We start from the raw sequence: 57,671 nt of genomic DNA, 5'->3' as shown, positions 1-57,671 counted from the left end.
TGCACATCAATTTTCATAAATTGATTCGTGTAATAAATTTCTACTGGTTGCAAGTGATCTAACGAACGTTTTTGTGTTCTTATCACATAGTTAAATAAGCGTCCAATTGCCTTAATTAATTTTGCTTGGGAAACACTTTTCACAAGATGTTCTAATCCTTCTGGAATAGTTGTTGTATCTTCATACGAAATCGTCATTTTTAATGTTTCAGTTAACTTATTTAATTCATCTTTTGAAAATGTAGAATCTACAACAATTTCTTTTGAACCAGTCGCATACACTTCTAATAAAATATCTTCTACTGAACCAGTTAATAACGTCACTGTATTTTGTCCAGTCGTTAAGTCATTACAAGCTAGCGCATAAGATCCATCTTCGAAATGTGTTAATGCTGCTAAGAAGTTATTCTCCTTCTCGTCTATTGTACGCCCTTCCATCATCGTTCCTGGCGTAATTAGTTGTACTACTTCACGACGTACTACACCTTTAGCTGTTTTTGGGTCTTCCACTTGCTCACAAACAGCTACTTTATATCCTTTTTCAACAAGTTGTTCAATATAATTTTTAGCTGCATGATGCGGTACACCACACATCGGTATACGTTCACTACTACCACCATCTCGGCTCGTTAATGTAATTTCAAGTTCATGAGCTGCTTTAACCGCATCTTCAAAGAACATTTCATAAAAATCACCTAATCGGAAAAATAAAAAGGCATCTTGATAGTCTGCCTTAACCTTTAAGTATTGCTGTATCATAGGCGTATATTGCGTCATGTCTTTCCTCCATAATTCTTACATAATAATCTATATTCATATATGTCACACTTCACGGACATCCATATCTCCTATTCCAGGAGTCTTTCCTCATTATAGCACATTTCATAAGGAATCATGTTGATGCAGAACCACTTATGTACTGTAAAAAGCTAGGAAGAACTTCTCCCTAGCTTTCTCTTACTCTTCTTCTGCATCGACGATAAAGTTCGGATCTAATTCTTCAAACTCATCATCATCGACTTGGAAATCCTCGTCTGATTCTACGCAACCTTCAGGATTTACACTTACACAAATTTTCGTTTCCCCAACTACTTCTGTTACAAATTCACGTTCTACCGTCACAACAATTTTATTACCATTTGGCGATACAAGAGCTTCTAAACAATTTGGCGGCTGAATTACACGAGCGATAATTTCTAAATCGTCACCAGAGAAGTTTTTATCACGATACCCAATACTTACTTCATCATTGTAGTTAACACGTTCTGTTACAACTTCAGTCTTTGTGTTTCCATCAAATGAATACCAAGTGTTTACATCATAGAAACCTTCAATTTCCACATGTTTTCCATTCTTTCTCGCTTCGTACGAATGGTTAATTACCCAGCACCCTAAAATACTTGTTGGCTCATTATTCGATTCACATGTATGCGTTGACTTTGTATACTTACGTCCTTTTCCAACCACTGCTTTTGTAATAATCTCTCTAAATTCGGACATTCGTAACCCTCCTCAATCACTATTCACTTAATCATATGCGTGACAATAGCGGAATGTGTCATTCTTTTTTTTGAGAAGAATTTCCGATATAACCCACTAAAAAAAAGAGATGTCAATAAGACATCTCTTTAACAACCACAATTTCCTTTTTTACTTTCTACTGCTGCACCAGTTTCACCCTTCAACACATCGCCGCCAGTTGAAACTAATATTTCATCTGTTACATTGTTAGAAATGGTACTAGCAACTAGCTGTAGTAAGTCATTTACATACGTTTGTGAAGATTTAAACTCCTGTACAACTGGGATATTATCTAACTTATCTTGAAGTGCATCAATTTCAGCTTCTACTTTTTTCAAAGCTTCCCATTTCCCATAATGTTGCAAGTTTACTGCTTGTTTTTGCAAAGCTTTTATTTCATCAATTGCTCGCTTTACATTTTCATTTTTATGAATTTGTGCTTCTGCTCGCTTAAAGAAATCGACTTCTTCTGTTTCAGAGATCATTTTCGCTAATTCTTTCGCTTGCTCAACAATTTCATCTTTCGTATATACTTTCATCTATTATTTCACCTCAATCGGCTCCTTAACCAATTCCCCGTTAAGAGACCAAGTTTTTGCTTCCGTTATTTTTACTTTCACAAGCTGACCAATTAAAGATTTTGAAGCAACAAAGTTTACAAGTTTATTCGTACGTGTATATCCCGCAAGTACTTCAGGATTATTCTTACTTTCTCCCTCAACTAATACTTCTACAATTTGACCTATATAACGCTTATTCTTATTAACTGCATATTCATTCACTAGTGTATTTAAGCGTTGTAATCGCTCTTTCTTCACTTCCATCGGAACATTATCCTGCATTTTTGCAGCTGGTGTACCTTCACGCGGAGAATAAATAAATGTAAATGCCGTATCAAATCCTACTTCACGATATAACGACATCGTCTCTTCAAACTGCTCATCCGTTTCATTAGGGAAACCAACGATAATATCAGTCGTTAGCACTGCATTCGGAATTGTTTCTTTAATTTTTCGTACAAGCTCTAAATAGTGTTCTCGCGAATATTTACGCGCCATAATTTTAAGCATATCTGTACTACCAGATTGAACCGGTAAGTGGATATGTTCTACTAGGTTACCACCTTTTCCAAGAACATCAATTAAATGATTGTCAAAATCACGTGGATGGCTTGTTGTAAAACGAATACGCGCTATATCGATTTTACGAAGTTCATCCATTAAATCGCCAAGACCATATTGTATATCTTCAAAGTCTTTACCGTATGCGTTTACGTTTTGTCCAAGTAACGTAATTTCTTTATAACCGTTCGCAGCTAAATGGCGAATTTCTTTAATAATATCTTCTGGACGTCTGCTGCGCTCTTTTCCGCGTGTATACGGTACAATACAATATGTACAAAACTTATCACAGCCATACATAATATTTACCCAAGCTTTAATATCACCACGACGTACTTTCGGAAGGTTTTCAATTACATCCCCTTCTTTTGACCAAACTTCAACTACCGTCTCTTTTGAGAACATTGCGTCCTTTAGAATATACGGTAATCTATGAATATTGTGTGTACCAAACACCATATCTACATGCTGATTTTTTTGCATAATTTTATTTACAACAGATTCCTCTTGAGACATACAACCACATACACCAATTATAAGATCCGGATTTCTTCGCTTTAATGATTTTAAATGACCAAGTTCACCGAACACTTTATTTTCAGCATTTTCACGAATTGCACAAGTATTTAATAAAATCACATCTGCCTCTTCAGTTGAAAAGGTTGGCTCATATCCAAGTGTTGTAAAAATCCCAGCCATTACTTCTGTATCATGCTCATTCATTTGACAGCCATATGTACGAATGTAAAACTTTCTTCCTGCGCCAAAATCGCGAAACTCTTTAGGTAGGCCAAAATCTCTTTCAATTTTAACTTCTTCTTTCCCACGCTTTTTCGCCAATTTCAAGGAAGGTGGTTGGTATACACTTTCAAAGTATTTACTATAATCTTTCTCTTCTTTTTTCGTAGAGGAATTTGCTTGTCGACTTGCTAATCGTTGTTGCTCGTTCATCGGTAATCTCCTTTCACCCTTAACTATACACACACTCTGTAGTCCATTTTAATGCGCTTAGACCCATCTCAATGATGTTAGATAGCATGAGAGATAACTTGCCCTTTGAAACTTGAGTAATCGATCTAATCATCCGTAAGAATGAAGTCTTCCCCACACAAATAGACATTCCCTTTTTTTTATTTCATCTTGTCCTACCCAAAAGTATATTGCTTTATCCCTATACACATTATCATAGTATAGGGCCTTTAGCCAACTTTAACGAAGAAGGCTTCTTATCCTATATTTCATTTCACAGTTATTGAACATGCTATTTTTATACAACGATTTATATATTATTTTATCATTCTGAATTTTCTAAGTAAACAAATCTATTAATTATTTTTATTCACTCAAAAAGAAGGTTACCAAGCGGCAACCTTCTCTCCGATTATTACATAAATTCAGCAACAAGCTCATCAAACATTTTCTGATCCATATTCAAATCAGCTTGCACTAAAGGTTTTTCACTATAGTCTTTTACAAGCTCTTGGTAAGAAGGCTGCTTTGTGTTTTGATAAATTAAACCTGTTACTAACCCGTTCTTTTCCATTAATGTTTGCATAGCCATCATGCGGTTAGATGGATCATATCCTTCTACTGTACTTAGTTTCGTTAAATTCTCTTTAAACCAATCATAAGTATTTACTTTATTATAAGTAACACATGGACTAAATACATTAATTAATGAAAAGCCTTTATGGTTAATACCAGCTTCAATAATTTGCGTTAATTCTTTTAAATCACTTGAAAAGCTTTGCGCCACAAATGTCGCACCAGCTGTTAAAGCCATTTCCATAACATTTAGTGATGGTTCAATTGAACCTTGTGGTGTACTTTTCGTTTTAAATCCAGCTTCACTACGTGGTGAAGTTTGACCTTTTGTTAATCCGTAAATTTGGTTATCCATTACGATGTACGTAATATCAATGTTACGACGAATAGAATGGATTGTATGTCCCATACCAATCGCAAAACCATCACCGTCACCACCGGATGCAATAACTGTTAAATCACGATTTGCCATTTTCACACCTTGTGCAATCGGAAGAGCACGTCCGTGAATACTATGCAAACCATATGAATTAATATACCCTGAAATACGACCGGAACAGCCGATACCAGAAATAACAGCTAGCTCATCTGGATTTAAACCAACGTTAGCTGCCGCACGCTGAATCGCAGCCTGCACCGAGAAGTCTCCGCAACCTGGGCACCAGTTTGGTTTTACACTGTTACGAAAGTCCTTAAATGTTGCCATTTAATACAACCCCTTTTTTACATTCGTTGTAAATCTCTTTCGGCAAGAATGGATTTCCATCGTATTTTAAAAGACTAGAAATTTTCTCGCCATTGCCAAGATTCATTTTCATAATGTTAGCAAGCTGACCAGTTGCATTGTTTTCTACTACTACAACACGCTTCGCTTTTTTCACAAGTGGATCGATTTCAGCTGTTGGGAACGGATGAATTAAACGTACATGGGCATGGTTTACTTTCATTCCTTCTTGTTCTAAACGCTGCATTGCCTCTTCGATCGCACCACGAGTTGAGTTAAAGCCTACTAACAATACGTCTGCGTCATCATGCTTAGCATTTTTGTAAATAGGGGTATTAAACTGTAAATTCGCCATTTTACGGAAACGTTTGTCCATTTGATCTTTACGATTTAACGCTGATTCAGATGGTTTACCCGTTTCATCATGTTCTACACCTGTAACATGGTGAATACCATTTTTCATACCAGGTAAAACACGTGGTGAAATCCCATCTTCTGTTACTTCATAACGCTTGAAGTATGCTTTATTTTCACGTTCTGGTAATTCTACTTCTAAATCAAGCTTACCACGACGAATTTCCACTTTATCTAACTTAAGTGGTTCTACTGTTTGCTTTCCTAAAGAAAGCTGTAAATCTGTTAAGAAAATAACAGGCACTTGATATTCTTCTGCTAAGTTAAACGCTTCTACAATATCATAGAAAGCTTCTTCAACTGTACTTGGCGCCATTACGATTTTTGGAATTTCACCATGCGTTCCGTAAATCATAGCCATTAAGTCAGACTGCTCTTGTTTTGTTGGTAAGCCCGTACTTGGGCCACCGCGTTGTGTATCAATGATAACTAGCGGTGTTTCAGTAATACCTGCTAAACCAATTGCTTCCATCATTAAAGAAAGACCAGGACCAGCAGATGCTGTTAATGTACGAACACCAGCGTAGTTTGCACCGATCGCCATTGTACAAGCTGCGATTTCATCCTCAGTTTGGATTACTGTTCCGCCGACTTTTGGTAACTTTTTAATTAAATATTCCATAATTTCAGATGCAGGTGTGATTGGATATGCAGACATAAAGCGAGCGCCACCAGCTACCGCACCAAATGCGATTGCGTCGTTTCCAATCATAAACATGCGTTTCTGACCGTCAGCTTTTTCAAGCTGCATCATGTTTACTTTCTCACCAAGCAATTCTTTCATGTATTGAGAGCCACGTTTAATTGCTTCCATATTCTTTTGAACGACTTGCTCTCCTTTACGACCAAAGATTTCTTCAACAACCTCTAAATAAGCTGTTTCGTCTAATCCTAATACCGCACTAGATGCCCCAACAGCAACCATGTTTTTCATTAAAGATGTGCCTAATTCTGAAGCGATATCCGTAAACGGTATCACATATAGATTTACATCTGTATTATCAGGTATTGTCGGATTAAATTTCGCATCTGCAACTACAATTCCGCCCGGACGTAGTTCGTGGAAGTTAAAATCAATTGTTTCTTGATCAAAAGCAATTAAAATATCTAAATCATCTGAGATCGCACGTACTTCTGTTGTACTTACGCGAATTTTATTATTTGTATGGCCGCCTTTAATACGTGATGAGAAGTGGCGGTAACCGTATAGGTAATATCCTAATCGGTTTAATGCAATACAGAAGATTTCTCCTGTACTTTCAATTCCTTCACCTTGTTGGCCTCCAACTTTCCATGAAAGTTGACTAATCATCTCCTACACCCCTTTTGGCTGCATTCATTGTAGTGTATTTTTTTACAGTAATAGTTTAGCATTTTTTATGCAAATAAACTACAATGGACGCAAATTATGCCTCTTCTGATTTCCCTTAATCTTTAGTATAATGCTATTTCGTTTACCATTCTAGTATTAGGTCTTAAAAAAATCAATAAATTCAAGTAAATTCATTTTAATTTTTCTGAATTTTTAAAACATATTCTTTAGAACGTTATACAGTCAACAAAATTTTTATACAAAAATCGCTCTACAGTTGATTCATTATACTTTTTACACAGTTGATTAATTATATTTTCATAATCCCTATATACTTCTACACCTACAACAGTTTCTAAAATCCCATCAAAATCAGAACCGAATCCTATATTTTTTTCTCCACCTAATGAACAAATATATTCCACATGCCTTAATATATCTGCTATATTCGCTTGTCTTTCATTCGTTAAAAACTGCGGTACGAAAGTAATACCAATAATGCTATTTTTCTTTATAAGGGCTCTTATTTGTTCATCGGTTAAATTGCGTGGATGCCCACAAAGTTGATAACAGTTTGAATGAGATGCAATTGGGTTTTTAGCAATTTCAATAACATCCCAAAAGCTTCTTTCATTTAAGTGAGACACATCGGTCCATAAATGTAACGTATTAAGTTCTTGTACAACTTGTCTACCAAATGTAGTTAAACCTGCTCCACGTGCCTCTAGCGCTCCATCAGCTAACAGATTGGCATAGTTCCATGTCAATCCAAAGGAACGTACACCTAAGCGATAAAACAAACGTAATTTCATCGCCTCTTTTCCAATTGCTTCGCATCCTTCTAATGTTAATAATGCTCCAACCTCGTCCTGTTTTAGCATGTTAATATCGTTTTTTGTCTGAATAAACTTCATTCCTGGTAGCGATAGAATTTCATTATGAAAAATATCTATCATTTGCAGCGCAACTTCAAAACGCTTTTCATACGCTACTGTTTCTGGTATATATATAGCAAAGCATTGTATACTTCCTTTTCTTTTCATTAATTGTTCAAATGTAATATGTAATTGTGAATCGTTTTGAAAGTCTTTTTTTCCCTTTGCACTCCATAACTGAAAGAGTACATCGCAATGTGCATCAAAAATTTTCATTTTCATTCCTCCATTACAAAAACAACCTGTTTGCATACATGCAAACAGGTTGTTTCAACTTAACGAGGTTCTACAATTAATTTTATCGCTGTACGCTCTTCACCATCAATCATAATATCTGTAAACGCTGGGATACAAATCAAGTCCAAACCGCTAGGCGCTACAAATCCTCTTGCAATCGCTACTGCCTTTACCGCTTGGTTCAATGCACCTGCACCAATAGCTTGAATTTCTGCTGTTCCGCGTTCGCGAATAACACCTGCAAGTGCACCAGCTACAGAATTAGGGACCGACGTTGCTTTAACTTTTAATATTTCCATTCCGCGTTTCCTCCTCGTTTCTATAAAAAGTAATAGCAATTATTTCACTTTAACTTATATTCACGAGGAATGGCACGTATTCCTGCTAAACTTCTGTAATTTTTCTAAAAAATTAAAATATAAAGAATTCTCTAACTTCCTGTTAGAAATCAGTCAAAAAATGGCTGGTCATCATTAATTAAAATGCGCTCAATTTTCTTTGCTTTCCCTGTATTAGGATCCACATCAATTAACACTGCACTTAATTGTGTTCTACCATTCGTCACTTCAAAACGCACTGGTAAGTTCGTTAAAAACTTCTTCAATACCGCTTCGCGATCCATACCTAAAATCCCATCATATGGGCCTGTCATACCAACATCTGTAATATAAGCTGTTCCGCTTGGTAAAATACGATTATCAGCTGTAGGAACGTGTGTATGTGTACCTACTACCGCTGTAGCACGACCGTCTACATACCAACCTAACGCCTGCTTCTCACTTGTTGTTTCAGCATGAAAATCAACAAAGATAATGTTTGTACGTTTTTTTGCAATACTGATTAACTCATCCACTTTACGGAATGGACAATCAATTGGAGGAAGGAAAGTACGTCCTTGTAAGTTAATAACTGCAACTTCTGTTCCATTACAATTTACAAAGATAAGCCCTTTTCCCGGCGTTCCTTCTGGGAAGTTAGCTGGTCTTGCAAGATATTTTGCATCATCGATAAATTCAAATACTTCACGGTTATCCCAAGCGTGATTTCCAAGCGTAACCGCTTGTGCCCCGCACTCTAAAAAGTTTCGATATATTTTTTCCGTAATTCCACGTCCACCCGCAGCATTTTCTCCATTAATAATTGTTACTGTCGGTGTATATTTCTTCTTTAATGCCGGTACGTACTGTTGAATCATGTCTCTACCAGGAGATCCTACTACATCCCCAACAAATAATATTCTCATATGTCTTACCCTTTCTATGTACTACATTTTTTATTACCATACTATAACCTTAAAGCTATTTCCTTACAACAGTTACAATTTATCTATTATAAGTTTCTTTCACTTGCATACTGCTCATAAATAATTTTCTTTATTTTACCCAATTCCAACACAAAAAAATAAAGTGGTGTTTCACCACTTTATTTTGCGTATTCCACTGCACGTGTTTCACGAATAACAGTTACTTTAATATGTCCTGGATAATCCAGTTCATTTTCAATACGTTTTCGAATATCACGAGCTAAACGATGAGCTTCTAAATCATCAATTGTATCTGGTTTTACCAGAATACGAACTTCACGTCCTGCTTGAATTGCGAAAGATTTTTCTACGCCTTCATAAGACTCTGAAATTTCTTCTAACTTTTCAAGACGACGAATGTAATTCTCAAGCGTTTCACTACGAGCTCCCGGTCTTGCAGCTGATAATGCATCTGCTGCAGCAACTAGAACTGCAATGATAGAAGTTGGTTCTGTGTCACCATGGTGAGATGCGATACTGTTTATTACAACAGGATGCTCTTTATATTTCGTTGCGAGTTCAACACCAATTTCAACGTGGCTACCTTCTACTTCATGATCGATTGCTTTTCCGATATCATGTAATAGACCAGCACGTCTTGCTAGTTTTTCATCCTCACCAAGCTCCGCTGCCATAAGTCCAGTTAAGTATGCAACTTCCATAGAGTGTTTTAAGACGTTTTGTCCGTAACTTGTACGGTATTTTAAACGACCTAAAATTTTAATTAAATCTGGATGTAAGCCATGAACACCCACTTCAAACGTTGTTTGCTCTCCCACTTCACGAATATACTCGTCCACTTCACGTCTTGATTTTTCGACCATCTCTTCAATACGCGCTGGGTGAATACGTCCGTCCTGTACTAGTTTATCAAGAGCGATACGAGCTGTTTCACGACGAATCGGGTCAAATCCTGATAGAATTACAGCTTCTGGTGTATCATCGATAATAAGGTCAATACCTGTTAACGTTTCTAACGTACGAATGTTACGACCTTCACGTCCGATAATACGTCCCTTCATTTCGTCATTTGGAAGATTTACAACCGAAACGGTTGTTTCAGCAACATGATCAGCTGCACATCTTTGCATTGCAAGAGATAAAATCTCTTTTGCCTTCTTATCCGCTTCTTCTTTCGCGCGAACTTCACTTTCTTTTACCATAACGGCAATTTCATGAGAAACTTCACTTTCCACTTTACCAAGAATAATTGCTTTCGCTTGTTCGCGGGTCAGATTGGAAATGCGCTCTAATTCTGTTTGTTGCTTTTGAACTAACTCTCCCACTTTGCTTTCCAACTCTTCAATCTGTTGTTGTTTCGCTACAAGAGATTCCTCTTTCTTTTCTAACTGTCGCTCGCGGTTATCGAGCGTTTCGTCTTTACGATCAAGGTTCTCTTCTTTTTGCATTAAACGATTTTCTTGTTTTTGTAATTCGCTTCTACGGTCACGAATTTCTAATTCAGCTTCTGTACGAAGTGTATGAATTTCATCCTTTGCTTCTAAAAGCGCTTCTTTCTTAAGTGCTTCAGCATCACGATTCGCTTCGTCTAGAATACGTTTTGCTTCATTAGCTGCACCATTAATCTTCGCTTCAGCAATAGACTTTCGAACAAAAAAGCCAACAACTGCACCGACTGTTGCAAGCAAAATGGAGATGAGTATCCAAACTGTACTACTACTCATGATTTCACCTCCCCTTGCTATGAATGAAAAAAGACTGTCGGCATGTACATTGAATTACAACGTACAGCAAAGACCGTCGTCCCGCTTTTTTAAGGGACTTTCTTCATTTCACAATTAAAATGTCATATTATTATTTCGGCAAGATTTAAGTCTTACTCCGAATATTACTTCTCTTCTTGAGAAGAGTATATCGTATATAAGAAAAAATATACATTCTCATTGTATCTATCGCAATTTTCATTGTCAAGCGTTGTCTACTTTTACTTTCTTTACCTTAAGCCCTGAATCTTATATGGATTAAAAAAACAGACAGCATATTATCCTGGAAAACCTTAGAAAATCCCAATTCATTCACTTAAAATATATGAATATTCCCCTTTACACATAGCCTTTTGGATAGAATAAATATTTTATCTCCAGCTATATATAACGCTTTCATAGTGGATTAAAAAATAAAAGACACGGGACCGTGTCTTTTATTTTTTAATCTTGACGAGTTGAATCTTCCGTGTCTTCAACACCAGAGTTTTCACCAATTCCGTGATGTTCACGAACAAAGAAGGCAATTTCTTCTCTTAAATCCGTATTCTCTTTTAAGAATTGCTTCGAATTTTCACGACCTTGTCCTAAGCGTTCTTCATTATAAGAGTACCAAGCACCGCTCTTTTGAACGATATCAAGTTCAGAAGCCATATCTAAGATTTCACCTTCTCTTGAAATACCTTCTCCGTACATAATATCAACTTCAGCAACACGGAATGGTGGTGCTACTTTATTTTTAACTACTTTTACTTTCGTTTTATTACCAACAATATCGTTACCTTGCTTTAACTGCTCAGCACGACGTACTTCAAGACGGACAGTTGAATAGAATTTCAACGCACGACCACCTGGAGTTGTTTCTGGGTTCCCGAACATAACCCCAACTTTTTCACGAATTTGGTTGATAAAGATTGCGATTGTTTTTGATTTGTTGATTGCACCTGAAAGTTTACGAAGTGCTTGTGACATTAAACGTGCTTGTAAACCAACGTGAGAGTCACCCATGTCCCCTTCGATCTCAGCTTTCGGTACAAGAGCTGCCACAGAGTCAATTACGATAATATCAACCGCTCCACTTCGTACAAGTGCTTCTGCGATTTCTAGTCCTTGCTCCCCTGTATCAGGCTGTGATAATAGTAATTCATCTATGTTAACACCTAATTTTTGTGCATATACAGGATCCATTGCATGTTCCGCATCAATGAACGCTGCTTGTCCACCCTGACGCTGTACTTCCGCGATTGCGTGTAATGAAACTGTTGTTTTACCTGAACTTTCAGGTCCATAAATTTCAATAACACGGCCACGTGGGTATCCGCCTACCCCTAGTGCCACATCAAGTGCTAAAGAACCACTTGAAATTGTAGAAATTCTACGCTCCGCTTGTTCTCCTAATTTCATAATTGAACCTTTACCGAATTGCTTCTCTATTTGTTTTAACGCCATATCTAATGCCGCTTGACGATCGCTCATTCAAAATTCCTCCTTAACTAAATTGCTAATCTTATTATACCTATTTTCAATTCAATTTGCCAACAAAAATCGAACATTTATTCGTTTTTTTATTTTATATCGAATAAAACTAGGTTTTCCAACAAAAAAAACTAGAAGAAATTTATATCTCTTCTAGCTTTTTAAATAAATGATAAAATCCATATTTTGTAGAGCGTTCTCTAATTTGTTGACGACTTCCACTTAAATTAAGCGAGAAGACTACAGCTGGTTCATCTTTAATCACCAATCCAATAAATACTGTTCCTGGTTCTTTATGCTCTGAAGCATCCGGTCCTGCCACCCCAGTGAAACTAATTCCGATATCTGCTTTTAACAGTTCCTTTACATTTTCAGCAAGATAGCGAGCACACTGTTTACTAACCGCGCCATCAGTACGTAACACTTCTTCAGGTACATGTAAAATTTGTTGCTTCACATCATTTTGATAACAAATGACACCGCCTTTAAATACAGATGAAACACCAGCATTTTCTGTTACTTGATTTCCAAAAAGACCACCTGTTAAACTTTCTGCACACGCTAAAGTTAACCCTTTTTCCTTCAATAGCCTTATTGCCTTGTAATGAAGGAAATCTTGGTCATATCCGTAGAAAAATTCTCCTACTCTTTCTAAAATCAAATCTTCCACATGCTGAATCAGTTTCTCCGCCTCATCAGCATCATGATGTTTGGCAGTTAAACGTAATGTCACTTCTCCATCATTTGCAAGTGGTGCAATGGTTGGGTTCGTTTGTCCATCAATTAAATCTTGAACTTTCACCTCTAATTGAGATTCCCCAATACCAAAAAAACGAAGAACACGAGAATAAATATTTTCCCCCGTTGTAAACTTACATAAAAAAGGCTCTACGTAACTTATATACATCGGCTTCATTTCTTTTGGTGGTCCTGGTAATAAAATATAAACTTTTCCGTTCGTATTTAATCCCATACCAGGCGCCATACCGTGATCATTCGCAAATACAGTCGATCCATTTAAAACGAGCGCCTGCTTTTTATTATTCTCCGTAAATTCACGGCCTGTACGCTTAAAATAATCGCTTATCGATGTTAATGCCTTTTCATCATACACAAGCTCTTCATCTAAACTAGACGCTATTGTTTCTTTCGTTAAATCATCTTTTGTCGGTCCTAATCCACCTGTAAAAATGAGCATATCAGCTCGTTCTTCAGCCAATTCAATTGCCTTCTGTAATCGCTTGTTATTATCCCCAACAACAGTATGGTAGTACACGTTAATTCCGATTGAAGCTAACTTTTCAGATAAAAACTGGGCATTTGTATTTGCAATTTGTCCAAGTAATAATTCCGTTCCAACCGCAATAATTTCAGCATTCATCCCAATTCCCCCATAAACTTCTATTTTGAGTTTACAAAAGCATCTTTATTTTTCCAGAAATAATCCCATCCTGAAATAACGGTAAAGAATAATGCAATCCATATGAAAATATCTGCAACTGGAATATGAAGTAGATTTAACGGTACATCATGTAATAAGTATGCTGCAATCGCAATAATTTGTGTCCATGTCTTAATTTTCCCTAGCTGATTTGCTGCAACTACTTCCCCTGTCCCAGCAAGTACAAGGCGTAAACCTGTTACTGCAAACTCACGGCTTATAATTACAATAACGATCCAAGCAGGTACATATTGCATTTCTACCAATGTGATAAGTGCTGCCGAAACAAGTAATTTATCTGCTAACGGGTCAAGGAATTTCCCTAAATTCGTTACAAGATTATACTTTCTTGCATAATGTCCATCAATCCAATCTGTAGCCGAAGCAATAATAAAGATAAGTGCCCCTACTAAATGTTGAATTGGTAACTCTACATCACCAATTATAAATGAGCCCCACTCAAAGGGCGCTAACATAATTACCATAAAAATTGGAATTAAGAAGATTCTAGATATTGTAATTTTATTTGGTAAATTCACAGCTATTCCTCCATTATGTCAAAAACATTTGTTCATTGAAAAAAGTCATCGAAGCGATGACTGTTATTGCGCAGCTTGCCCTATCCCTTGGTTTTTTATCACCAATCTTTGGTGATATTCTTTTGCTGGATCTAATGGGAAAGTAACCACTTGGCCATTCAGTTTAATTTCAACATTCGGTGCACTTCCAATATTAAGCCGCACTTCTTTTACTGTTGATAAATCACGTTTTTCTGTTTGACCACTTTGTACTGTAGTGTTTAGAATTTCGTTACCCGCATCATCTTTAACATCTACATAGCTTGCACCCTTCGCTGAAATTTCCAGTTCTAATGTTTTATTATTATGAATTTCCAAAGTAGATACCTTACCACTCGTTCCAACTACCTTCACTTCTTGTTGTCCAGTTGGTTGCGCTGGTTGCTCTTCTTTCTTTGGTTCTTCTTTCTTTGGTTCTTCTTTTTTTGGTTCTTCCGCTTTCGCTTCATCTTTCTTCGTATCTAACGGAGAATTTTTTGCTTTTTGAACCTCAATTTTCTCACTTTGAGCATTTTGAACTTGCCTATCATCTTTTCCAGTTAACGCTTGAATAACAAACCAGACTACCACTCCAAATGCGATTACTAACAACGCAATCAAAATTTTGGGCATATGATCCGCAATTGGCCATGATGAAGATTTTTGCATTGTTTCTTGTGTTTTTTGTCCAGTTGATACTTGTGGAACTTCACGTTTTTCAGACTGTGGTATCGTACTCTGATATTCCACAAGCAGTTCCTCTCCATTTAATCCAACAGCATCTGCATATTGTTTAATGAATGCACGCGCATAAAAAGCTCCTGGCAACACATCATAATTGCCTTCTTCAATCGCTACTAAATGGCGTTTTTGAATTTTTGTAATCTCATGCAGCTGATCAATAGATAAGCCTTTCGCTTCTCTTGCTTCTGTCAGCTTTTGTCCTAATTCCGTCACTACTAACACCTCAATATTTCTTTAAAAGTCGAACATAGAGAAATTGTTTTGCGTACCTTGCTCAATTTCATCTACTAAATTATATTGAATTTCTTCATCATAATCGTTACGCAATTCGATAATATAATCAAAATCATCCAATGTGTATTCTGACTGACTCACAAACACATCCGGATGTTCCACAACTTTCGTTGCAGGCAATCTCATGATTTCACGAACGAGCTGCCAGTGTCTTTCATTTGCACGCTTTGTCGACACAATTCCATCTAGTATGAAAATATTATCGTCGCTATACTCATCTTCAATCAATTGGCTACGAACAGTTTGCTTAATGAGAGTAGATGATACGAATAACCATCTCTTATTTGCACAAACACTTGCGGCAACAATAGATTCTGTTTTTCCGACACGAGGCATTCCTCGTATCCCAATTAATTTATGACCTTCTTTTTTCATTATCTCCGCCATAAAGTCTACAAGCAATCCTAATTCATCACGCACAAATCGAAATGTTTTCTTATCATCTGCATCTCGTTGTATGTACCTACCATGTCTAACTGCTAGCTTATCTCTAAGCTTTGGCGGACGATATTTCGTTACCGTTATATTATCCATCGTATTTAAAATTGATTCAAGTCTAGAGATTTGTTCTTGATTATCACACATAAGCAAAAGTCCACGTCGTGCATTATCTACACCATTAATTGTGACAATATTGATGCCAAGCATACCGATTAACGAAGAAACGTCACCAAGTAAGCCAGGTCGGTTTTTATGTATTTCATATTCAAAATACCATTCAATCATCCAAGATCACTCCCCTACGCTTACTTTACACCTACGTACTATATTATATGATTTCACCTTAATAGGGAAGCTAAATGTATAATCTATTCCTCCTAATTACTATACAAAAAAAGTAGAGAGGAGAAGCTCCTCTCTACTTTTACTTATGTTGTACAAACTTCACCATTAAATTTGCAATTGTATGTTGCTCTTGTTCATCAGCAACTTTCCAAAGCTCAGACAATAATTTTTCTTGATCGTTGCGCGCTTCTACTTCATTTGCTAAATAATCACCAACACGAAATGCCATATCTGATACGGCACCACCATCAAGCCCCTTCCCCCCCGCTTGTTCTAAACGTTCTCCTAAAAAGCTCTTCCACTGATCAAAATTATCTAACACTGACATGTTTAAGCACCTCACTATTTTAGTAATAGAATCATGCTTAATTTGTACAATTTCTTGTTTTTTATGTAAGAATTTTTTAGCAATGCCAACCGCCATTCACTCCGATAATTTGCCCCGTAATATAAGAAGCTCCTGGCGAAACGAGGAAGGAGACTGTTTTTGCTACCTCTTCGGGTAGTCCTATTCTACCTAATGGAATATCTTCAGCAATTTCATTTTTATCATCTTCTGAAAATACATTTAACATTTCTGTTTCGATCGCACCTGGCGCTACCGCATTAACGCGCAATCCACTTAGAGAAACTTCTTTCGCTAAAGCCTTCACATATGAATTTTGTGCACCTTTCACCATTGAGTACAGCACCTCACAAGACGCTCCTATTTGCCCCCAAATGGATGAAATAACAACAACATTACCACTTCTCCGCCCGATCATCGGTGGAAGCGCCATCGATAAAAGTCTATATACACTCTTCACTTGAAGCTCCACCATATAATCTAATTCTTCATTCGTAACATCCGTTACTAATCCAAATATACTCTTTCCAGCTGCGTATACAATAACATCAATAGGATGTTCGATTTGTCCCCACAATTTCTCTGCTCCATCGATAGAAGCTAAATTTGCTTGCACAGGAATCACTGCATCAAACTCCTTTTGTAACCCCCTTATCTTCTCTTCGTTTTTATTGTAATGAATATAGACTGTATAACCATCCTCGATTAACTGCTTCGAAATAGCAGAGCCAATCCCTCCGCTTCCTCCAGTTACTAATGCATACTTTTTCATAAATTCCCTCTCTTATCTTTTTATGTATAAATAAATAATACCCTCATCTTACCATTTGGCAATAACCAAACGTTAGATGAGGGATATAGATACTGCGTTTTTTATTCACATATTACTTCATTTTTTTGGTAACACTTGGCAGACACTCATTTTCTCTTCAACTAATAATGTTTTTGCTGCTTGTTGTAGGTCTTGAACAGTTAATCCTTCTAACACTGTAAGAGCATCAAATAAACTAGATTCATTAAACGCATATCGTGTAAACTGATTTGCAATATATTCAGGTGAATTCAACGATCGTAAAAATCCACCAATTTTCTTTTTCTTCACCCGTTCCAGCGCAGTCTCATCTAACTGATCATAATTCGTTTGTAGTAAAATACCTTTTAATCGCTCTGCCAATTCATCAGGGTGCTTCGTATCTCCACCAACCATTGCAAAACCGAAGTTATTTTCTTCTGTATAATCATACGAGAACGAATCATCAATAAGACCTTCATTATATAAAGATTCGTAATGAACTGACCCTTTTCCAAATAAATAATCTAAAAGTAATGTAAGCGCAATTTCTTGTTTTAACAGAGCTTGCCCTTTTTCTTTTAAATTCGTTGCCTTAATACCAACTAAACATTTTGGAGTTTGAACAGGCATTGAAATAATCTTTTTCTTTTCATTTACTTCTTCTGGTTCCTCTTCAAAAGAGCGAACGATTTCTGGTTGATTTTCGTAATCTTTTTTCGATTGATTTTCACGAACTAAATCCATTGTTTTTTCAGGATCAATCGCTCCAACAACAAATAATAACATGTTGCTCGGATGGTAAAAAGTCTCATAACATTCATACAGTAGGTCTTTTGTAATCTTACTAATAGACTCAATCGTCCCTGCAATATCAATTTTAATTGGATGTTTTACAAACAAACTATCGATTAATCCAAAGTATAAACGCCAGTCTGGGTTATCTTGGTACATTTGAATTTCTTGACCGATAATACCTTTTTCTTTTTCAACCGTTTTTTCAGAGAAATACGGTTCTTGTACAAAGTCTAACAGTGTATTTAAATTTCTCTCTACATTTGATGTACAGGAAAAGAGATAAGCGGTTCTTGTAAAAGATGTAAAAGCGTTCGCTGAAGCACCTTGTTTACTAAACAATTGAAACGCGTCATGGTCCTCTTTTTCAAACAATTTATGCTCAAGGAAATGAGCAATTCCATCTGGTACACGAGTCATGTCTTCTTTTCCAAGCGGTACAAATGTATTATCAACAGAACCGTACTTCGTCGTAAATGTTGCAAATGTTTTATTGAAGCCTTGTTTCGGTAAGATATATACGTCTAATCCATTCGGAAGTTTTTCATAATATAGCGTCTCTTTTAATTGCTCATACACAATTTTCTCCATTTATTCTCCCTCCGTTCCATGTAAAAAGTAAATTGTATCTAGTTCAATATTATTAGCAACTTTCACAATCTCTTCTTTCGTCACGCTTTCTATGCCCGTTAGCCATTCTTCAACTGGACGCGTACGCTCTGAAATCACCCCGTGATAAAGCATTTCAACAAAACCACGTGGTGTATCAATTGCCTCTAAGATTTGATTTTGAATTACACTTTTCGTTTGCTGAATCTCTTCCTCTGAAAAATCACCGCTTTGCATTGCTTTCATCTGTTCTTTAATAATTTCAACAGCTTTTTCAAAGTTCTTCGCTTCAATTCCAGACATAACGAAGAGCAAACCTTTATGACTTTCAAATCTCGATGCTGCATAGTACGCTAAACTATTTTTTTCACGGACATTTACGAATAACTTCGAATGAGAAAACCCTCCAAATAATCCGTTAAACAATTGTAATGCAAAATAATCTTCATCTTTATACGTAATGAATGTGCGATAGCCGATATTTAATTTACTTTGCTTTAGTTCTTGTTTTTCAACAATTTCTTTTTCTTCATTATTTCGTTTATGAAGAAGTACATTTCTCTCTTTCATAGCGCGAGGTGAAATCGAAAAATACTTATTTACAAGCCCCACAGCATCTTCTGAAATATCACCAATGATATATAAATCCATTTCATCTTCAGCTAACACTTTTTGATAATATTGATACAAACTTTCATTTGTAATAGAAGCAACACTTTCTTTTTTTCCATTTGCACTTAAGCGATATGGTTCTACTTTGCACATTTCTGCAATTAAACGCTCATTTGCATAACGCATTTTATCATCATAAGTAGCTTCAATTCGTTGCAAGAGTGCTCGTTTCTCACTTTCTACAATAGAAGATAGAAAACCGTCCCCTTCTGTTGCTGGATGTAAAACAATATCAGATAACATAGAAAGCGCTTTTTCAAATAACGGTGGTGCATCGCATAAATATGTTTCATTTGCAATGTCTACATAAATAGAGATGATATGGTCTTCCCCTTTTTTACTTACATCTACCGCTAAAGAAGATCCATATAATTCTTCTAAATATTGACGAAGACGAATTACAGAAGGCAGTTTTTCTGTCGCACTTTGCAATACGTACGGCAATAGGGCACGCTCTGTCACCGTCTCCTCATTTAAAGGTGCTTTAAAACGAAATACAAAGGTATTTGTTTTAAATTTATCAGTCGGAATAATATGTACTCGCAAGCCACCTAATTCATGCAGTTGCTGTTCCATTAGTTTCATTAATAGCCCTCCTTTACGTATGTAGGAATATTCCTCTTCAATATACAGTTTTTAGGAATAAAAAATCAACTTTTCTTCCTTATTATGCTTACATTTGAGTCTTTCTAAAAACTTTAATATGTAAGGAACATAGTAAAATTCCGTATTAAATATATTCTATGTAAAAAAGCCCGCACTAATGTGCGAGCTTTTTTTATACTTTCTAAATACTCATCGTTTTCCTTTTTCATAAGGCGTTCCTAATGCTTTCGGAGCTTCAGATCGGCCTACAAAACCAACAAGTGCTAATATTGTAAATACATACGGTAATATCGTTAAGAATACACTTGGAATTTCTTTCAATACAGGAATTGTACCACCTGTTATCCCAAGTGATTGCGCAAATCCGAAGAACAGTGCGGCTCCAAGAGCACCAAGTGGATTCCATTTACCAAAGATCATAGCTGCTAGTGCTAAGAAACCTTGTCCAGTAATTGTAGCACCTGAGAAGTTACCAGAAATCGACATTGCGAAGACCGCACCACCCACTCCTGCAAACATTCCAGATATACAAACTGCAATATAACGCATTTTATATACATTAATCCCCATCGTATCTGCTGCCATTGGATGTTCACCAACAGCACGTAGACGAAGACCGAACGGTGTTTTATAAATAATGTACCAAACAACAAATGCTAAAATAATGGCAATATACGATGTTAACGGTACGTTTGAGAAAAATATTTTTCCGATAACTGGAATATCTGATAGACCTGGGACATCGATTTTTTCAATACGGTATTGAATAAAATCAGTCTGTCCTTTACCAAAGATTTTCTTAATCGCAAATACTGTTAAACCGAGAGCCAAAAAGTTAATCGCTACCCCACTTACTACTTGATCCGCGCGGAATGTAATGGACGCTACTGCGTGAAGAAGTGCAAATAACCCACTACCAATAGCTGCAAATAATAGTGCAATCCAAGGAGTCATTGCTCCCCACGTATCACCCATTAATAACGTTGTAACGATACCAGTAAATGCACCAAATAACATTAAACCTTCTAAGGCTATATTTACAACCCCAGAACGTTCACTGAACACTCCACCTAACGCCGTAAAAATAAGTGGCGCTGCCGTATATAAAGTACCAGTCACAAGAATGGCTAAAATATCTATAAAGCTCATTTATTTCCCCTCCTTGCTCATGCGTGTAAGTGCCCAGCGTAAAACATAACTGCAAGCAACAAAGAAAATAATACATGCGATAATAACATTAATTAACTCAGAAGGTACATCTGCTTCAAAATTCATTTGCGGGGCTGCACTTTTCAAACCACCGAACAGTAAAGCCGATAATAATATACCAAACGGATTATTTCCTCCAAGAAGAGCTACCGCAATCCCATCGAATCCAATACCAGTAAACGATGTCATTGCCGTCATACTTTGGAATGTTCCTAGACCTTCCATTGCCCCACCAATTCCAGCAAAAGCGCCAGCAATTGTCATTGATAATACAACATTACGAGAGACTTTCATCCCTGCATATTGCGATGCATTTTGGTTAAAACCAACCGATTTCAACTCATATCCTAACGTAGTTCTATCTAATACGAACCACATTACAATAGCAATTAAAATAGCTACAACAATTCCCCAGTGCAAACGAGATCCATCTGTCAATGAAGATAGCCAATCAGAAGCTAATGAAGCACTCGCTTGTACATCATAAGATTTCTCATTACCTTCATGTATAAAACGTTTAATAAGATCATACGTAACATAAAGTGCAATGTAGTTCATCATAATTGTGACAATTACTTCATTTACTTTAAGCTTTCCTTTTAAATAACCAGGTATAAATCCCCATAAACCACCGGCAATCGCGGCTACTAAAATAGATAACGGAATATGCAAAAATGCTGGTAACGATACTGCATATCCAAACCAGACAGCGGCAAGCCATCCAACTAATAATTGTCCTTCTACCCCAATGTTAAAGAGACCTGTACGAAACGCAAATGCAACAGACAGACCAGCTAACACGAGTGGAATCATCGTACGTAGCGTCTCACCGATAGCCTGCGGATTTCCAACCATTCCTTCCCAAAGCGCTGCATACCCAACAATTGGATCATATCCACTAACTAACATTACAATGGCACCAACAAGTAAACCAAAAATAACGGATAATACAGGAACTAAAATGTTAATTGTTCGCTCCGTTAAAAATTTTTTAGCCATTTGTATTCACCTTCTCTTTCTCCGTTCCGCCAGCCATCAACAAACCAAGCTGTTGTTCATTTGTTTCTTTCGCATCGACAATTGCTACAATTTTACCTTCATATATAACAGCAACTCGATCACTTACATTTAAAATTTCATCCAGTTCTAGCGATAGAAGTAATACTGCTTTCCCATTATCTCTCTGCTCGATTAATTTTTTATGAATAAATTCAATCGCACCTACATCTAAACCACGTGTTGGTTGTGCTGCAATTAATAAATCTGGATTACGATCTACTTCACGTGCAATGATAGCTTTCTGCTGATTTCCACCTGATAGAGCACGCGCTAATGTTTGTTCGCTAGGCGTACGTACATCAAACTGTTCAATAAGCGCCTTTGCTTTCTCTGTGATTTTGCTAAAGTTTAAAATCCCCTTCTTTGAAAATGGATTTTTATAGTATGTTTGCAAAACTATATTGTCTTTAACAGAAAAATCAAGAACTAGCCCGTGTTTATGACGGTCTTCTGGAATATGACCAATTCCTTCCTCTGTAATTCTTCGAACAGGCCAATTCGTTATTTCTTTTCCTTTAATTGCAATAGAACCTGACTCAACTTTTCGTAAACCAGTAATCGCCTCTATTAATTCACTTTGACCATTTCCATCAATCCCTGCAATACCAACGATTTCTCCTGCACGAACAGTTAAGTCAAGGCCTTTTACAGCAGGTAATTGGCGTGCATCATGAACGACAAGATTCGCAACAGACAGAACCTCCTCTTTCGGTTTGGCCCCTATTTTTTCTGTTTTAAAATTCACTTGACGTCCGACCATTAATTCTGCAAGTTTATGTTCATCCATTTTCGCAACGTCAACTGTACCAATTCCTTTACCTTTACGAATAATTGTGCAACGATCGCAAACTTCCATAATTTCTTTTAATTTATGTGTAATAAGAATGATAGATTTTCCTTCTTGCACAAGCTTTTTCATAATTTGAATCAACTCATGAATTTCTTGAGGAGTTAACACTGCAGTCGGTTCATCGAATATTAAAATCTCCGCACCACGATAAAGCGTCTTTAATATTTCAACCCTTTGCTGCATCCCAACCGAAATATCTTCAATCTTTGCATTTGGATCAACAGCTAAACCGTACTGTTCAGATAATTGTTTAATTTCTTTTGCAGCCTCTTCAACAGCTATTTTCCCTTTTCTCTTCGGCTCATTTCCAAGAATGATATTCTCTGTAACTGTAAAATTATGAACAAGCATAAAGTGCTGATGGACCATCCCAATTCCAAGGTCATTTGCTATATTCGGATTTGTAATTTTTACAGGGTTTCCTTTAATTTTAATTTCGCCCTTTTCTGGTTGATACAAACCGAACAGTACATTCATCAACGTTGATTTCCCTGCACCATTTTCTCCAAGTAAAGCGTGTATCTCTCCCTGTTTTACTTGCAGCGTAATATCATCATTCGCTACAATGCCTGGGAATACTTTTGTAATATTGTTCATCTCAATTACGTATTCCATTTTGTTCCTCCTTCTAGCAGGGAACACTCCCTAATTACACTCTATTAAAAGTATTTTTATATATGCAAAGGTTAGTTCTAAGAACTAACCTTTGCTATTGCTCTATCATTATTTCTTTAGAGCAGCTTCGTATGCTTTATATTCATCATCAGTCGCAGGTACTTTAATTTCACCAGCAGTGATTTTCTTCTCAAACTCTTCTATTTTTGTTAAAATTTCCGGGTTTACTTTTTTCACATTATCAGTTGTTTTCGCAATACCAACGCCATCATCTTTTAAGCCGAACTCTTCTACTTTACCGCCTTTTAACTTACCATCTTTCGCTTCTTGCGCTACTTTTGCTACTGCAACATCAACACGTTTTACCATTGAAGTTAAAGTTACGTTTTCAGGCATGCCTTCTTGATTTTGGTCACGGTCAACACCGATTACCCAAACATTTTCACCTTTTTTCTTACGGTTTTTCGCTTCTGTGAATACACCGTTACCAGTTGCACCTGAAGCATGGTAAATTACGTCAACGCCTTGACCGTACATTGCTGAAGCTAATACAGATCCTTTTTCTGGCTTATCAAATGCATCAGCATATTGTGATACAATTTCGATATTTGGATTTACTGCTTTTGCACCAGCTTTAAAACCTGATTCGAATTTTGTAATTAACGGACTCTTCACACCACCAACAAAACCAACTTTATTTGATTTTGTTGTCATCGCTGCTACAGCTCCAACTAGGAATGAACCTTCATGGTCTTTAAATGTAATACTTGTTACGTTCGGCTTCTTTACAACTGTATCTACAATCGCAAATTGCTCTTTTGGATACTGTTCAGCCACCTTTTCAATTGATTTCTCCATTAAGTAGCCGATACCAAATGTTGTGTTATAATGATCTTTCGCAAATTTCGTTAAATTCGGAATGTAATCAGCATCTTTACTTGATTGAAGGTAACGATATCCTTCATTTTTCTTTAAATCGTTGTCTTTACCAAATTTCGTTAAACCTTCCCAAGCTGATTGGTTAAATGATTTGTCATCAACGCCCCCAACATCTGTAACCATACCAACCTTAAACTCTTTATCCCCTTTTTTGTCACTATCCGCTTTATCCGAGTTACCACATGCACCTAACACTGTACTTGCTGCTAACGTTAACGATAATAAAAGACCTGTTTTTTTCTTCATACTAGAAACCCCTCCTGAAATGTTTTGTCTAATGATTCATACGCTGCTGTCCCTTACTTCTTGCTGTCACCTCCCTAAAAAGGAACTTCCCTACATACGTTTTCTTAATACGTGGAAGCTAAACTTATCAGCTCTAAAGTAATTAATAGAATATAAGATTGGCTCATCATTTTGATCATAGTGCATTTGTTTTAAAACTAGCAGTGCCGTTTCAGGTTCACATTCTAAAATCGGTGAAATTTTCGGGTGATAACCAATCGGTTCAATGTGAGCAACTGCGTATGTGATACGCTTGTGCGTATTATTATGTATTACTGTAAGCAGCGATTCCTCATTGTATCCCGATAAATCTGGTAATATCTCTTTTGCCAGTTTATCAATGCAATATACAACTGGTTCCCCATCCGCTGTACGAACACGTTCAATCATTACTGCGCTAAAAGCATCTTCACAATTAAATTTCTCTTTTTCTTCTTCTGTTAAAGTTGTTGTAGATGATGATAAAAAGATTGTTCCTGGTGTTTTCCCCACACTAGAAATCATATCTGTAATACTAGAAAGTTGCTCTATTCCGGAAGAAAATAACGGCTTCGCATTTACAAATGTCCCTACACCATGTCTACGAATAACAACATTTTCTTCTTCTAAAATACGTAGTGCTTCCCTTAAAGTTGCCCTACTTACACCAAGTTCTTTCGCTAGATCAAACTCTGAAGGTAACTTTTGTTTTTCTTTGTAAGCCCCATCTTTAATTTTTCCTTTGATGTGATCAATCACCCGCAAATATAGGTGACGACTATCGGATTTTACTGACATAAGACTCCCCCGCATTTCAATTATTCGACCTCTGATGTAAGACTTCTTTTCTCTTTTTTCAACTTACAACATAGTATAAATTACTAAATACTAAAAATAAGCGTAATTATCGAACAAATATTAATAATTTTTCAAGATGAAATTTTCACACTTTATTCCATAAAAAAAACTTTGTACCATAAACATTTCTCATATAGAGAAAAAGTTCGGCACAAAGATTCCTTACATCCTTTGTTACACACTTTTCCCCTCATAGTCTAGCAATTCATGGTTGCCAGGTAGAAACTTATGGACCTTATCTCCAAGATTATATGAGGCAGTGATTCTTTTCGAAGTAATCTTACCACTTGCTCCCATATGTGTCAACAGATTTCAACATTTTTCTACATTAAATATCGAACGTTTTGAAAACCAAAACGATAAGCATTCGTATTCTAAAGGACCCTTAAAAATGTAAGCCCTTTCTTAGTCGGTGACTATAGTATATAACAAAAACAGCATATAAAAAAGCCTAATTGTAAAAACAATTAGGCTTTTTTTAAGAACTTTTTTCTTGCACATCTTTAATGAGTACTCCCCTTGGTTTACTACCTTCATAAGGACCTACTACACCATTCATTTCCATGGCATCAATTAAACGAGCTGCTCGCGTATATCCTACTCTAAATCTACGTTGTAACATAGAAACAGATGCTGTTTGCATTTCTACTACAAGCTGAACCGCTTCATCGTATAATTCATCTTCTACTTCCTGCTTTGTTTCAGGAACATCTTGTGGAATCATATCCTCTTGATATTGCGCTTTTTGCTGCGCAATAACAGATTCTACGACTCTCTCAACTTCATCATCTGATAAAAATGCCCCTTGTACACGAACAGGTTTCGATGCACCAATTGGTATGAATAACATATCTCCACGACCTAGCAACTTTTCTGCACCACCACCGTCAAGAATCGTTCGAGAATCTATTTGGGAAGATACAGCAAATGCAATACGCGATGGAATATTCGCTTTAATAACACCTGTGATAACATCAACTGACGGGCGCTGAGTCGCAATAATTAAATGAATACCAGCAGCACGTGCCATTTGCGCTAAACGCATAATCGCATCTTCTACATCCGAAGAAGCAACCATCATTAAATCAGCTAACTCGTCCACAATTACTACAATATATGGTAATTCAGGTTGTTTCGCTTCCGATTGGCTATTATGTTCTTTAATATAATCATTATATCCTTCAATGTTACGCGTACCGCTATGCGCAAATAATTCATAACGACGCTCCATTTCACTCACAACTTTCTTCAAAGCCTGTGATGCTTTTTTCGGATCAGTTACGACTGGTGTTAATAAGTGCGGAACACCGTTATATACATTTAACTCTACCATTTTCGGATCAATCATCATTAATTTTACTTCATGCGGTTTTGCACGCATTAAAATACTTACAATAATTCCATTAATACATACACTCTTTCCACTACCAGTCGCACCAGCTACTAATAAATGGGGCATTTTATTTAAACGTGCCAATACAGCCTCTCCTGTAACATCACGTCCAAGACCGATTAATAACTTCTCTTCTGGGTGGTTATTCGCCTTTGAATCAAGAACTTCTCTCAGCGTTACCATAGAAACTTCTGAATTCGGAACCTCAATCCCTACAGCTGATTTCCCGGGAATAGGTGCTTCAATACGAATGTCTTTCGCTGCTAAAGCAAGCGCTAAATCATCACTTAAACTAACAATTTTACTTACCTTTACTCCCATATCAGGATACACTTCATATTTCGTAACTGCAGGACCTCTATGTACTTTTGTTACTTTCGCTTTCACACCAAAACTTTGGAATGTACGTTCCAATTTACGAGCATTTTCATAAATTTCCGCATTTTCATTTGTAACTTGCTTATTTTGGGGAAACTTTAATATATCAAGCGAAGGAAGCTTATAATCTTTATTTTCCACATTAGAAAATTGCATAGGAGGTGCTTTCGTTTCACCTTCTAGCGATTCAACGATTTTTTCTCCTCGTTTCTTGTGAGGTTGTTCTTCTGGCGCAGGCGGAACTGCCTCTTCAATAAACGGAGGAGTGATTAAATCATTTTCTTCTAGCTGCTTTTCCGTCTCTTCACGTACTGGATAATTCTCAGTAAAATTCGAAATAATTGGTGGACCAATTTCTATTTCTTCTACTGGCTCAATAGCTTCTTCTTGTTCAGCAACACGTTCACGCCTCTTGCTTCTTGTTGTTTTTTTCTTTTCAGTTTGCTCGGCAACCCTTTGAGATTTCCAATCTTTATAATCCCCTTGCATTACTTGAAACTGACTTCTAAGAATTCTCCCTACCGGAGCAAGTACTTCTCCAATATGTTTATTTGTTATACAAAGTATTCCAAGAATAACTAAAATAATTCCAATGATATATGCCCCTACTTCGTCAAATAAGAAGTAGCACGTTGCGAACATCAATGCACCGAACATACCACCACCTAAATGAACACTATCCGGGCCCTTTTTCATTTCAAGGAAGAAGTAATCTTTTGTACTAACAATTACAGAAGTATTTTGTACAGCTCCATCTTTCGTAAGCAGGTTAAATAATGTAATATGACTAAACATTAATATTGCTAGTACAATTAAATAAACACCTATTAGCCGTTTATTTAAAAGGTTGGGCCATCCCCGCTTTATTACAAACGCAACAGATAAAGCTATTACACCTAACACACCAATTATGTACCACTCACCAAAGAAGAAGCGAAAAAATAACACAAACGATTTCCCTACAACACCTAGCTGTAAAATCGTAATAATCGAAAGTGCAAAAAGAGTCAACCCGACGATTTCATAATACAAAGTTGGCTTTATCGTACGTCTTGCCTTAGCCTTCGTCCCTCTTTGCTTTTGTTTTGCCATTTCTTCACCTCGTGTTCTAAAAATTAAGTACAACTTTCTTATAAAAAAGCTCTACTTACATGTCTTTCTCTCTATTTTTCAGGTCTTTATATCTTCTATTTTTACACTTCTTGTAAAATGTTAAATAAACAGAAGAAAGCAGCCTACTCATGGCTGCTCAACCGTCTTGTTTTTTATATTATACCATAGCTCCTAAACAAAATCCTTCTTTTTGCTAAAAGGTAATTTTCTGTCCAGGCTCAAACTCTAGGTAGTGAGACGGATTCGTACTTAATACACGTACAATAGAGTAACATTGATTATCCTCCTCAGAAACCACTAATTCCACGCCATTTATATTCACAACTTTTTGACTTTCGCATTGTGAATAATCGGCCGGATACACAAGTTGCTCTGGCATAATTGTATATAAAATCATTGTAGCATTGTCCCTTCTGTACTATTATCCTTGCGTTCATCAATTAATTCGTTTAATTTTCGAAGTGCGCTACCAATACCACCGACACCATCTATAAGACCATACTTCACTGCATCTCCACCTATTACATTCGTCCCAATATCTCGCGTCAAATTCCCTTTTGCAAACATAAGCTCTTTAAAACGATCTTCCGTTACTTTCGAATGCTTTGTCACAAATCGAATGACTCTTTCTTGCATTTTATCCAAATACTCAAATGTTTGTGGCACACCTATAACAAGACCAGTTAAACGAATCGGATGAATTGTCATCGTCGCTGTTTCGGCAATAAATGAATAATCAGTTGAGACCGCAATCGGTACACCGATTGAATGCCCTCCTCCTAAAACAAGAGATACAGTTGGTTTTGAAAGCGAAGCCACCATTTCAGAAATCGCTAATCCAGCTTCAACGTCACCCCCAACTGTATTTAATATTAACAGTAAACCTTCAATTTTTGGATTTTGTTCAATCGCGACAATTTGCGGAATGATGTGTTCATATTTTGTTGTTTTATTTTGTGGTGGCAACTGAATATGACCTTCCACCTGCCCAACAATTGTTAAGCAATGAATACGCGATTCATTCATTTGTGGTACATTTGTCTGTCCAAGTTGCTGAATTTTCTCCACTATAGAAGCCTCTTTTGGAACTTCTTTCGGCTCAGCTTCTTTTTCTTCATTTGTATAACGATCACGTTCTGTCATATCGCATCCCCTTTCACTCGTATATAACTATTATTTCTTAAGTTATGAATTTCATTCGATAGGGTTAAAAAAGAAAAAGATCACCTGTAAAGGTGACCTTCTTTATACTTCCATAATAATCGGTAAAATCATTGGCTTTCTCTTCGTTTCTTCGTACAAGAACTGCCCTAATAATTCACGAATATTTTGTTTCAACATAGACCATTCAATTGTATATTCTTTAATTGATTGTTCAACAATCATACGTACAATATCTGTGGATCGTTCGATTAATGCTTCCGATTCACGAACATATACAAAGCCGCGTGAAATAATTTCTGGACCAGAGATTATTTTCTTTTCATCCTTACCAAGTGTTACAACAACAACTAAAATTCCATCTTGAGATAACATCTTTCTATCTCGAAGAACGATGTTACCGACGTCACCTACACCTAATCCATCAATTAAAACATTACCAGCTTGCACTTTACCAGCTAATTTTGCTTCATCGTCACCAAAAGCAATTACATCGCCTTTTTCTACGATAAAGATATTTTCTCTCTTAATACCTACATCTTCCGCTAAATACGCATGTGCTTTTTGCATACGGAACTCACCATGTACGGGTACAAAATACTTCGGCTTCATTAAATTTATCATCAGCTTTAATTCTTCTTGGCTACCATGACCTGAAACGTGAACTTTTCTTTCACCGTAATAAATAACCTCAGCACCAGATCTAAATAACAAGTCAATAATTTTTGATACAGATACTTCATTTCCTGGAATTGGAGAAGCTGCAATAATAACAGTATCACCTTTACGAATTGAAATTTGTTTATGAGCTTGTTTCGCCATTCTAGAAAGGGCTGCCATCGGTTCCCCTTGACTACCAGTCGTTAAGATAGCTACCTTTTTTTCCGGGAAATTGTCTATTTCTTGTAATGAAATAACCATACCTTCTGGAACATCTAAATAACCAAGACGTCTTGCAATATCTACCACTTTCACCATGCTACGTCCTACTACCGCTACTTTCCTTCCAGTTTCAGCAGCTGCATCAAACACTTGTTGAATACGGTGTACATTGGAGGCAAATGAAGCAACAATAATACGCCCTTCTGAACTATAGAATACTTTAGAAATCTCTATACCAACTTCTTTTTCCGAACCTGTATAACCAGGACGTTCAGCGTTTGTACTATCAGATAACAAGCAAAGTACGCCTTCATTTCCAATTTGTGCCATTTTCCCAAGGTCTGCTCCACTATTTCCGATTGGAGTTTGATCAAATTTAAAGTCTCCTGTATATACTACAGCACCTTTTGATGTATGGAAACAAACACCCACAGAATCCGGAATACTATGTGTCGTTCCGAAGAATGACACATTTGTTGAATTAAACTCTACTGTTGAATTCGAGTCAATTGTTTTTAAGTCTACACGGCCTAACATTCCTGCTTCGCCAAGCTTTTCTTGTATAAGTCCTACCGTTAATTTCGTCGCATATACTGGAATAGATAATTTACGAAGCACATAAACAATTCCACCAATATGATCTTCATGACCATGGGTAATAAATAGTCCTTTTACTCGCTCTTGATTTTCTACTAAATATGTAATGTCAGGAATAACAATATCAATCCCAAACATTTCATCTCCCGGGAACATCAATCCGGCATCTACAATAAAGATTTCAGAATCAATTTCAACACAGTACATGTTTTTTCCGATTTCACCTACTCCGCCAAGAGCAAATACTTTAACAGACTCATTCTCTTTTCTCTTCATGTTGTTGCCTGGTTTAAAAATCTTGCAAACACTGATTTCACTAAAATTGCAGAGACACCAGGGGAAACTCTACAACCACCATATATTCACCGTCCAAGACGAATGTCCTTACCGTTATGCGATATCATGTCCTTGTTAATTTTTTAAACCAGGTTTCACCTCTCTTTCATTATATAAATCAAATATCTTATTCGATATGATATGAAAATTTCATTAAATCTTAATTTTTACCAATTTTGCTAAGCATACCCGTACTAAGCTACTTAGCCATATTATAACTGATACAAGAAATAGAACACAAGTTAAATTATGCGAAAGACAAGAGAAGACATTAAAATGAGATTATAATTTAAGAGGGCAAAATTCATATCAGTTTTACTATTTTCCCTACGTAATAAGAGTTTGATGGAAAAATATTCATGTAAATTCTTTACATAAACATGAAACGATATTCACTAAAAAAATCTTATCTCTGTAATCAGTTTCTTACTAATTCTCCCCCCTGCCATCCCCTTCTTATTACAGCCTATTAACTATAGCTAATTTTCATCACTTACATATAGTTAGTCAAAATAAAAATGACCTAGTTTCACACTAGGTCATTTTTATTAACGAGGAATAGATTGCATTACGGATTGTAACGTTATTCTTTCTTCTTCCGTTAATGGAAGAAGTGGCAAACGTACAGAACCTACATTTAATCCCACCATTTGTAATGCTGTTTTTACTGGTGTTGGGCTCGGCGCCATAAATAGTGCATCCGTTACTTTTACTAGTAATTGATGTAATTTCTGCGCTTTTTTGAACTCTCCAGCTTGGAATGCAGCAATCATTTCTTGCATTTCATTCCCGATAACATGAGATGCTACAGAAACAATACCTTTTGCTCCAATTGCCATAGCTGGTAATGTTAAACCATCATCACCGCTGTATACTGCAAAGTCGTCCGCTGTTTTTTCAATGATTTCTGTCATTGTTAATACATCGCCGCCTGCATCTTTAATCGCAACAATGTTTTCTATTTCTGATAAACGAACAACTGTATCAACGGAGATTTGTACAATAGATCGTCCTGGAACATTATATAGCATTACCGGAAGCGGAGTGCTTTCAGCGATTGTTTTAAAGTGCTGGTACATCCCTTCTTGACTCGGTTTATTATAATACGGTGCCACTAGCATAACTGCATCAACACCAACTTCAGTTGCCTTTTTTGTTAAATCGACAGAAGCATGCGTATTATTGCTACCTGTTCCAGCGATGACGGGCACCCTTTTATCGACAACAGATACGACATGGCGATATAACGCTACTTTTTCTTCTGATGTTAATGTAGGAGATTCTCCAGTCGTCCCTCCTACCACGATTGCTGTTGTACCGTTATCAATTAAATAATTTACCAATTTCGTTGTCTTTGCAAAATCGATATTACCATTTTTATCAAACGGTGTTACCATCGCGGTTGCAATTGTCCCAAAATCTATCATGATCTCACTCCTTATTGTTCCAGTTGCTTTTCTTTTGAAAGCTCAAATGCACTATGTAATGCATTCACAGCCTCCACTAAATCGGCTTCTTTTACAAGAACCCAAATTGTCGTATGACTATCTGCTGATTGCAGAATTTGAATACCTTTTTCCGCTAAAGCTGTGACAATTTTCGCTGTAACCCCTGGAATACCTGCCATTCCAGCACCAACGATAGAAACCTTCGCACAATGCTCTGTCACCACTGGATCATATCCAAGTTGCTTTAAAACCTCAACTGCACGCGCTGATACACTATCCTTTACTGTGTAAGCTACACCAGTAGGAGAAATGTTAATTAAGTCCACACTAATCCCTTCATTAGCCATTTCTTTAAACACGTGTTGTTGTAAATCATATGCAGTTTCTTTTGCAAGCACTTTAATTTGCGTTACGTTTGACACATGGGCAATCCCTGTAACAGGACGTTCTTCTACATCCTGCCCTTTTGTAGCACCATCATATGCCGCAATAAGCGTACCTTCACTATCAGAATACGTAGAACGTACACGAAGTGGTACTTTTGCATGCATCGCAATTTCAACCGCACGCGGATGAACAACTTTCGCACCCTGATAAGCCATGTTACAAATCTCGTTATATGTTACAGTTTGAAGATGACGTGCATCTTTTACGATACGAGGATCCGCAGTCATAACACCTTCAACATCTGTGAAGATATCGATATATTCAGCATGAAGCGCAACACCTAATGCTGAAGCTGAGGTATCACTACCTCCGCGTCCAAGTGTTGTCGTATCTCCATTTTTCGTTTGACCTTGGAATCCAGTCACGACGATAACATCTACATTTTGTAACTCTTCATGTATACGATCGCAATTCATTTCAATAATCTTAGCATTCGTAAAGTCATTATTCGTTACAAAACCAGCTTGCGCACCATTTAATGCTGCTGCTTTTATACCATTCTCATTCAACATGTTAGAGAAAACAATTGCTGAGATTAATTCTCCGCATGATAATAATAAATCTTGCTCACGTTTAGAAATATTAGGTTCCTCTTGATTTACAAGACTTAATAACGTATCAGTTGCATACGGTTCACCTTTACGGCCCATTGCTGATACAACAGTAACTACTTTATAACCAGCAGCTAACGATTTTTTTATATGGTGAAGCGCATGCTTGCGCCCATTGTCATCACGTACTGATGTACCACCAAATTTTTGAACAATAATTTTCATATTTTGCACCTTCTCTTAGCCGTTTACACTAATTGTAATTTTACTAAGCGCTCTGCAATTTGAACAGAATTCCATGCAGCGCCTTTTAATAAGTTATCAGATACGACCCAAAGGTGGAATCCTTTATCATTATTTAAATCTTTACGGATTCTTCCAACGAATACTTCATTTTTACCTACTGCAGTAGCTGGCATTGGATATAACTGCTCTGCTGGATTATCTTGCAGTACAATACCTTCTGCATTTGCAAGTAAGTTTTTCATTTCTTCTACTGTTACGCCTTTTTTATCTACTTCAATGTATACAGACTCGGAATGACCCGATACAACTGGTAAACGTACACATGTCGCAGCTACTTCTAATTCAGGCATATGCATAATTTTTTTCGTTTCATTAATCATTTTCATTTCTTCGAATGTAAATCCATTATCTTGGAATTTATCAATCTGTGGAATAGCATTAAAAGCGATTTGGAAATGCTTTTCGTCACCTGATACAGGTAAAACATTCGCCTTTACTTCTTCGCCATTTAAGATTGCTTGTGATTGTTCATGAAGTTCTTCAATAGCTGCCGCACCAGCACCTGATACAGCTTGATATGTGGAAACGATTACTCGTTTTAAACCATATTGCTGGCGAACTGGCTCAAGAGCTACTACCATTTGAATTGTAGAACAGTTTGGATTTGCAATAATACCATTATGTTCTTTTAAATCATTTTCATTTACTTCAGGTACAACAAGTGGCACGTTTTCTGTCATACGGAATGCACTTGTATTATCAACAACAATTGCACCGCGCTTTGCTGCTTCTGGCGCTAATTGTTTCGATACAGATCCACCTGCACTAAATAGTGCAATATCTACTCCTTCAAAACTTTCAGGAGTTGCCTCTTGAACTGTAAATTCTTCGCCTTTAAATACAAGTTTCTTACCTGCAGATCGTTTAGATGAAAGTAACGTTAACTTCCCAATTGGAAATTCTCGTTTCTCTAAAGTATTTAACATTTGTTCACCAACTGCGCCGGTTGCTCCAACTACAGCGACATGAAAAGTTTTTTGCTTTTCCATCACTATGCCCCTTTCTAGATACCAATCCTTCTATAACTTAGAATTAGAAGGAGCTTACAATGCCCCCTCTAATCTTAATAACGTTAATTTTATCATATTCTACAGTAAGAATGATGGTTTCAACAAAAATTGTACGTTTTTTTCGTTTTTTAATTCATATATCTGAATTTTTCTACAACAACAGGTTGTAATTGTTTTCCTTGTAGCGCTTCCAATACTGTATCTTCAAGTAACTCCATACGAGCTACCATTGAGTTCGGTTTTTTCTCTGGTGCATCTTGGCCAAATGGTACGAAGTAGATGTCTTTTGTAGCCATTAGGCGCATGAGATTTACTCCATTAAGCCCTAAAGCATCATTCGTCGAAACAGCCAATACGACAGGCTTCCCATTTCTAAGCGTCGCTTTTGCTGCCATTAATACTGGAGAGTCTGTCATTGCATTTGCAAATTTACTCATCGAATTCCCTGTTAGTGGTGCGATCACCATGCAATCTAGTGGAATTTTCGGTCCTAGTGGCTCTGCGCCAACGATTGAATTAATTGCCTTAAAACCGGTTATTTCTTCGATCTTTTTAATCCATTCTTCCCCTTCGCCAAATCTAGTATTTGTTGATTGGACAGTATAAGAAACAACGGGACGTACTTCTGCACCTTCTGCAATTAACTTCTCTAAATGTGGCATAACTTCTTCATACGTACAATGTGACCCTGTAAATCCGAAACCAATTCGTTTTCCCTTCAAACTCATTTCTCATCATCCTCCTTTGCGATTGCATCCGCTATTAATAACTGAGAAAGAACATTCGCTAATATTTGTCCTGCTGTTTTCGGTGCAACAATCCCAGGAAGACCAGGTGCTAATAATGCCTTCACTCCACGCTTCTCCGCATAGCGAAAGTCCGTGCCACCTGGCTTAGAAGCTAAATCAATAACTAGCGTATGAGCTGGCATTTTTGAAATAACATTCGCTGTCACAACGAGATGCGGAATTGTATTAATAACAATATCGATATTACCTACTTCTTTCTCTATGTCTTGCATATGAAAAGGAGAAAACATCATTTCTGTAATACGAGCAATATGTTCCGAACGTCTCGCTCCAACTTTGACATGTGCTCCTAATGATTGAAAGGCTCTTGCAACACTCATACCAGTTCTACCAAATCCTAAAACCATTACATTCGATCCATGAATTGTGTAATCAGTATGTTGAATAACCATCATTAGTGTACCTTCTACGGTCGGAATAGAGTTATAGATTGCAACATCATCACGATCAAATAATTTTACAAGTTTGCGATTTGTAGTAGCTACGAGATTTTCCAAGTAAGGTGTACCAATACCTGAATATATAGTGAAGTTTTCTGGCGTCTTTTCAATTTGTTCTTTCGTTATGGAAACTTTTTCATTTGAAAAAATAGTATCTACTTCTCCTCTGGCATTCGTCCCTGCAACCGGCAAAATAATTGCATCTAAAGAAGTGAAATTTAAATCTTGTATACTTTCCTTTGCTGCCCCTGTGAAGCCATGATCTAACTGTTCAAACCCTATTAATGAAAGTTTCGCGTCCAGTTCGACTAGCTTGCGAATTACTTCTAGCTGCCGTGCATCTCCTCCTATGACAGCAATATGCATCTCAGTCAACATTCCCTAATTCACCTTCTTTTTCTTTCATTTATAAGAAAAATGCCTACTTTTTCTTTTTCCTCCACATCATATGTAATGTACGAGTTTGAGGTGATTGAAAAACAAAAAGCACACGTGATTTATCTTCTTTATATAAAGATAAAAAAAAGACAACCAAAATGGTCATCTTTCACTATGATCTTGAATGGTTCGTAAGATCGCAAAGTATCATATCATTTCCAACCTTCTTTATTTTGCTCCATTCTACTCTCACTTCTTGCTGTTCTCTTTTAAAACCTCCCCATTTCCCAGCAGGTATAATAAGCGCTTGTATTTTTCCATCTCTCTCATCAATTTCTAAATCTGCATGACCTAAAACTCCCATTTTTTCTGCTCTTTCTAAATCCACAATCTCTTTGCCACTTAATTCACTTAAACGCATTAAATCTCCCCCTATCCTACTTTTTATGAAGGTTATCCTATAATAAGTACCTATTCTCCATATATAAAAAAAATAACCGTATCTCATATAAAAGAGATACGGTTATTTCCGAAAGCGAATGAATTACAAGATCGATTAAAGTTTCATTCCTTTTGGCAGTTTTCCATCTGGACTAATAAGTGCCGCAGAGAATTCATCGGTAAACATATTGCGAATTAACTCGTCTACATTTTGCTTTGTTACAGTGTTTACACTTTCAATAATCTCATCAAGAGAACGATGTTTACGAAGGAGCAATTCGTTTTTACCATTACGGCTCATACGACTATTCGTACTTTCTAAACTTAACATTAAGTTTCCTTTTAATTGTTCTTTACTGTTAACAAGCTCTTTTTCTGTAATACCTGTATTTTTCAACGTATTTAACGTTTCTTGCATTGTTTCATACAGTGTATCTAATTGTTTACTACCTGTTCCACCGTAAAGTGTTAACATTCCTGTATCTTCATAAGAAGAGTGATAAGAGAACACTGAGTACGCTAACCCGCGTTGCTCACGTACTTCTTGGAATAAACGGCTACTCATACTACCGCCTAAAACATTATTTAATACAATTAAGTTATAAATATCTTCGTGTCCCATTTGCAAGCCTTTATATCCTAAACATAAATGAGCTTGTTCTGTTTCCTTCTTACGTGCTACTTTATTGAAATGGAAAATTGGGCTATGTACTTGTTCACGATTTGTTGTCCCTTCGTAACTACCGAAATATTGCTCTACAGTTTGTAAAAATGCTTCATCAATATTCCCTGCAATTGATACAACAACATTTTCAGGTGTGTAATGATCTTTCATATATTGACGTAACGTATCACCTGTAAATGTTTCAAGCGTTTCTTCTGTTCCTAAAATAGGATATCCAAGCGGATGCGTTTCATATGTTGCTTTCGTTAACATATCATGCACAATATCATCTGGCGCATCTTCGTACATTTTTATTTCTTCACATACAACATTCTTCTCTTTTTTCAGTTCTTCCTCATCAAATGTTGAATTAAAGAACATATCTGCTAAAACATCTAATGCATATTTAGCATGCTCATCTAGCACTTTCGCATAGTAACATGTATATTCTTTTGAAGTAAAAGCATTTACTTGTCCACCAATGCTATCAAATGATTCTGCAATCTCTCTTGCACTTCGCGTTTCTGTCCCTTTAAAGAACATATGTTCCAAAAAGTGCGAAACCCCATTATTTTTTTCATTTTCATTTCTTGAACCTGCGTGGATCCATATACCAATCGCAACCGAGCGTACAGTTGGTATATTCTCCATAACAATTCTTACACCATTTTTACACGTATATTTTTTAATCAAAAACTTTCCTCCTAATGCCAGTTTCTCTAAATAATTGCTATTATTTAATGATAACAAGTTTAGAGATGAATGTCATGCAAATGTATTTAATCCACACGTTTTTCATCTAGTAATTCTGTAATATTCCCCACTTTATATCCTTGTTCCTTTAAATTTTTAATCATAGTATCTAGCGCTTCTGTTGTAGATGAAGTAGGATGCATTAGCACAATAGCACCTGGATGTATTTTTCGCATTACTCTCTGCAATAGCACACCCGGTTCTGGCCGCTTCCAATCAATTGTATCTACAGTCCACATAATCGTCCCCATTTGGAAATCATCCGCTATTTTTACTACCTCATCCCGAAAGCTTCCACTTGGCGGAGCAAACCATCTCACTTTCTGATTTGTAGCTGCTTCTATCATTCGATTCGTTTTTTGTAATTGATCTCGTATTTCATCTGTAGACAGCGTTTTCATATTAGGGTGTGTGTAAGAATGATTTCCTACTTCTTGATTTGCATCGACAATCATTTTGGCAAATCGTAAGTTTTCTTTCACCCAGCGTCCTTCTAAAAAGAAAGTCGCCTTCACATCATGTTTTTTCAATATCTCTAATATACGTGGCAAATACTCATTACCCCAGGCCACATTAATTGTTAATCCCACCATCTTTTTATTTGGATGTCCTCGATAAATGGGAGCTGGTGGTAAATCTTCTAAGTGAACACTCGGTGATACTTCCTTAAATTCAAGTTGTTTTTGATCAAACTTCTTGATTTTCTTCATATTATTATAGGACGCTTCTATATCCACTTGTTTTCCATTATACCCAGGCGTCGCCTTCCAAATCTTATCAATCATCGCATTTTGCGGCATAATCTCGTACTGTTTTACATGCTTTTGAATCTCTTCATGCAAGTTATCCTGCGCAAAAACGGAATAAAAGCCACAACCCATATATAAAGAAAATATAAATATGTACGCTAATATACGAGCTTTCATATAAACCCTCCCATTAACTATAAAAAAGAAACCATTTTCTTCTTATCTTTGTTAATTTGAGCGTTATGATGAAAACTATACCTATACTCACATAAAAATCTAAATAAATCACATTTTTTACATAACAAAAAAAGCCAGCTAAACTGGCTTTCACTTATTGTTGCTCTTGTGCGTTTTCTTCTTTAGCTGCTTCTTCTTTAGCTGCTTCTTTTTCTTGCTCTTCTTTTAGCAATACTTTTCTAGATAAGTTTACACGACCTTGTTTGTCAATCTCGATAACTTTAACTGAAATCTCATCACCGATTTTCACAACGTCTTCTACCTTACCTACACGCTCAAGTGCAAGTTCAGAAATGTGAACAAGTCCATCTTTACCGCTAAATAATTCAACGAACGCACCGAATTTTTCAACGCGTTTAACTTTTCCTAAGTAGATTTCGCCTACTTGTACTTCGCGAACGATATCTTCGATAATTTTCTTCGCTTTTTCATTCATCTCTTGATTAATTGATGAAATGAATACTGTACCATCTTGCTCGATGTCAATTTTAACGCCAGTTTCTTCAATGATTTTATTGATTTGTTTACCACTTGGTCCAATAACATCACGAATTTTATCTGGGTTAATTGCCATTGTAATAATCTTCGGAGCATACGCAGATAACTCAATGCGAGGTTCAGCGATAACAGATAACATGTGATTTAGAATGTGCATACGACCAACTTTCGCTTGTTGTAATGCTTCTTCTAAAATCTCACGAGATAAACCATCGATTTTAATGTCCATTTGTAGTGCAGTTACACCTTTTGCAGTACCTGCTACTTTAAAGTCCATATCACCTAAATGGTCTTCCATTCCTTGAATATCTGTTAAAATTGTGTAATGCTCACCAGATTTCACTAGACCCATTGCAATACCAGCAACTGGTGCTTTAAGTGGTACACCCGCATCCATCATCGCTAATGTACTACCGCAAATACTTGCTTGTGAAGTAGAACCATTTGACTCTAATACTTCAGATACAAGACGAACTGTATATGGGAAATCCTTTTCAGATGGAAGTACAGGTTCAAGAGCTCGTTCTCCTAGTGCTCCGTGACCAATTTCACGACGACCTGGTCCACGCATTGGTCTTGTTTCACCAACACTAAATGAAGGGAAATTATAATGGTGCATAAAGCGTTTTGACTCTTCTACACCTAGACCATCTAAAATTTGCACATCGCCTAATGCACCTAATGTACAAATACTTAATGCTTGCGTTTGTCCACGTGTGAATAAACCAGAACCATGTGTACGAGATAAAATGCCAACCTCTGATGCTAAAGGACGAATTTCGTCACCTTTACGACCATCTGGGCGGATTTTTTCAACTGTAATAAGACGACGTACTTCTTCTTTTACAATTTTATATAAAATCTCACTTACTTGTCCTAATGTATCAGCATCAGCTTCCTCAGCTTCGTAATGCTCAATTACACGCTTTTTCACTACGCTAATTGCATCTTCACGTGCATGTTTTTCGTGCACTTGAATTGCAGAATGCATATCTGTCTCAGCCATTTCACGTACAGCTTGGTTCAAATCAGCATCCACTTCATAAAGTTTCACTGCTGTTTTCTCTTTACCGACAGCTTGTACAATCTCTTCTTGGAATGCAATTAGACGTTTAATTTCATCGTGTCCAAACATAATTGCTTCTAACATTGTTTCTTCAGGTACTTGATCCGCTCCTGCTTCAACCATGTTAATTGCATCTTTCGTACCAGCTACAACAAGGTGCATATCACTTTGTTCTTGCTGTTCTACTGTTGGATTAATAACGAACTCGCCATTAATACGACCAACTGTCGCACCTGCGATTGGACCTTCAAATGGAATATCTGAAATAGATAATGCTAATGAAGAACCAAGCATAGCTGCCATCTCAGAAGAACAATCTTGATCAACACTCATTACGATGCTGACAACTTGTACTTCATTACGGAAACCATCTGCGAAAAGTGGACGGATTGGACGGTCAATTAAACGACTTGCTAAAATTGCTTTTTCACTTGGACGGCCTTCGCGCTTAATAAAACCGCCTGGGATTTTTCCGACTGCATATAAACGCTCTTCATAGTTTACTGTAAGCGGGAAGAAATCTACATTTTTTGGCTCTTTTGATGCAGTTGCTGTAGATAGAACTGCTGTGTCGCCATATCTTACTAATACTGCTCCGTTTGCTTGTTTTGCAAGCTGACTTGTTTCAATTGTTAGCTGACGACCAGCTAAATCTATCGAGAAGACTTGCTTTTCCTGACTCATTTAAGTACCCCTCTCAATTTAAAATATTCAATTCTTCTATGTAAATGGGTAGTATATCACAATATTCTTTCCTCTAGTATTGCCGAAAATTAAGTAAGCTATAAAGAGTAGAAGATATATTTTTACCTAACAAAAAAGCGGGAATATTCCCGCTTCTTTGACTATCGACGTAAGCCAAGCTTTGTGATTAATTCACGGTAACGTGTGATATCGCTATTACGAAGGTAAGTAAGTAAGTTACGACGTTTACCAACCATCTTTAATAGACCACGACGTGAATGATGATCCTTCTTGTGAGTACGTAAGTGCTCGTTTAGAGTGTTAATTTGCTCCGTTAGGACAGCAATTTGAACCTCTGGAGAACCAGTATCAGTCTCATGAGTTCTAAATTGTGCAATGATTTCATTTTTACGCTCTTGTGTTAAAGCCATCCTATTTCACCTCCTAATAATTAAACCCCCAGTTACCTAGCAAGCATCGGTGAGTCGCAATGCCAAGTAATGGTTGTCATAAAGTACATAACATAGAATACTACTTTTCATTTGAAAAAGCAAGTATATTCTTTACGCTCGCAAAATATTCTTGGGCAACCTTTTTATCTTGAGCGATTTGCGCAACTAACTCATCAATTCCATTAAACTTTTTTTCTTCTCTTATACGCATGTGCCATTCCACTGTAACACTTTGATCGTATATGTCTTTATTAAATTCAAATAGATGCACTTCAATAGATAATTGACGCTCATTCTCTTTGAAAGTTGGTTTATATCCGATATTACATACACCATCATGCCATTCATCATGAACCTTCAACCTTACCGCATATACACCTACAGGTGGCAACAAATATTCATCACTTAAACCCACATTTGCAGTTGGGAAACCAATTTGACGTCCACGCTTATCACCGTGTACAACTGTTCCTTCTACCGTGTAAGCTCTCCCTAAAATAGATGGAATTTGTTCCATTTCACCGTTTCGAATTAACTTTCGTAATGAAGTAGAACTTACTTTTTCTTCTTGATATTCAACTTTTTCGATCACGGTCTGTGTAAACTCCCCTCTTGCATGAAATGGTAAAGTCTCCATCTTCCCTTTTCCTAAACGTCCATATGAATAATCAAAGCCTGCTACTACATGCTTTACATTTAAACCAATAATATACTCATCGACAAACTGCTGTGGTAATAATCCAGCAAATGGCTCATCGAATTTCACCACATATAAGATATCAATTCCTAAACTTGCGATGATTTCTTCTTTAAGGCGCATCGGTGTAATATACTCCACATGCGCTTCTTTTTTTCCTAATACAACAGATGGGTGTGGATGGAACGTCATGACAGCACTTTTACATCCTCTTTCATCCGCTATTTTTTTCGCTGTTCGAATCACACGTTGATGTCCTAAATGAATGCCATCAAAATATCCTAATGCCATTACAGTAGGTGGTAATTCTATTTTATTTTGTTCATGTGGATGAGTTAAATGAATAAGTTTCACGCTTGAATTCACCTTTTTCTGTAATAATCCTTCCAATAATTCATTATAGCTTTAGTTCTTGATTATTCACAAGTACTTTCATTGGCTTTAGCATTCCAGGGTGTTTTGGGTGATGTTCATAAATTGCTAAGCAACGATCATTTTTATCAAATACTGTAATAAATGGTGCTGTTGTTTCTAATTCATTCTTTAAGAACATACCGTTCTTTATTTTTTCAGCTTGCTTTTCATCTACAACCATTTTTGGAAACTTACTTAGCGCCTCATCAATTGAGATGAAAATAGACTCTACTGTTCCATTTTGCACGTTTTCTTCAATTTCTTCAAATGATATGCAATCTTCTAGTAAAAATTCACCAGATGCTGTTCTTACAAGGTGAGACATATGTGATGGAAATCCAAGTTTTTCACCTATCATTACTGCTAGTGTTCTTACATATGTTCCTTTACTACACGTTACACGGAAACGAAATGAAATATTTTCCCCTTCAAAAACTTCACGTTCATCAAGTAATACAAATTCATGAATTGTAATTGTACGAACTGGACGTTCAACTTCTTGTCCTGCCCTTGCATATTCGTATAGTTTTTTCCCGTTAACTTTTACAGCTGAGAACATCGGCGGCATTTGTTCAATTGTCCCTGTTAATTCCGCTAGTACCTCTTCTACTTCTTTACGTGTAATGACACGATTTACATCTTGTTTCTCCACAACTTCACCAGAAGCATCTTCTGTTGTTGTCGAAAATCCTAATGTCACTTCACCTTCGTATGTTTTTGTTTCACTTGTTAAAAATTGCGCAATTTTTGTTGCACGCCCAACGCAAATAGGTAATACTCCTGTTACATCTGGATCCAGTGTCCCTGTATGACCAATTCGTTTCTCACGCAATATCTTTCTTAATTTGAACACACAATCATGTGATGTCATTCCCTTTGGCTTATGTAATAATACTACACCTTCCATATACTCACCTCATCATTATTCTTTTGTAGTAATTGCAATTATGCAAAACTTATTTTACATTGAAAAAATGGATAGACAAATGTCTATCCATTATTCTTCACGTTTACCGTCTTTATTAATTTCATGTAAAAGTGTATCAATTCGATGACCATATCCGATAGACTCATCAAACTCAAAGGTAATTTCTGGTGTTTTACGAAGACGAATACGTTGGCCAATTTCTGAACGAATAAAGCCTTTTGCCTTCGCTAAACCTTTTAATGTATTTTCTTTCTGTTCTTCGTCACCTAAAACAGAAATGTATACTTTAGCAATTTGTAAATCTCCACTCACTTGTACATCTGTTACTGTAACAAATCCAATACGTGGGTCTTTAATTTTACGACTGATAATGTCGCCTAATTCTTTTTTCATTTGCTCGCCCACACGGTTCGCACGTAATTTCATAACTCTTCACCTCATTCAATACCATTCCAAATGTGTTATCGTACGTTCAATTTCAGGAAATGAATCGATATACTCAAGTACACGATTCATTTCTTTTTCACAGACAACACGATTTGAGGATACGGAAACAATTGCAATTTCTGTACGTTGCCATACATCTTGATGCCCAACTTCAGAAACAGCTACATTATAGCGCTGTTTCACACGAGTTAACACACGTTGCAAAATTGCTCGTTTCTCTTTTAAAGAATGCACATCGTAAATCATACACTCGAATGAGAGTGAAGCGATAATCATCGCTTCACTTCTTCCATAACGTATGCTTCAATGATGTCCCCTTCTTTAAGATCATTATATCTCTCAATTGTAATACCACACTCATAGTTTTGTGCAACTTCTTTTACGTCGTCTTTGAAACGTTTTAACGTATCAAGTTTTCCTTCGAAGACTACTACGCCATCACGGATAATACGAACGCCACTATCACGTGTAATTTTACCGTCTATTACGTAACAACCTGCGATTGTTCCAACTTTTGTTACTTTGAATGTTTGACGAACTTCCGCTTGACCGATTACTTTTTCTTCGAATTCTGGATCCAGCATACCTTGCATTGCTGATTCAATTTCTTCGATTACTTTATAGATAATACGGTGTAAACGAACATCAACTTTCTCTAATTCAGCTGTACGCTTCGCATTCACATCAGGGCGTACGTTAAATCCAATTACAATTGCATTAGATGCAGAAGCTAAAATAATATCAGATTCTGTAATCGCACCTACGCCTGTATGGATAATTTTTACTTTTACGCCTTCAACATCAATTTTACGAAGTGATGCTGCCATTGCTTCTACAGAACCTTGTACGTCTGCTTTCACAATTAAGTTAATTTCTTTTACATCGCCCTCTTGGATTTGTTGGAATAAATCTTCCAGGCTGAATTTAGATTTCTCACCACGTTGTGCAACTAACGCTTCTTGTGCACGTGATTCACCAATTTGACGAGCTTTCTTCTCATCAGCGAATGCCATGAAACGATCTCCCGCTTGTGGCACTTCATTTAAACCTGTAATTTCAACAGGAGTTGATGGACCAGCAACTTTTACACGACGACCAATATCACTTACCATTGCACGAACACGACCGAATGATGTTCCAACAACAATTGGATCTCCAACTCGAAGTGTACCGTTTTGAACAAGTAATGTCGCGATAGTTCCTTTACCTTTATCAAGCTGTGCTTCAATTACAGTACCAGCTGCATAGCGATTTGGATTTGCTTTATATTCTTCTACTTCACTCACAAGAAGGATCATTTCTAGTAAGTTGTCAATTCCCTCGCCTTGAATCGCAGAAATTGGTACGAAAATCGTGTCTCCGCCCCAAGCTTCTGGAACTAATTCATATTCTGTTAATTCTTGCATTACACGATCAGGATTTGCCGCTGGTTTATCCATTTTATTCACAGCAACAATAATTGGTACTCCAGCTGCTTTCGCATGGCTAATCGCTTCAACTGTTTGTGGCATAACACCGTCATCAGCTGCAACAACAAGAATTGTAATATCTGTTACTTGTGCACCACGAGCACGCATTGTTGTAAATGCCGCGTGACCTGGTGTATCTAAGAACGTAATTTTCTTATCATTTACATCAACTTGGTATGCACCGATATGCTGAGTAATTCCACCAGCTTCGCCAGCAGTTACTTTTGAATTACGGATAGAGTCAAGCAATGTTGTTTTACCATGGTCAACGTGTCCCATAATTGTAACAACAGCTGGACGTTCTTTTAAGTTTTCTTCATCATCTTGCTCATCGATGAATGTTTCAAATTCAGTTTCACTTACAACTACTTCTTCTTCTACTTCAATACCGTAATCAGTAGCAATTAACTCAATTGTATCTTTATCTAAGTCTTGGTTAATTGTCGCCATAATTCCTAGCATGAAGAGCTTTTTAATAATTTCAGATGGCTCTTTGCTTAACTTTTTAGCAAGGTCACCTACTGTAAGGCTTCCAGAGAAAGTGATTTTATCTGGTGTTTCTACTATTGGTGTTTGTTGTCTTCCAGCAAAGTTATCTTGACGTTTATCTTCATTTGCTTTGCCTTTTTTCTTATTCTTATTGCTGTTCTTTTTACTGCGAACAACTTTCTCTTCTACTTCAAACTCATCTGCAACAGAAGGTTTTTCCGCTCCAGCGCTATATTGATTATCTAATTTGTTTACTACTTCATCTTCTAACATTGTCATATGATTCGAAACCTCGATATTCATCTCTTTTAGTTTTGTCATAAGATCTTTACTTGAGATATTATTTTTTTTTGCATATTCATGTACTCGAATTTTACTCATACCTTCACCCCCGGTAATTTGTATCGAGCATGCTACGTAGCTTTTTCGCAAAGCCTTCATCTAAAACAGCTACAACGACTCGCTCGTCTCTCCCAATCGCATGCCCTAATTGTTGTCGATTTTCGACTTTTCTCATTGGTATGTTGTAGTACGTGGTTTTATCAATGATACGTTTTGTAGTGTTCGCTGACGCATCTTCAGAAAGCAATACTAGCTTTGCTTTGCCACTTCGTACTTCTTTTAAAACGAGTTCTTCACCCGAAATAAGTTTTCGAGCGCGGTTTGCTAGTCCTAAAAATGATTTCCAATCAGACACTTATTTCGACTCCTTCTCAACAAGCTCAAGAAGCTCTTCGTACAGAGAACTGTCGATTTTCGCTTTTAGATGATGTTCCAAAATGTTTTTCTTTTGGGCTTGAATAATGCTTTCTTTATCTTTTGATAAATATGCACCTCGTCCTGATTTTTTTCCTGATAAATCAATAGACACTTCGCCCTCTTTGGAACGAACAATGCGAACTAGCTCTCGTTTTGATTTCATCTCTTGCGTCGCAATACATTTTCGTAACGGAACTTTTCGATTGCTCATACTCATCACCTCTATTCGATTTCGTCTTCAGCTGAATCGAATCCGAATGCGATTACGCTATCTTCTTCTGTCACAATACCAAGTTGTTTCGCATCAGACTCACTTTTAATATCAATTTTCCAGCCTGTTAATTTAGCTGCAAGACGCGCATTTTGTCCACGCTTACCAATCGCTAATGAAAGCTGGTGGTCTGGAACAACAACAGTTGTTGCTTTCTCTGCTTCATCTACAAGTACTTTAACAACCTGTGATGGACTTAAAGCATTTGCAACATATTCAACTGGGTCATTCGACCAGCGAACGATGTCAATCTTTTCACCTTTTAGTTCATCTACAACGCGTTGTACACGTTGTCCTTTCGGTCCTACACAAGAACCTACTGGATCAACATCGATATTCTCTGCATATACAGAAATTTTAGAACGGTCGCCTGCTTCACGTGCTACAGAGCGAATTTCTACAGTTCCATCATAAATTTCTGGAACTTCCATTTCGAATAAACGTTTTAAAAGACCAGGATGTGTACGTGATACGTAAATTTGTGGTCCTTTTGTTGTCTTTTCTACTTTTGTAATAAATACGCGAATACGATCATGTGGTTTATATTGCTCATTTGGCATTTGCTCACTTACAGGTAATAAAGCTTCTACTTTACCTAAGCTTACATAGATGAAACGAGCATCTTGGCGCTGTACAATACCAACCATAATGTCTTCTTCACGATCACTAAATTCTGAATAAATTACACCACGTTCCGCCTCACGAACTCGTTGTGTTACAACTTGTTTTGCAGTTTGCGCTGCAATACGACCAAAATCTTTTGGCGTTACTTCAATTTCTAGTACGTCACCATCTTGGTAGTTTGGATTAATTTGTCTTGCCTCTTCTACAGAGATTTCAAGACGTGGATCAAACACATTATCTACAACGTCCTTACGTGCTAAAACTTGAATTGTTCCCACTTCTGGGTTAAAGCTCACACGAACGTTTTGTGCTTGGTTAAAATTGCGTTTATAAGCAGAGATTAATGCTGCTTCAATCGCATCAATAATAATATCTTTGCTAATACCTTTTTCTGACTCTAATACGAGCAAAGCATCTAACAACTCAGTGCTCATGAAGATCCCCCTTCTTACTAAAACGTAACAGCAAGTCGCGCATTTGCAACTTTATCCATTGGAATTTGGATTTCTTTTTTACGTGTTTTAATTGTTAATAGTAGTGTAATTGTATTACCGTCGTAGGAAAGTAGCTTTCCTTCAAACATCTTCTCACCATCAATCGGCTTATATGTTTTAATTGCCACTTGTTTTCCTACCGCTTGCTGGAAGTCTTTCTCTTTCTTTAATGGACGTTCCGCTCCAGGAGATGATACATCCAAAAAGTAAAGATGAGGAATTGGATCCTCTTTATCTAAAGCTTCGCTTAAACGTTCACTTACCGCACCGCATTCTTCAATTTCGACTCCCTTTTCAGAATCGATGAATACGCGTAAGAACCAGTCTTGTCCTTCTTGCACATACTCTACATCTACAAGTTCAAGATTTAACTCTTCAACGATTGGCTGCGCAAATGCTTCTACAATTTCTGTGACTTTCTTATCCATAAACAGCCTCCTTCCTGCCGCCATGTACCATTTACAAGAAAAGATCCCGTTCATAAAGACGGTCTATCTTATTCTTTCTCGTTAGCTAACAAAAGCCCCTGCCGTTAAGCAGGGAATATCTGTCTTAGTATTACCAAATTTAAGAAGTAAAACTTGTAACAAAATATGTATATACGACAGAAATATCTTTACTATCTACATAAGCAAAATGTAGATAGTAACACGAAAGAGTGGGTTTCCCCACTCTCTTTTTCACAAAATATACATGACATGGTTATCTCGGTTTATAGTATACCATAGCAAATGTTGATTTGCAAAGATTTTTCCTACCTATTAGAACAGTGACAATTGGTTTTGATCCGGTAAATCTCCTAGACAACCTTGACCATCTAAATACTCAATAATCGTTTTAGAAACCTTACTGCGCTGCTGTAAGTCTTCTTTTGATAAGAAATCACCATTTTTACGAGCTTCAACAATACTGAAAGCTGCGTTTGTACCAAGACCGGGAACTGCATTAAATGGAGGAATTAAAGTATCCCCATCAATTATAAATTCGGTTGCATGCGAGCGGTATAAATCAACCTTTTGGAATGAATAACCACGCTCACACATTTCAAGTGTCATTTCTAGTACCGTTAATAAACTCTTCTCTTTCGGTGCTGCATCCAATCCTTTTTGTGCAATTTCATCAATTTTTACACGTATGGATGCTGAACCTTTCGCCATCGCCTCTACATCAAAGTCATCTGCACGAACTGTAAAATATGCCGCATAGAATAAAAGTGCGAAATGTACTTTAAAGTATGCAATACGTACAGCCATAAGTACGTAAGCAGCCGCATGGGCTTTAGGGAACATGTACTTAATCTTCTTACATGAATCAATATACCAACCTGGTACATTGTTATTTCTCATTTCCTCTTCCCATTCTTCTGGTACACCTTTACCTTTACGCACCGACTCCATGATTTTGAAGGCTAATGATGGATCCAAGCCTTGATAAATTAAATATACCATGATGTCATCACGACAACCGATAACTTCACTCAGTGTACACGTACCGTTATAAATTAATTCATTCGCATTACCTAACCATACATCTGTACCATGGGACAGTCCAGAAATTTGGACAAGCTCTGAAAACGTCGTTGGTTTCGTTTCTTCTAACATTTGTCTTACGAATTTCGTACCAAACTCTGGTATACCAAGTGTACCTGTTTTACAGTTAATTTGTTCTTCCGTTACCCCTAAAGACTCTGGACCAGAGAAAATTTTCATTACTTCTGGATCATCCGTTGGGATTGTTTTCGGGTCAATACCACTTAAATCTTGAAGCATACGAATAACAGTCGGATCATCGTGTCCTAATATATCAAGTTTCAATAAATTATCATGAATTGAGTGGAAGTCAAAGTGCGTTGTTCTCCACTCAGCACCTATTGAATCAGCCGGAAACTGAATTGGTGAAAAGTCAAAAATATCCATGTAATCTGGTACAACGATAATACCACCTGGATGCTGTCCGGTCGTACGCTTTACACCTGTACATCCCGCAACTAAGCGATCAATCTCTGCATTTCGAATTGTTAAGTTATGATCATTAGCATAACCTTTCACATACCCATAAGCGGTTTTTTCCGCAACCGTACCAATTGTTCCTGCGCGGTATACATAATCTTCACCGAACAGTAATTTCGTATAGTTATGGGCGCGTGGTTGGTATTCTCCGGAGAAATTCAAATCGATATCCGGTACCTTATCCCCTTTAAATCCAAGGAACGTTTCGAAAGGAATGTCATGCCCATCTTTCACATATGGAACATTACATGTTGGGCATTCTTTATCTGGTAAATCAAAACCAGAACCTACAGAACCGTCATTAAAGAACTCTGATTGTTTACACTTTGGACATACATAGTGCGGTGGTAATGGGTTTACTTCTGTAATTTCCATCATCGTTGCAACAAATGATGAACCTACCGATCCACGCGAACCTACTAGATAACCGTCCACTAACGATTTTTTCACAAGCTTATGTGAAATTAAATAAATAACGGCGAATCCATGTCCAATAATACTTTTCAATTCTTTTTCCAAACGAGCTTCTACAATTTCCGGTAGTTCATCTCCATAGATACTTCTTGCCATTATATAGCTCATATCACGTGTTTCATCATCAGCACCTTCAATTTTCGGTGTGTATAAATCATCTTTTACTGGACGAACATCACCAATTAATGACGCGATCTTGTGTGTATTTGTCACAACAATTTCTTTTGCTTTGTCTTCACCTAAGAATGAAAAACAATCTAGCATTTCATTTGTTGTACGGAAATGTACAGGCGGTAATGAATGGCGATTTAACGGATTAGCTCCTCCCTGCGAACTGACTAAAATTTTCCGATATATCGCGTCCTCTGGATCTAAATAATGCACATTCCCAGTAGCAACAACTGGCTTATCTAACGTCTCACCTAGTTTTACTAAGTTAGAAATTATTGTTTTTAACTGTCCTTCATCTCGAACGAGTTCACGTTCCACTAAATGACGTAACACTTCTGGAGGCATAACCTCAATGTAATCGTAAAACTGTGCAATTTCTTCTACTTCTTCAGGCGCTTTTTGCATCATAGCTTCAAACACTTCACCTTTGTCACAAGCTGTCCCTACTAAAATGCCTTCGCGATATTTTTTTAATAGTGATCGTGGTACACGTGGTACACGATAAAAGTAATTCAAGTGAGAATATGAAACAAGTTTATATAAGTTTTTCAACCCAACATCTGATGTGGCAAGTAACGTCATATGACTTGGACGCCCACGTTTATACGCATCCCCTTGTCCCATACTATCGTTTAGTTGATCGTGATATTCAAATCCCTTTTCAATCACATCTTTTAACATCTTCACAAGTAAATATCCCGTTGCTTCTGTATCATAAATCGCACGGTGATGTTGCGTTAATTCAATATCAAGCTTTTTACACATCGTATTTAATCGATGATTTTTCATTTCTGGGAATAAGAACCGTGCAAGTTCTAACGTATCAATAACTGGATTTTTCGTTTTTTCTATCCCAGCCTTTTTAAAACCTACGTTAATAAAGCCCATATCGAAGCTTGCGTTATGAGCAACAAGTGTATGGTCACCCATCCATTCCTCAAACTTTTTAAACACTTCGTCCACTTCTGGTGCATCAGTTAACATATCATCTGTAATACCTGTTAATTCAATAATCGTCGCCGATAATGGCTGATGAGGATTTGCGAAAGATTCAAAGCGATCAATAATTTCTCCACCTTTTATCTTTACAGCAGCTAACTCAATGACTGTATCATATACAGCAGATAACCCTGTTGTCTCAACGTCAAAGACAACATATGTTTCTTCTGCAAGTAGACGATGTGCTTCGTTATATGCTATCGGCACACCATCATTAACTAAATTTGCTTCTACACCATATAGAACTTTAACTCCAGCCTTTTTACCAGCAGAATATGCTTCTGGGAACGACTGTGCAACAGCATGGTCTGTAACTGCAATAGCCTCATGCCCCCATTTTCCGGCTTGGGCAACGAGCTTAGAAACAGAAGTAACAGCATCCATTTGGCTCATTGGAGTATGAAGATGAAGTTCTACTCTTTTTTCCCCTTCTTTTGCTTTATCTTTACGAGAAGGTCCCGTTATTTCATTTATATCATTTGCGATCATAACTAAATCACGCACGAATGTATCATTTTGAACTGAACCACGCGCTTTTACCCAAGTTCCTTTTTTCAAGGATTGTAACATCGGGATATCTTCTTTATCACGTGAGAACATCTTAATCATAATAGAGTCCGTATAGTCAGTTATCTTTAAAGTTAATAATGTACGTCCACTACGAAGTTCTTTCGTCTCTACATGGAAAACATACCCTTGAACGGTTTTTCTTCTTTCTTCATCTTGAATTTCACGCAGCGGCGTAATCTCTTCATCTGGCTTAATAAGATAACCAAGCACAACTGGTCCTTCGTGAACAACATCACTTTCTTCAGCTTGCCTTTTAGCCATCTCTTCCATAGCCTGTATAACTCGTTGACGATCTTCTTCCTCTGTTTGCTCACGAAACTTTTGCATTTCTTCTGCATTTTGCTTTATATGTGTGTCTAACTGAAAACGCGGGAATCCAAAAGCTTCGTATTGATCACCTACTGGTTTCGCAACGTTTTTCTTTAAAGTAGTAGATTCCAGCTCATTATTCACATTTAATAGCAACTTCACGCCATTGACCTGCGGAAGTTGCTTCTTTAAGTACGCGAACATAGGTGAAAATGTAATTCGTTCTGTACAAAGCGGCCAATATGCCTTCACTTCTTCTTCTGTAAATTGTTTATTCTCTGCTTCTAATGCAAATGTTGTTCTTGCAATATGAGAAAATGATTGCTTAAGCTTTGTTTCTAGCAACTCATATAATTCTGTCGGCAAAATACGTGGCACTTGTAAGTCAAAATGCCAACTTTTATTCGCTTTATCAATAACTAGCTTTTCAATACCACCGCCATGTAAATATTGATTTATAAGGTCTTCTGGTATTTGCAACTGTTGGAGCAAAATTTGAAATCGCTCTTGTTGTTCATTTGTTAATGACATAAGCACTCTCCTTCCATTTGCTATTATAAATTGAAACGTACTACAAAGAAAGATTTCTTCCTTCTTCTTTTACAAAATACGTTTACAAAGAAAGAGAAGGTACCTCATTACGAGGTACCTCTTCTTATTTTAAAATATTAGCAATATATGTTTGAAGTTCTTCTACTTTCACTTCTTCAGACTCGCCTGTAGCACGTACTTTCACTTCTACAATACCTTCGTCTGCTTTTTTACCAACTGTCACGCGAACTGGAAGGCCGAATAAATCTGCATCTGCAAATTTAACACCTGCACGTTCTGCACGATCATCTAGTAATACTTCGTATCCTTGCTCTTGTAATGAGTTATAGATATTTCCACCCATTTCACGTTGTGCATCAGATTTCATATTTACTGGAATTACATGCACATGGAACGGCGCAACAGATTTTGGCCAAACTAAACCATTCTCATCATTAAACTGCTCTGCAATTGCTGCCACTGTACGAGATACACCGATACCGTAACAACCCATAATAAGTGGTTTTGTTTTTCCGTTTTCATCTAGGAACGTTGCGTTCATTGCTTCACTATAACGAGTTCCTAATTTGAATACATGACCAACTTCAATTCCACGTGCGAAAAGAATTGTTCCATTTCCATCTGGAGATTGGTCTCCTTCTTGGATGAAGCGTAAATCTGTATATTGACTTACTTTAAAGTCACGTTCTGGATTTACATTTACATAATGGAACCCTTCTTCGTTCGCTCCTGAACATCCGTTGACAATTGATGCTACAGCATGGTCAGCGATAATTTCGATATCCCCTGTAACACCAATCGGCCCTAAAGAACCCACTTCACAGTTTAATAACTCTTTTATTTCTTCATGTGAAGCAAGCTCAACGACTGAAGCTCCGTATACATTCTTCACTTTTACATCATTGACTTCATGATCGCCACGAACAAGTACTACTACTAATTTCGCATCTACTTTAAACACCATAGATTTAATGCATTTTTCCGCTGCGATATTTAAGAATGCAGATACTTCTTCAATAGCTTTTTGATCTGGAGTTGCTACTTTTTCAAGTGCTTTTTCGGCTTCATCACTCTTCGTATACGTAGCAACAACAGGAGCCATTTCAATATTTGCCGCATAATCAGATGTATCAGAATACGCAATTGTATCTTCACCTACATCAGATAACACCATAAATTCGTGTGTATCTTTTCCACCCATTGCTCCAGAATCAGCGATAACTGCACGGAAATTCAAACCACAACGAGCAAAGATATTAGAATACGCTTTGTATAAACCGCTATATACTTCATCCAAACTTTCTTGTGTTGCATGGAAAGAATACGCATCTTTCATTAAAAATTCTCTTCCGCGTAATAAACCGAAACGTGGTCTTTGCTCATCACGGAATTTTGTTTGAATTTGATATAATGTTAATGGTAGTTTTTTGTATGATTTAATTTCATCACGTACAAGATCTGTAATTACTTCCTCATGAGTTGCCCCTAGCGCAAACTCGCGAGCATTACGATCTTTCATACGCATTAATTCTGATCCGTAAGAATACCAACGACCTGATTCTTGCCATAATTCAGAAGCTTGCATAGCTGGCATTAATAGTTCTACTGCCCCTGCGCGCTCCATTTCTTCACGAACAATACGTTCTACTTTGTGTAACACTTTTAAACCAAATGGTAGAAAACTATAAATACCAGAAGCATTTTGACGCATAAACCCTGCGCGAAGTAATAATTGATGACTCTTAATTTCAGCATCTGCTGGAACTTCACGTAATGTAGGACTGAATACCATACTTTGTTTCATTTATTCGCACCTCTTCATTTTACTCTTACACGCAATAAAACCCCTCACCTCGAGTTAGGTGAGGGATTTTATTCTATGAGCTCTATTTCATTATAAACTTCTTCTTATTTTACAAGAAAAACTTACGGATGTCATTCCATGTTACAACTAACATAAGCAACATTAATAATGCAAACCCAATAAAGTGAACCATTCCTTCTTTTTGACGATCAATTGGTTTTCCTCGTAATGCTTCAATTAAGAAGAAGAACAAACGTCCACCGTCTAAAGCTGGGACTGGTAATAAATTAAATAAACCAAGGTTAATACTTAAAACTGCCGCTAAACTTAGTACACGCGTAAATCCATAATCTACAACTTGATCTGTTAGATTATAAATTCCTACTGGACCTGACAACTCATTAATAGAAAATTGACCCGTTACTAATTTCACAAGAGAATCAAAAATTAGTTTCGTCCATTCGTATGTTTGTTCAAACCCTGATTTAATAGAACCCATCACTGTTTTCTCTACAGGAGAATAAACACCAATTCTACCAACTTCGTCTTTTCCTTCTTTATCAAGCGTTGGTGTTACTTTCACATTAAATTGCTCACTATCACGCTTTACATGTAACGTAATTTCTTTATTTGGGTTTTCACGTACAATCGTTACAACATCTTTCCATGTACTAGTGTTCTTCCCATTGATTGCTTGAATTGTATCGTTTTCTTTTAATCCAGCCTGTTCTGCAGCACTATTCTCCATTACTTTTCCGACCATTGGTTTGTCAACAGGAACTCCTTGTACAAATCCAAGAATCACAAAAATAACAAATGCTAGAATAAAGTTCATTGCAGGACCTGCAAAAATTGTTAGAGCACGTTGGCCCAATTTTTTAGAGCCAAATTGTCTATTGTACGGAGCGATTTGAATTTCTTCTCCCGCAGAAATGATACGAGCTTTTTCATTTACTCGGAATGTTTGCAGCTCTTCCTCGTACTCTTCATAACCCAAAATTGTAAGATTATGCTCTAAATCAGCTTGTTCGACTTCAATGACACGAACATTTGGATATTTTTCATGTCCGTCAAAAACTAATTTCACAACTTCGTCTTTTTCATTTAATACAAGTCCAACCTTTTTTCCAGGTTTTAACTCAACTGTGTCCGCATCCTCGCCAGCCATTCTTACATAGCCACCAAGGGGCAGTAATCGAATCGTATACACCGTTTCATTCTTTTCAAATGAGAATATTTTCGGACCAAAACCAATCGCAAACTCGCGGCACAAAATACCTGCTCTTTTTGCGAAATATAGATGCCCTAGCTCATGGAAAAATACGAGTGCACCGAAAATTAATATAAAGGCAATCGCTGTATTCAATTCCATAACCACCTTTGCTAAATTTGTTCCATCACAAACCGTCTTGTGGCTGCGTCAATTTCCTGAATTTCCTCTAAGCTCGGACGTGCAATGACAGTGTGATGGTGCATTGCTTTTTCAATGAGGTCTTCCACTGTTAAGAAACCAATTCTCTTTTGTAAAAAAGCTTCAACAGCTACTTCATTTGCCGCGTTCATTACAGCCGGCATACTTCCACCTGTCTTTCCAGCTTCATACGCAAAACGTAGACAACGGAAACGCTCTTGATTCATTTTCTCAAAATGCAA

General features: G+C 36.9%; 51 protein-coding genes and 1 riboswitch (2 of these 52 running past the window's edge). All 51 genes read right to left on the bottom strand.

Annotation, left to right across the window (positions count from 1 at the left end; all coding sequences use genetic code 11):
- Window positions 1-776, bottom strand: the beginning of a protein-coding gene (gene mutS / locus JFU18_RS24245) for a DNA mismatch repair protein MutS (protein ID WP_201034248.1). The gene continues 1,897 nt to the left of window position 1, outside the view; only the first 776 of its 2,673 coding nucleotides appear in the window; the start codon lies at window positions 774-776; its stop codon lies beyond the left edge, outside the window.
- A 180-nt stretch (window positions 777-956) separates the two neighbouring features.
- Window positions 957-1,499 (bottom strand): outer spore coat protein CotE, encoded by a 543-nt coding sequence (gene cotE, locus JFU18_RS24240; protein WP_002014610.1) that lies wholly within the window; start codon window positions 1,497-1,499, stop codon window positions 957-959.
- Between the two features lie 128 nt (window positions 1,500-1,627).
- Window positions 1,628-2,059 (bottom strand): YlbF/YmcA family competence regulator, encoded by a 432-nt coding sequence (locus JFU18_RS24235; protein ID WP_002033698.1) that lies wholly within the window; start codon window positions 2,057-2,059, stop codon window positions 1,628-1,630.
- A 3-nt stretch (window positions 2,060-2,062) separates the two neighbouring features.
- The gene (miaB, locus tag JFU18_RS24230; RefSeq protein ID WP_033731185.1) at window positions 2,063-3,592 is read right to left on the bottom strand and encodes a tRNA (N6-isopentenyl adenosine(37)-C2)-methylthiotransferase MiaB; all 1,530 of its coding nucleotides are present in this window, start codon (window positions 3,590-3,592) and stop codon (window positions 2,063-2,065) included.
- 433 nt (window positions 3,593-4,025) lie between these two features.
- The gene (locus JFU18_RS24225; protein WP_002088040.1) at window positions 4,026-4,892 is read right to left on the bottom strand and encodes a 2-oxoacid:ferredoxin oxidoreductase subunit beta; all 867 of its coding nucleotides are present in this window, start codon (window positions 4,890-4,892) and stop codon (window positions 4,026-4,028) included.
- Window positions 4,879-6,636 carry a 2-oxoacid:acceptor oxidoreductase subunit alpha gene (locus JFU18_RS24220; RefSeq protein WP_016092174.1) on the bottom strand — a complete coding sequence of 586 codons (1,758 nt, stop codon included), beginning with the start codon at window positions 6,634-6,636 and terminating at the stop codon, window positions 4,879-4,881. The genes JFU18_RS24225 and JFU18_RS24220 overlap by 14 nt, the downstream gene beginning before the upstream one ends.
- Before the next feature lie 227 nt (window positions 6,637-6,863).
- Window positions 6,864-7,787 (bottom strand): dipeptidase, encoded by a 924-nt coding sequence (locus JFU18_RS24215; protein ID WP_201034249.1) that lies wholly within the window; start codon window positions 7,785-7,787, stop codon window positions 6,864-6,866.
- A 59-nt stretch (window positions 7,788-7,846) separates the two neighbouring features.
- Complete coding sequence (gene spoVS / locus JFU18_RS24210) at window positions 7,847-8,107, bottom strand: stage V sporulation protein SpoVS (protein ID WP_000404341.1); 261 nt, start codon at window positions 8,105-8,107, stop codon at window positions 7,847-7,849.
- Between the two features lie 149 nt (window positions 8,108-8,256).
- Entirely contained in the window at window positions 8,257-9,051 is a 795-nt protein-coding gene (locus JFU18_RS24205; protein ID WP_002014601.1) for a TIGR00282 family metallophosphoesterase, read from the bottom strand.
- Between the two features lie 179 nt (window positions 9,052-9,230).
- The gene (gene rny / locus JFU18_RS24200) at window positions 9,231-10,796 is read right to left on the bottom strand and encodes a ribonuclease Y (RefSeq protein WP_002014600.1); all 1,566 of its coding nucleotides are present in this window, start codon (window positions 10,794-10,796) and stop codon (window positions 9,231-9,233) included.
- A gap of 483 nt (window positions 10,797-11,279) precedes the next feature.
- On the bottom strand, window positions 11,280-12,311 hold the full coding sequence (recA, locus tag JFU18_RS24195; RefSeq protein WP_002014599.1) for a recombinase RecA: 1,032 nt from the start codon (window positions 12,309-12,311) through the stop codon (window positions 11,280-11,282).
- A 142-nt stretch (window positions 12,312-12,453) separates the two neighbouring features.
- Window positions 12,454-13,692: a competence/damage-inducible protein A gene (locus JFU18_RS24190; RefSeq protein WP_002014598.1), complete on the bottom strand. Its 1,239-nt coding sequence runs from the start codon at window positions 13,690-13,692 to the stop codon at window positions 12,454-12,456.
- Window positions 13,693-13,712: 20 nt separating this feature from the next.
- A complete protein-coding gene (pgsA, locus tag JFU18_RS24185) occupies window positions 13,713-14,291 on the bottom strand; it encodes a CDP-diacylglycerol--glycerol-3-phosphate 3-phosphatidyltransferase (RefSeq protein ID WP_002014596.1) in 579 nt (192 codons plus the stop codon).
- 63 nt (window positions 14,292-14,354) lie between these two features.
- Window positions 14,355-15,266 (bottom strand): helix-turn-helix domain-containing protein, encoded by a 912-nt coding sequence (locus JFU18_RS24180; RefSeq protein WP_002142844.1) that lies wholly within the window; start codon window positions 15,264-15,266, stop codon window positions 14,355-14,357.
- A gap of 21 nt (window positions 15,267-15,287) precedes the next feature.
- The gene (locus JFU18_RS24175) at window positions 15,288-16,073 is read right to left on the bottom strand and encodes a DUF3388 domain-containing protein (RefSeq protein ID WP_000574107.1); all 786 of its coding nucleotides are present in this window, start codon (window positions 16,071-16,073) and stop codon (window positions 15,288-15,290) included.
- Between the two features lie 139 nt (window positions 16,074-16,212).
- Window positions 16,213-16,461, bottom strand: coding sequence for a DUF3243 domain-containing protein (locus JFU18_RS24170; protein WP_000114449.1), 249 nt, complete (start codon window positions 16,459-16,461; stop codon window positions 16,213-16,215).
- A 76-nt stretch (window positions 16,462-16,537) separates the two neighbouring features.
- Complete coding sequence (gene ymfI, locus JFU18_RS24165; RefSeq protein ID WP_063219183.1) at window positions 16,538-17,251, bottom strand: elongation factor P 5-aminopentanone reductase; 714 nt, start codon at window positions 17,249-17,251, stop codon at window positions 16,538-16,540.
- A gap of 117 nt (window positions 17,252-17,368) precedes the next feature.
- Entirely contained in the window at window positions 17,369-18,655 is a 1,287-nt protein-coding gene (gene yfmH / locus JFU18_RS24160) for an EF-P 5-aminopentanol modification-associated protein YfmH (protein WP_201034250.1), read from the bottom strand.
- Window positions 18,656-19,930 (bottom strand): EF-P 5-aminopentanol modification-associated protein YfmF, encoded by a 1,275-nt coding sequence (yfmF, locus tag JFU18_RS24155; protein ID WP_201034251.1) that lies wholly within the window; start codon window positions 19,928-19,930, stop codon window positions 18,656-18,658.
- Between the two features lie 210 nt (window positions 19,931-20,140).
- The gene (locus JFU18_RS24150) at window positions 20,141-21,100 is read right to left on the bottom strand and encodes an ABC transporter permease (protein WP_000008059.1); all 960 of its coding nucleotides are present in this window, start codon (window positions 21,098-21,100) and stop codon (window positions 20,141-20,143) included.
- The gene (locus tag JFU18_RS24145; protein ID WP_002088061.1) at window positions 21,101-22,159 is read right to left on the bottom strand and encodes an ABC transporter permease; all 1,059 of its coding nucleotides are present in this window, start codon (window positions 22,157-22,159) and stop codon (window positions 21,101-21,103) included.
- A complete protein-coding gene (locus JFU18_RS24140; protein ID WP_201034252.1) occupies window positions 22,152-23,684 on the bottom strand; it encodes an ABC transporter ATP-binding protein in 1,533 nt (510 codons plus the stop codon). Before JFU18_RS24140 ends, JFU18_RS24145 begins: the two co-directional genes overlap by 8 nt.
- 108 nt (window positions 23,685-23,792) lie before the next feature.
- Window positions 23,793-24,869, bottom strand: a complete 1,077-nt coding sequence (locus JFU18_RS24135) for a BMP family lipoprotein (protein ID WP_002128714.1) — start codon at window positions 24,867-24,869, stop codon at window positions 23,793-23,795.
- A gap of 90 nt (window positions 24,870-24,959) precedes the next feature.
- Entirely contained in the window at window positions 24,960-25,685 is a 726-nt protein-coding gene (locus tag JFU18_RS24130; RefSeq protein ID WP_002088063.1) for a GntR family transcriptional regulator, read from the bottom strand.
- Window positions 25,686-25,918: 233 nt separating this feature from the next.
- A riboswitch (purine riboswitch) is annotated at window positions 25,919-26,020 on the bottom strand.
- A 203-nt stretch (window positions 26,021-26,223) separates the two neighbouring features.
- Complete coding sequence (locus tag JFU18_RS24125) at window positions 26,224-28,608, bottom strand: DNA translocase FtsK (protein WP_201031669.1); 2,385 nt, start codon at window positions 28,606-28,608, stop codon at window positions 26,224-26,226.
- Between the two features lie 214 nt (window positions 28,609-28,822).
- Window positions 28,823-29,026, bottom strand: coding sequence for a YlzJ-like family protein (locus JFU18_RS24120; protein ID WP_002088064.1), 204 nt, complete (start codon window positions 29,024-29,026; stop codon window positions 28,823-28,825).
- Window positions 29,023-29,772, bottom strand: coding sequence for a translocation-enhancing protein TepA (gene tepA / locus JFU18_RS24115; RefSeq protein WP_002014582.1), 750 nt, complete (start codon window positions 29,770-29,772; stop codon window positions 29,023-29,025). Before tepA ends, JFU18_RS24120 begins: the two co-directional genes overlap by 4 nt.
- 102 nt (window positions 29,773-29,874) lie before the next feature.
- Window positions 29,875-31,545, bottom strand: coding sequence for a ribonuclease J (locus JFU18_RS24110; RefSeq protein WP_002190494.1), 1,671 nt, complete (start codon window positions 31,543-31,545; stop codon window positions 29,875-29,877).
- Between the two features lie 608 nt (window positions 31,546-32,153).
- Window positions 32,154-33,032: a 4-hydroxy-tetrahydrodipicolinate synthase gene (gene dapA / locus JFU18_RS24105; protein WP_085312219.1), complete on the bottom strand. Its 879-nt coding sequence runs from the start codon at window positions 33,030-33,032 to the stop codon at window positions 32,154-32,156.
- Between the two features lie 11 nt (window positions 33,033-33,043).
- On the bottom strand, window positions 33,044-34,276 hold the full coding sequence (dapG, locus tag JFU18_RS24100) for an aspartate kinase (protein ID WP_002088068.1): 1,233 nt from the start codon (window positions 34,274-34,276) through the stop codon (window positions 33,044-33,046).
- A gap of 23 nt (window positions 34,277-34,299) precedes the next feature.
- Window positions 34,300-35,346, bottom strand: coding sequence for an aspartate-semialdehyde dehydrogenase (gene asd / locus JFU18_RS24095; RefSeq protein WP_201031671.1), 1,047 nt, complete (start codon window positions 35,344-35,346; stop codon window positions 34,300-34,302).
- A gap of 149 nt (window positions 35,347-35,495) precedes the next feature.
- On the bottom strand, window positions 35,496-36,095 hold the full coding sequence (gene dpaB, locus JFU18_RS24090; RefSeq protein WP_002111357.1) for a dipicolinate synthase subunit B: 600 nt from the start codon (window positions 36,093-36,095) through the stop codon (window positions 35,496-35,498).
- On the bottom strand, window positions 36,092-36,994 hold the full coding sequence (gene dpaA / locus JFU18_RS24085) for a dipicolinic acid synthetase subunit A (protein ID WP_002128797.1): 903 nt from the start codon (window positions 36,992-36,994) through the stop codon (window positions 36,092-36,094). Before dpaA ends, dpaB begins: the two co-directional genes overlap by 4 nt.
- Window positions 36,995-37,166: 172 nt before the next feature.
- Window positions 37,167-37,415 (bottom strand): YlmC/YmxH family sporulation protein, encoded by a 249-nt coding sequence (locus JFU18_RS24080; protein ID WP_002014571.1) that lies wholly within the window; start codon window positions 37,413-37,415, stop codon window positions 37,167-37,169.
- A gap of 135 nt (window positions 37,416-37,550) precedes the next feature.
- Entirely contained in the window at window positions 37,551-38,792 is a 1,242-nt protein-coding gene (locus tag JFU18_RS24075) for a M16 family metallopeptidase (protein WP_002088150.1), read from the bottom strand.
- An 86-nt stretch (window positions 38,793-38,878) separates the two neighbouring features.
- Window positions 38,879-39,778, bottom strand: coding sequence for a polysaccharide deacetylase family protein (locus JFU18_RS24070; protein ID WP_085312222.1), 900 nt, complete (start codon window positions 39,776-39,778; stop codon window positions 38,879-38,881).
- 154 nt (window positions 39,779-39,932) lie between these two features.
- Complete coding sequence (gene pnp / locus JFU18_RS24065) at window positions 39,933-42,086, bottom strand: polyribonucleotide nucleotidyltransferase (RefSeq protein WP_002033682.1); 2,154 nt, start codon at window positions 42,084-42,086, stop codon at window positions 39,933-39,935.
- A 161-nt stretch (window positions 42,087-42,247) separates the two neighbouring features.
- Window positions 42,248-42,517, bottom strand: coding sequence for a 30S ribosomal protein S15 (gene rpsO / locus JFU18_RS24060; protein ID WP_001229392.1), 270 nt, complete (start codon window positions 42,515-42,517; stop codon window positions 42,248-42,250).
- A 100-nt stretch (window positions 42,518-42,617) separates the two neighbouring features.
- On the bottom strand, window positions 42,618-43,589 hold the full coding sequence (ribF, locus tag JFU18_RS24055; protein WP_002128800.1) for a bifunctional riboflavin kinase/FAD synthetase: 972 nt from the start codon (window positions 43,587-43,589) through the stop codon (window positions 42,618-42,620).
- Window positions 43,590-43,632: 43 nt separating this feature from the next.
- The gene (gene truB / locus JFU18_RS24050) at window positions 43,633-44,556 is read right to left on the bottom strand and encodes a tRNA pseudouridine(55) synthase TruB (RefSeq protein ID WP_002033681.1); all 924 of its coding nucleotides are present in this window, start codon (window positions 44,554-44,556) and stop codon (window positions 43,633-43,635) included.
- Between the two features lie 90 nt (window positions 44,557-44,646).
- Window positions 44,647-45,003, bottom strand: coding sequence for a 30S ribosome-binding factor RbfA (rbfA, locus tag JFU18_RS24045; protein ID WP_000776437.1), 357 nt, complete (start codon window positions 45,001-45,003; stop codon window positions 44,647-44,649).
- A 15-nt stretch (window positions 45,004-45,018) separates the two neighbouring features.
- On the bottom strand, window positions 45,019-45,300 hold the full coding sequence (locus JFU18_RS24040; protein ID WP_002088157.1) for a DUF503 domain-containing protein: 282 nt from the start codon (window positions 45,298-45,300) through the stop codon (window positions 45,019-45,021).
- Window positions 45,297-47,363, bottom strand: a complete 2,067-nt coding sequence (infB, locus tag JFU18_RS24035; protein WP_002014558.1) for a translation initiation factor IF-2 — start codon at window positions 47,361-47,363, stop codon at window positions 45,297-45,299. The genes JFU18_RS24040 and infB overlap by 4 nt, the downstream gene beginning before the upstream one ends.
- A gap of 4 nt (window positions 47,364-47,367) precedes the next feature.
- Window positions 47,368-47,679: a YlxQ family RNA-binding protein gene (locus JFU18_RS24030; RefSeq protein WP_002033679.1), complete on the bottom strand. Its 312-nt coding sequence runs from the start codon at window positions 47,677-47,679 to the stop codon at window positions 47,368-47,370.
- Window positions 47,680-47,952 (bottom strand): RNase P modulator RnpM, encoded by a 273-nt coding sequence (rnpM, locus tag JFU18_RS24025; protein WP_002088161.1) that lies wholly within the window; start codon window positions 47,950-47,952, stop codon window positions 47,680-47,682.
- A gap of 11 nt (window positions 47,953-47,963) precedes the next feature.
- The gene (nusA, locus tag JFU18_RS24020) at window positions 47,964-49,070 is read right to left on the bottom strand and encodes a transcription termination factor NusA (protein WP_002014554.1); all 1,107 of its coding nucleotides are present in this window, start codon (window positions 49,068-49,070) and stop codon (window positions 47,964-47,966) included.
- Between the two features lie 17 nt (window positions 49,071-49,087).
- Complete coding sequence (gene rimP / locus JFU18_RS24015; protein WP_002088165.1) at window positions 49,088-49,558, bottom strand: ribosome maturation factor RimP; 471 nt, start codon at window positions 49,556-49,558, stop codon at window positions 49,088-49,090.
- 333 nt (window positions 49,559-49,891) lie between these two features.
- The gene (locus JFU18_RS24010; RefSeq protein ID WP_201034253.1) at window positions 49,892-54,193 is read right to left on the bottom strand and encodes a PolC-type DNA polymerase III; all 4,302 of its coding nucleotides are present in this window, start codon (window positions 54,191-54,193) and stop codon (window positions 49,892-49,894) included.
- 124 nt (window positions 54,194-54,317) lie between these two features.
- Complete coding sequence (locus JFU18_RS24005; RefSeq protein ID WP_002128803.1) at window positions 54,318-56,018, bottom strand: proline--tRNA ligase; 1,701 nt, start codon at window positions 56,016-56,018, stop codon at window positions 54,318-54,320.
- Between the two features lie 109 nt (window positions 56,019-56,127).
- The gene (gene rseP / locus JFU18_RS24000; protein WP_002088169.1) at window positions 56,128-57,384 is read right to left on the bottom strand and encodes an RIP metalloprotease RseP; all 1,257 of its coding nucleotides are present in this window, start codon (window positions 57,382-57,384) and stop codon (window positions 56,128-56,130) included.
- A 17-nt stretch (window positions 57,385-57,401) separates the two neighbouring features.
- Window positions 57,402-57,671: the end of a 1-deoxy-D-xylulose-5-phosphate reductoisomerase gene (dxr, locus tag JFU18_RS23995; protein WP_002014547.1), read on the bottom strand. 873 nt of this gene lie beyond the right edge of the window; 270 of the gene's 1,143 nt are visible here — the last part of the coding sequence; its start codon lies off the right edge, out of view; it ends in the stop codon at window positions 57,402-57,404.

This window comes from Bacillus sp. TH22, from assembly GCF_016651015.1.
Classification (GTDB): domain Bacteria; phylum Bacillota; class Bacilli; order Bacillales; family Bacillaceae_G; genus Bacillus_A; species Bacillus_A mycoides.
Note: the sequence above shows the minus strand (reverse complement) of the source record. Positions and strands in the feature narration are given on the sequence as shown.

Bases quoted from the DNA above. Each gene is read 5' to 3' on its own strand.
- cotE (WP_002014610.1), bottom strand. From the start codon at position 1,499: ATGTCCGAATTTAGAGAGATTATTACAAAAGCAGTGGTTGGAAAAGGA.
- JFU18_RS24235 (WP_002033698.1), bottom strand. From the start codon at position 2,059: ATGAAAGTATATACGAAAGATGAAATTGTTGAGCAAGCGAAAGAATTA.
- miaB (WP_033731185.1), bottom strand. From the start codon at position 3,592: ATGAACGAGCAACAACGATTAGCAAGTCGACAAGCAAATTCCTCTACG.
- JFU18_RS24225 (WP_002088040.1), bottom strand. From the start codon at position 4,892: ATGGCAACATTTAAGGACTTTCGTAACAGTGTAAAACCAAACTGGTGC.
- JFU18_RS24220 (WP_016092174.1), bottom strand. From the start codon at position 6,636: ATGATTAGTCAACTTTCATGGAAAGTTGGAGGCCAACAAGGTGAAGGA.
- JFU18_RS24215 (WP_201034249.1), bottom strand. From the start codon at position 7,787: ATGAAAATTTTTGATGCACATTGCGATGTACTCTTTCAGTTATGGAGT.
- spoVS (WP_000404341.1), bottom strand. From the start codon at position 8,107: ATGGAAATATTAAAAGTTAAAGCAACGTCGGTCCCTAATTCTGTAGCT.
- JFU18_RS24205 (WP_002014601.1), bottom strand. From the start codon at position 9,051: ATGAGAATATTATTTGTTGGGGATGTAGTAGGATCTCCTGGTAGAGAC.
- rny (WP_002014600.1), bottom strand. From the start codon at position 10,796: ATGAGTAGTAGTACAGTTTGGATACTCATCTCCATTTTGCTTGCAACA.
- recA (WP_002014599.1), bottom strand. From the start codon at position 12,311: ATGAGCGATCGTCAAGCGGCATTAGATATGGCGTTAAAACAAATAGAG.
- JFU18_RS24190 (WP_002014598.1), bottom strand. From the start codon at position 13,692: ATGAATGCTGAAATTATTGCGGTTGGAACGGAATTATTACTTGGACAA.
- JFU18_RS24175 (WP_000574107.1), bottom strand. From the start codon at position 16,073: ATGATTGAATGGTATTTTGAATATGAAATACATAAAAACCGACCTGGC.
- JFU18_RS24170 (WP_000114449.1), bottom strand. From the start codon at position 16,461: ATGTCAGTGTTAGATAATTTTGATCAGTGGAAGAGCTTTTTAGGAGAA.
- ymfI (WP_063219183.1), bottom strand. From the start codon at position 17,251: ATGAAAAAGTATGCATTAGTAACTGGAGGAAGCGGAGGGATTGGCTCT.
- yfmH (WP_201034250.1), bottom strand. From the start codon at position 18,655: ATGGAGAAAATTGTGTATGAGCAATTAAAAGAGACGCTATATTATGAA.
- yfmF (WP_201034251.1), bottom strand. From the start codon at position 19,930: ATGAAACTAATGGAACAGCAACTGCATGAATTAGGTGGCTTGCGAGTA.
- JFU18_RS24150 (WP_000008059.1), bottom strand. From the start codon at position 21,100: ATGAGCTTTATAGATATTTTAGCCATTCTTGTGACTGGTACTTTATAT.
- JFU18_RS24145 (WP_002088061.1), bottom strand. From the start codon at position 22,159: ATGGCTAAAAAATTTTTAACGGAGCGAACAATTAACATTTTAGTTCCT.
- JFU18_RS24140 (WP_201034252.1), bottom strand. From the start codon at position 23,684: ATGGAATACGTAATTGAGATGAACAATATTACAAAAGTATTCCCAGGC.
- JFU18_RS24135 (WP_002128714.1), bottom strand. From the start codon at position 24,869: ATGAAGAAAAAAACAGGTCTTTTATTATCGTTAACGTTAGCAGCAAGT.
- JFU18_RS24130 (WP_002088063.1), bottom strand. From the start codon at position 25,685: ATGTCAGTAAAATCCGATAGTCGTCACCTATATTTGCGGGTGATTGAT.
- JFU18_RS24125 (WP_201031669.1), bottom strand. From the start codon at position 28,608: ATGGCAAAACAAAAGCAAAGAGGGACGAAGGCTAAGGCAAGACGTACG.
- JFU18_RS24120 (WP_002088064.1), bottom strand. From the start codon at position 29,026: ATGATTTTATATACAATTATGCCAGAGCAACTTGTGTATCCGGCCGAT.
- tepA (WP_002014582.1), bottom strand. From the start codon at position 29,772: ATGACAGAACGTGATCGTTATACAAATGAAGAAAAAGAAGCTGAGCCG.
- JFU18_RS24110 (WP_002190494.1), bottom strand. From the start codon at position 31,545: ATGAAGAGAAAAGAGAATGAGTCTGTTAAAGTATTTGCTCTTGGCGGA.
- dapA (WP_085312219.1), bottom strand. From the start codon at position 33,032: ATGATAGATTTTGGGACAATTGCAACCGCGATGGTAACACCGTTTGAT.
- dapG (WP_002088068.1), bottom strand. From the start codon at position 34,276: ATGAAAATTATTGTTCAAAAATTTGGTGGTACATCAGTACGTGATGAC.
- asd (WP_201031671.1), bottom strand. From the start codon at position 35,346: ATGGAAAAGCAAAAAACTTTTCATGTCGCTGTAGTTGGAGCAACCGGC.
- dpaB (WP_002111357.1), bottom strand. From the start codon at position 36,095: ATGAGTTTGAAGGGAAAACGAATTGGTTTCGGATTTACAGGGTCACAT.
- dpaA (WP_002128797.1), bottom strand. From the start codon at position 36,994: ATGTTGACTGAGATGCATATTGCTGTCATAGGAGGAGATGCACGGCAG.
- JFU18_RS24080 (WP_002014571.1), bottom strand. From the start codon at position 37,415: ATGCGTTTAAGTGAATTAAGTGGCAAAGAGATTGTGGATTTAGAAAGA.
- JFU18_RS24070 (WP_085312222.1), bottom strand. From the start codon at position 39,778: ATGAAAGCTCGTATATTAGCGTACATATTTATATTTTCTTTATATATG.
- pnp (WP_002033682.1), bottom strand. From the start codon at position 42,086: ATGAGTCAGGAAAAGCAAGTCTTCTCGATAGATTTAGCTGGTCGTCAG.
- rpsO (WP_001229392.1), bottom strand. From the start codon at position 42,517: ATGGCTTTAACACAAGAGCGTAAAAATGAAATCATTGCACAATTTAGA.
- truB (WP_002033681.1), bottom strand. From the start codon at position 44,556: ATGGAAGGTGTAGTATTATTACATAAGCCAAAGGGAATGACATCACAT.
- rbfA (WP_000776437.1), bottom strand. From the start codon at position 45,003: ATGAAATTACGTGCGAACCGTGTGGGCGAGCAAATGAAAAAAGAATTA.
- JFU18_RS24040 (WP_002088157.1), bottom strand. From the start codon at position 45,300: ATGATTATCGCTTCACTCTCATTCGAGTGTATGATTTACGATGTGCAT.
- infB (WP_002014558.1), bottom strand. From the start codon at position 47,363: ATGAGTAAAATTCGAGTACATGAATATGCAAAAAAAAATAATATCTCA.
- rnpM (WP_002088161.1), bottom strand. From the start codon at position 47,952: ATGAGCAATCGAAAAGTTCCGTTACGAAAATGTATTGCGACGCAAGAG.
- nusA (WP_002014554.1), bottom strand. From the start codon at position 49,070: ATGAGCACTGAGTTGTTAGATGCTTTGCTCGTATTAGAGTCAGAAAAA.
- rimP (WP_002088165.1), bottom strand. From the start codon at position 49,558: ATGGATAAGAAAGTCACAGAAATTGTAGAAGCATTTGCGCAGCCAATC.
- JFU18_RS24010 (WP_201034253.1), bottom strand. From the start codon at position 54,193: ATGTCATTAACAAATGAACAACAAGAGCGATTTCAAATTTTGCTCCAA.
- JFU18_RS24005 (WP_002128803.1), bottom strand. From the start codon at position 56,018: ATGAAACAAAGTATGGTATTCAGTCCTACATTACGTGAAGTTCCAGCA.